Source organism: Trinickia sp. Y13 (genome assembly GCF_029522115.1).
GTDB lineage: Bacteria > Pseudomonadota > Gammaproteobacteria > Burkholderiales > Burkholderiaceae > Trinickia.
In genome coordinates this window covers 1-54,881 of sequence record NZ_JAKWFK010000024.1, presented here as the reverse complement: position 1 = coordinate 54,881, position 54,881 = coordinate 1, and the positions used below count along the sequence as shown (strand labels likewise).

At 64.7% G+C, this 54,881-nt stretch carries 59 protein-coding genes and 1 pseudogene (1 of these 60 running past the window's edge); 25 read left to right on the top strand and 35 right to left on the bottom strand.

Features of this window, described 5'->3' with window-relative positions:
- The 12 genes from MMB74_RS26065 to MMB74_RS26010 form a co-directional block, all read right to left on the bottom strand.
- Positions 1-356: the 5' portion of an EamA family transporter gene (locus MMB74_RS26065; RefSeq protein ID WP_005797960.1), read on the bottom strand. The gene continues 76 nt to the left of window position 1, outside the view; the window shows 356 of its 432 coding nt (coding positions 1-356); the start codon lies at positions 354-356; its stop codon lies off the left edge, out of view.
- Positions 357-384: 28 nt separating this feature from the next.
- On the bottom strand, positions 385-1,737 hold the full coding sequence (locus MMB74_RS26060) for an ATP-binding protein (protein ID WP_029310059.1): 1,353 nt from the start codon (positions 1,735-1,737) through the stop codon (positions 385-387).
- Positions 1,713-2,378, bottom strand: a complete 666-nt coding sequence (locus MMB74_RS26055; RefSeq protein ID WP_005797956.1) for a response regulator transcription factor — start codon at positions 2,376-2,378, stop codon at positions 1,713-1,715. Before MMB74_RS26055 ends, MMB74_RS26060 begins: the two co-directional genes overlap by 25 nt.
- Positions 2,379-2,400: 22 nt before the next feature.
- Positions 2,401-3,159 (bottom strand): membrane protein, encoded by a 759-nt coding sequence (locus MMB74_RS26050; RefSeq protein WP_011875625.1) that lies wholly within the window; start codon positions 3,157-3,159, stop codon positions 2,401-2,403.
- Between the two features lie 9 nt (positions 3,160-3,168).
- On the bottom strand, positions 3,169-3,618 hold the full coding sequence (locus MMB74_RS26045) for a hypothetical protein (RefSeq protein ID WP_076205818.1): 450 nt from the start codon (positions 3,616-3,618) through the stop codon (positions 3,169-3,171).
- 29 nt (positions 3,619-3,647) lie between these two features.
- A complete protein-coding gene (locus MMB74_RS26040; RefSeq protein ID WP_005797951.1) occupies positions 3,648-4,430 on the bottom strand; it encodes a membrane protein in 783 nt (260 codons plus the stop codon).
- A 70-nt stretch (positions 4,431-4,500) separates the two neighbouring features.
- Positions 4,501-5,097 carry an undecaprenyl-diphosphatase gene (locus MMB74_RS26035; RefSeq protein ID WP_011517526.1) on the bottom strand — a complete coding sequence of 199 codons (597 nt, stop codon included), beginning with the start codon at positions 5,095-5,097 and terminating at the stop codon, positions 4,501-4,503.
- 56 nt (positions 5,098-5,153) lie between these two features.
- Positions 5,154-5,489: a PepSY domain-containing protein gene (locus MMB74_RS26030; protein ID WP_005797945.1), complete on the bottom strand. Its 336-nt coding sequence runs from the start codon at positions 5,487-5,489 to the stop codon at positions 5,154-5,156.
- Between the two features lie 544 nt (positions 5,490-6,033).
- Positions 6,034-7,226 (bottom strand): IS3 family transposase gene (locus tag MMB74_RS26025; protein ID WP_087748592.1). Its coding sequence is split into 2 segments (ribosomal slippage): positions 6,034-6,965 and positions 6,965-7,226, totalling 1,194 coding nucleotides; the frame shifts between segments, so codons are not numbered across the junction.
- Between the two features lie 262 nt (positions 7,227-7,488).
- A complete protein-coding gene (locus MMB74_RS26020; RefSeq protein WP_021561445.1) occupies positions 7,489-8,052 on the bottom strand; it encodes a recombinase family protein in 564 nt (187 codons plus the stop codon).
- A 235-nt stretch (positions 8,053-8,287) separates the two neighbouring features.
- The gene (locus tag MMB74_RS26015; RefSeq protein WP_021561444.1) at positions 8,288-8,608 is read right to left on the bottom strand and encodes a type II toxin-antitoxin system PemK/MazF family toxin; all 321 of its coding nucleotides are present in this window, start codon (positions 8,606-8,608) and stop codon (positions 8,288-8,290) included.
- Positions 8,608-8,823, bottom strand: coding sequence for an antitoxin MazE family protein (locus MMB74_RS26010; RefSeq protein ID WP_021561443.1), 216 nt, complete (start codon positions 8,821-8,823; stop codon positions 8,608-8,610). Before MMB74_RS26010 ends, MMB74_RS26015 begins: the two co-directional genes overlap by 1 nt.
- Positions 8,824-9,207: 384 nt before the next feature.
- Between MMB74_RS26010 and MMB74_RS26005 the strand changes: the two genes are divergently transcribed.
- Positions 9,208-9,867, top strand: a complete 660-nt coding sequence (locus MMB74_RS26005) for a recombinase family protein (protein WP_011178412.1) — start codon at positions 9,208-9,210, stop codon at positions 9,865-9,867.
- Position 9,868: 1 nt separating this feature from the next.
- On the opposite strand, the gene MMB74_RS26000 is transcribed toward MMB74_RS26005, so the two are convergent.
- From MMB74_RS26000 to MMB74_RS25915, 18 genes are all read right to left on the bottom strand, one after another.
- Positions 9,869-10,543 (bottom strand): DNA methylase, encoded by a 675-nt coding sequence (locus MMB74_RS26000; RefSeq protein ID WP_011178411.1) that lies wholly within the window; start codon positions 10,541-10,543, stop codon positions 9,869-9,871.
- Between the two features lie 154 nt (positions 10,544-10,697).
- On the bottom strand, positions 10,698-11,129 hold the full coding sequence (locus MMB74_RS25995) for an OmpA family protein (RefSeq protein WP_001665065.1): 432 nt from the start codon (positions 11,127-11,129) through the stop codon (positions 10,698-10,700).
- A gap of 15 nt (positions 11,130-11,144) precedes the next feature.
- Entirely contained in the window at positions 11,145-11,843 is a 699-nt protein-coding gene (locus MMB74_RS25990; protein ID WP_011114053.1) for a TraX family protein, read from the bottom strand.
- Entirely contained in the window at positions 11,843-12,109 is a 267-nt protein-coding gene (locus MMB74_RS25985; RefSeq protein WP_010890140.1) for a hypothetical protein, read from the bottom strand. Before MMB74_RS25985 ends, MMB74_RS25990 begins: the two co-directional genes overlap by 1 nt.
- A gap of 28 nt (positions 12,110-12,137) precedes the next feature.
- Positions 12,138-12,773, bottom strand: coding sequence for a transglycosylase SLT domain-containing protein (locus MMB74_RS25980; protein ID WP_011114052.1), 636 nt, complete (start codon positions 12,771-12,773; stop codon positions 12,138-12,140).
- Between the two features lie 13 nt (positions 12,774-12,786).
- On the bottom strand, positions 12,787-13,374 hold the full coding sequence (locus MMB74_RS25975) for a TrbM/KikA/MpfK family conjugal transfer protein (RefSeq protein WP_010890138.1): 588 nt from the start codon (positions 13,372-13,374) through the stop codon (positions 12,787-12,789).
- Positions 13,375-13,391: 17 nt separating this feature from the next.
- Entirely contained in the window at positions 13,392-15,110 is a 1,719-nt protein-coding gene (gene trbL, locus MMB74_RS25970) for a P-type conjugative transfer protein TrbL (RefSeq protein WP_011114051.1), read from the bottom strand.
- A gap of 10 nt (positions 15,111-15,120) precedes the next feature.
- On the bottom strand, positions 15,121-15,348 hold the full coding sequence (gene trbK / locus MMB74_RS25965; protein ID WP_000644148.1) for an entry exclusion lipoprotein TrbK: 228 nt from the start codon (positions 15,346-15,348) through the stop codon (positions 15,121-15,123).
- A gap of 9 nt (positions 15,349-15,357) precedes the next feature.
- Positions 15,358-16,122, bottom strand: coding sequence for a P-type conjugative transfer protein TrbJ (gene trbJ, locus MMB74_RS25960; RefSeq protein ID WP_010890135.1), 765 nt, complete (start codon positions 16,120-16,122; stop codon positions 15,358-15,360).
- A gap of 20 nt (positions 16,123-16,142) precedes the next feature.
- Positions 16,143-17,564: a TrbI/VirB10 family protein gene (locus tag MMB74_RS25955; protein WP_011114050.1), complete on the bottom strand. Its 1,422-nt coding sequence runs from the start codon at positions 17,562-17,564 to the stop codon at positions 16,143-16,145.
- Positions 17,565-17,568: 4 nt separating this feature from the next.
- Positions 17,569-18,057 (bottom strand): conjugal transfer protein TrbH, encoded by a 489-nt coding sequence (locus MMB74_RS25950; protein ID WP_006122479.1) that lies wholly within the window; start codon positions 18,055-18,057, stop codon positions 17,569-17,571.
- A 2-nt stretch (positions 18,058-18,059) separates the two neighbouring features.
- Positions 18,060-18,959 carry a P-type conjugative transfer protein TrbG gene (gene trbG, locus MMB74_RS25945; protein ID WP_006122480.1) on the bottom strand — a complete coding sequence of 300 codons (900 nt, stop codon included), beginning with the start codon at positions 18,957-18,959 and terminating at the stop codon, positions 18,060-18,062.
- Positions 18,960-18,976: 17 nt separating this feature from the next.
- Positions 18,977-19,759, bottom strand: coding sequence for a conjugal transfer protein TrbF (locus tag MMB74_RS25940; protein WP_006122481.1), 783 nt, complete (start codon positions 19,757-19,759; stop codon positions 18,977-18,979).
- Positions 19,756-22,314, bottom strand: a complete 2,559-nt coding sequence (locus MMB74_RS25935; RefSeq protein WP_011114047.1) for a VirB4 family type IV secretion/conjugal transfer ATPase — start codon at positions 22,312-22,314, stop codon at positions 19,756-19,758. The genes MMB74_RS25940 and MMB74_RS25935 overlap by 4 nt, the downstream gene beginning before the upstream one ends.
- On the bottom strand, positions 22,311-22,622 hold the full coding sequence (locus MMB74_RS25930; protein WP_001207961.1) for a conjugal transfer protein TrbD: 312 nt from the start codon (positions 22,620-22,622) through the stop codon (positions 22,311-22,313). Before MMB74_RS25930 ends, MMB74_RS25935 begins: the two co-directional genes overlap by 4 nt.
- A gap of 3 nt (positions 22,623-22,625) precedes the next feature.
- Positions 22,626-23,090, bottom strand: a complete 465-nt coding sequence (gene trbC / locus MMB74_RS25925) for a conjugal transfer system pilin TrbC (protein ID WP_011114046.1) — start codon at positions 23,088-23,090, stop codon at positions 22,626-22,628.
- A 16-nt stretch (positions 23,091-23,106) separates the two neighbouring features.
- Complete coding sequence (trbB, locus tag MMB74_RS25920) at positions 23,107-24,069, bottom strand: P-type conjugative transfer ATPase TrbB (protein WP_000132020.1); 963 nt, start codon at positions 24,067-24,069, stop codon at positions 23,107-23,109.
- Between the two features lie 309 nt (positions 24,070-24,378).
- Positions 24,379-24,741 (bottom strand): transcriptional regulator, encoded by a 363-nt coding sequence (locus tag MMB74_RS25915; protein ID WP_010890126.1) that lies wholly within the window; start codon positions 24,739-24,741, stop codon positions 24,379-24,381.
- Between the two features lie 113 nt (positions 24,742-24,854).
- On the opposite strand from MMB74_RS25915, the gene MMB74_RS25910 reads away from it, so the two are divergent.
- Both MMB74_RS25910 and trfA read left to right on the top strand, forming a co-directional pair.
- The gene (locus tag MMB74_RS25910; RefSeq protein WP_000019167.1) at positions 24,855-25,196 is read left to right on the top strand and encodes a single-stranded DNA-binding protein; all 342 of its coding nucleotides are present in this window, start codon (positions 24,855-24,857) and stop codon (positions 25,194-25,196) included.
- A gap of 46 nt (positions 25,197-25,242) precedes the next feature.
- The gene (trfA, locus tag MMB74_RS25905; protein ID WP_011114072.1) at positions 25,243-26,463 is read left to right on the top strand and encodes a plasmid replication initiator TrfA; all 1,221 of its coding nucleotides are present in this window, start codon (positions 25,243-25,245) and stop codon (positions 26,461-26,463) included.
- A 1,322-nt stretch (positions 26,464-27,785) separates the two neighbouring features.
- Here the strand turns inward: trfA and MMB74_RS25900 are convergent.
- Both MMB74_RS25900 and MMB74_RS25895 read right to left on the bottom strand, forming a co-directional pair.
- Positions 27,786-28,100 (bottom strand): type II toxin-antitoxin system RelE/ParE family toxin, encoded by a 315-nt coding sequence (locus MMB74_RS25900; protein ID WP_011117139.1) that lies wholly within the window; start codon positions 28,098-28,100, stop codon positions 27,786-27,788.
- Positions 28,097-28,366, bottom strand: coding sequence for a type II toxin-antitoxin system ParD family antitoxin (locus MMB74_RS25895; RefSeq protein WP_001260984.1), 270 nt, complete (start codon positions 28,364-28,366; stop codon positions 28,097-28,099). The genes MMB74_RS25900 and MMB74_RS25895 overlap by 4 nt, the downstream gene beginning before the upstream one ends.
- A 168-nt stretch (positions 28,367-28,534) precedes the next feature.
- On the opposite strand from MMB74_RS25895, the gene MMB74_RS25890 reads away from it, so the two are divergent.
- The 13 genes from MMB74_RS25890 (at position 28,535) to kfrC (ending at position 36,804) form a co-directional block, all read left to right on the top strand.
- Positions 28,535-28,963: an antirestriction protein gene (locus tag MMB74_RS25890; RefSeq protein ID WP_001095942.1), complete on the top strand. Its 429-nt coding sequence runs from the start codon at positions 28,535-28,537 to the stop codon at positions 28,961-28,963.
- 51 nt (positions 28,964-29,014) lie between these two features.
- A complete protein-coding gene (locus tag MMB74_RS25885; protein WP_011405605.1) occupies positions 29,015-30,220 on the top strand; it encodes a protein KlcB in 1,206 nt (401 codons plus the stop codon).
- Positions 30,221-30,236: 16 nt separating this feature from the next.
- Positions 30,237-30,494 (top strand): transcriptional repressor KorC, encoded by a 258-nt coding sequence (gene korC / locus MMB74_RS25880; RefSeq protein WP_011117141.1) that lies wholly within the window; start codon positions 30,237-30,239, stop codon positions 30,492-30,494.
- 159 nt (positions 30,495-30,653) lie between these two features.
- The gene (gene kleA, locus MMB74_RS25875) at positions 30,654-30,890 is read left to right on the top strand and encodes a stable inheritance protein KleA (protein ID WP_000041932.1); all 237 of its coding nucleotides are present in this window, start codon (positions 30,654-30,656) and stop codon (positions 30,888-30,890) included.
- A gap of 58 nt (positions 30,891-30,948) precedes the next feature.
- Entirely contained in the window at positions 30,949-31,164 is a 216-nt protein-coding gene (locus tag MMB74_RS25870; protein WP_010890114.1) for a DUF2688 domain-containing protein, read from the top strand.
- A 144-nt stretch (positions 31,165-31,308) separates the two neighbouring features.
- Positions 31,309-31,638: a KleE stable inheritance protein gene (kleE, locus tag MMB74_RS25865; protein WP_010890113.1), complete on the top strand. Its 330-nt coding sequence runs from the start codon at positions 31,309-31,311 to the stop codon at positions 31,636-31,638.
- Position 31,639: 1 nt separating this feature from the next.
- A complete protein-coding gene (locus tag MMB74_RS25860) occupies positions 31,640-32,170 on the top strand; it encodes a DUF2761 domain-containing protein (RefSeq protein WP_011117143.1) in 531 nt (176 codons plus the stop codon).
- A 113-nt stretch (positions 32,171-32,283) separates the two neighbouring features.
- The gene (locus MMB74_RS25855; RefSeq protein ID WP_010890110.1) at positions 32,284-32,586 is read left to right on the top strand and encodes a transcriptional regulator KorA; all 303 of its coding nucleotides are present in this window, start codon (positions 32,284-32,286) and stop codon (positions 32,584-32,586) included.
- Positions 32,583-33,347 carry a ParA family protein gene (locus MMB74_RS25850; protein ID WP_000855329.1) on the top strand — a complete coding sequence of 255 codons (765 nt, stop codon included), beginning with the start codon at positions 32,583-32,585 and terminating at the stop codon, positions 33,345-33,347. The genes MMB74_RS25855 and MMB74_RS25850 overlap by 4 nt, the downstream gene beginning before the upstream one ends.
- Positions 33,344-34,393 carry a ParB/RepB/Spo0J family partition protein gene (locus tag MMB74_RS25845; protein WP_011114060.1) on the top strand — a complete coding sequence of 350 codons (1,050 nt, stop codon included), beginning with the start codon at positions 33,344-33,346 and terminating at the stop codon, positions 34,391-34,393. The genes MMB74_RS25850 and MMB74_RS25845 overlap by 4 nt, the downstream gene beginning before the upstream one ends.
- 179 nt (positions 34,394-34,572) lie before the next feature.
- A complete protein-coding gene (locus tag MMB74_RS25840) occupies positions 34,573-35,604 on the top strand; it encodes a DNA-binding protein (protein ID WP_011117145.1) in 1,032 nt (343 codons plus the stop codon).
- Between the two features lie 170 nt (positions 35,605-35,774).
- The gene (gene kfrB, locus MMB74_RS25835; protein ID WP_000664557.1) at positions 35,775-36,122 is read left to right on the top strand and encodes an IncP plasmid survival protein KfrB; all 348 of its coding nucleotides are present in this window, start codon (positions 35,775-35,777) and stop codon (positions 36,120-36,122) included.
- A 28-nt stretch (positions 36,123-36,150) separates the two neighbouring features.
- The gene (gene kfrC, locus MMB74_RS25830) at positions 36,151-36,804 is read left to right on the top strand and encodes an IncP plasmid survival protein KfrC (protein WP_000826922.1); all 654 of its coding nucleotides are present in this window, start codon (positions 36,151-36,153) and stop codon (positions 36,802-36,804) included.
- A 202-nt stretch (positions 36,805-37,006) separates the two neighbouring features.
- On the opposite strand, the gene MMB74_RS25825 is transcribed toward kfrC, so the two are convergent.
- The 3 genes from MMB74_RS25825 to MMB74_RS25815 are packed head-to-tail and all read right to left on the bottom strand — an operon-like array spanning position 37,007 to position 38,570.
- Positions 37,007-37,447 (bottom strand): conjugal transfer protein TraM, encoded by a 441-nt coding sequence (locus MMB74_RS25825; protein ID WP_000718516.1) that lies wholly within the window; start codon positions 37,445-37,447, stop codon positions 37,007-37,009.
- On the bottom strand, positions 37,447-38,172 hold the full coding sequence (locus tag MMB74_RS25820) for an ArsA-related P-loop ATPase (RefSeq protein WP_001062597.1): 726 nt from the start codon (positions 38,170-38,172) through the stop codon (positions 37,447-37,449). The genes MMB74_RS25825 and MMB74_RS25820 overlap by 1 nt, the downstream gene beginning before the upstream one ends.
- On the bottom strand, positions 38,172-38,570 hold the full coding sequence (locus tag MMB74_RS25815; RefSeq protein ID WP_001127128.1) for a TraK family protein: 399 nt from the start codon (positions 38,568-38,570) through the stop codon (positions 38,172-38,174). Before MMB74_RS25815 ends, MMB74_RS25820 begins: the two co-directional genes overlap by 1 nt.
- Before the next feature lie 373 nt (positions 38,571-38,943).
- Between MMB74_RS25815 and traJ the strand changes: the two genes are divergently transcribed.
- From traJ to MMB74_RS25770, 9 genes and pseudogenes are all read left to right on the top strand, one after another.
- The gene (gene traJ / locus MMB74_RS25810) at positions 38,944-39,318 is read left to right on the top strand and encodes a conjugal transfer transcriptional regulator TraJ (protein ID WP_000426567.1); all 375 of its coding nucleotides are present in this window, start codon (positions 38,944-38,946) and stop codon (positions 39,316-39,318) included.
- A gap of 34 nt (positions 39,319-39,352) precedes the next feature.
- Complete coding sequence (gene traI / locus MMB74_RS25805; RefSeq protein WP_011117146.1) at positions 39,353-41,593, top strand: TraI/MobA(P) family conjugative relaxase; 2,241 nt, start codon at positions 39,353-39,355, stop codon at positions 41,591-41,593.
- Positions 41,590-43,503 (top strand): type IV secretory system conjugative DNA transfer family protein, encoded by a 1,914-nt coding sequence (locus tag MMB74_RS25800; protein ID WP_000694765.1) that lies wholly within the window; start codon positions 41,590-41,592, stop codon positions 43,501-43,503. The genes traI and MMB74_RS25800 overlap by 4 nt, the downstream gene beginning before the upstream one ends.
- Entirely contained in the window at positions 43,500-44,036 is a 537-nt protein-coding gene (traF, locus tag MMB74_RS25795; RefSeq protein WP_006122512.1) for a conjugative transfer signal peptidase TraF, read from the top strand. Before MMB74_RS25800 ends, traF begins: the two co-directional genes overlap by 4 nt.
- An 11-nt stretch (positions 44,037-44,047) precedes the next feature.
- A complete protein-coding gene (locus MMB74_RS25790; RefSeq protein ID WP_011114056.1) occupies positions 44,048-46,111 on the top strand; it encodes a DNA topoisomerase III in 2,064 nt (687 codons plus the stop codon).
- Positions 46,112-46,132: 21 nt separating this feature from the next.
- Positions 46,133-46,522 carry a protein TraD gene (locus MMB74_RS25785; RefSeq protein ID WP_006122510.1) on the top strand — a complete coding sequence of 130 codons (390 nt, stop codon included), beginning with the start codon at positions 46,133-46,135 and terminating at the stop codon, positions 46,520-46,522.
- A 3-nt stretch (positions 46,523-46,525) separates the two neighbouring features.
- Positions 46,526-50,872 carry a zincin-like metallopeptidase domain-containing protein gene (locus MMB74_RS25780; protein WP_011117147.1) on the top strand — a complete coding sequence of 1,449 codons (4,347 nt, stop codon included), beginning with the start codon at positions 46,526-46,528 and terminating at the stop codon, positions 50,870-50,872.
- Between the two features lie 290 nt (positions 50,873-51,162).
- Entirely contained in the window at positions 51,163-54,078 is a 2,916-nt protein-coding gene (locus tag MMB74_RS25775) for a Tn3-like element IS1071 family transposase (protein WP_044402914.1), read from the top strand.
- A gap of 143 nt (positions 54,079-54,221) precedes the next feature.
- Positions 54,222-54,881, top strand: a pseudogene (locus MMB74_RS25770) (IS91-like element ISPps1 family transposase); the annotation flags it as partial.

The following is a 54,881-nucleotide window of genomic DNA, read 5'->3' as shown; positions in this document are numbered from 1 at the left end:
CCCAAAAAGGCGAAAGCAAATACCGCCACCAGGACAAGACTGAGTTTATCCACTGGCGCAACCTTGGATGCATCGCCAATCTTGAGTGCGCGGAAGTAGCAGACCCACGATGCCCCTGTCGCCAAGCCGGACAGCCCGAGAAAAAGCCATGTCTTGGGTGATAACTCCAAGGGGTTGGTCCATTTCCCCGTGTAGGCAACAAACGCCGACAGGACGACGATGATGATGGCCGTGCGGATCAAGGTGGCCAGATCGGAATCAACTCCCTGAATGCCAACCTTGGCAAAAATAGCCGTCAGTGCCGCAAGGATAGCGGACAGCAAAGCCCAATAAAACCACCCCGCCGAATTAACCATTTAGCCTGCCTCCGCGTTTCTCAAACCGCTACCGCATGGGAGCGATAACGGCAACATTTAAGCCAGTTTGCTTCTCTTGATCTGAGAAGTCGAGGCGGATTTCAGCACCGATGCGATTGGCAATCGTCTGGACAATGGATAGTCCCAGACCCGAGCCGATCTGCTCGCTCCCCAGCGTGCGGTAGAAGGGATCAAACACTCGATCCCGTTCAGCCAACGGAATGCCAGGCCCACTGTCCTGAATACGTAGTACGACCTTCCCTTCCGAAACACCCACAGAAAGATCAACACGCCCTCCCTCTGGCGTGTAGCGGATGGCGTTATCGACTAGGTTCTTGACCACAGCGATCATGTCCAGCTCGCTTGCCCACACTTCGGCGTCCAGCGCGCCTTCGACACCGATGTCGATGTGCTTGGCCTCGGCCAGCGGCATGAGGTCTTCCAGCACGCGGCGGTAGATGCTCTGGACAGATACAGGCGACTTCGGCAGGTCGGTGGCCGACTGTGCCTTGGCCAAGGTCAAGAGTTGATCGAGCAGGCTGCGGCCGCGCTCGATCCCTTGGCGCAAAACCGTCAGCCGTTCGCGCGCCACGCTGGACATTTCCGCTTCCGCGAGCCGTTCTGCTTGCAGCGACATGGCTGTCAGCGGCGAACGTAGCTCGTGCGCGGCATCCGCCACAAAGCGGCGCTGAGATTCCATCGACTGGCTGACACGAGCGAGCAGGCGATTGATCGCCACGACAAACGGACGTACCTCGACCGGAAGGTGGCGGTCTTCGACGGGATGCAGTTCCTGCTCTGCCCGCTGGTCTATTTCCTTGGACAGCGCCGCGATGGGCTGGAACATCTTGCGCACCAGGTCAGCAACGATCAACAGCAGCACCGGCACGAGAATCAAGAAAGGCATCACCGTGCGCAGTGCCCCGTCGCGGGCAATTTCATTGCGGAAACCGGACTCCTGAGCCACAGCAATGCGTTCGCCGCTCGCCGTGGTCTTGACCAGCACGCGAAACGTCTCGCCACCAACTTCCAGCGTGTGCAATCCATCCGCCAAGGTCGCCGGGAGCGGGAGCACGCCTCCTGCATCCACGCCTACCGTAGAGGGACTGACCTCACCCAAGCGCTGGACGATCACGCGCGACTCTTCATCGACATCCTTGAGACGGATATCGGTGGTTGGCACGGCAGGCAACAAGCGCTGGCGATCCATGAGCTGCGCCACCTGGCGCAGTACATCGTCCTGTAGTTCGTGCGCTTCATCGAAGGCGGACAGGAACGAGAATACGCCCGCCACAACGGCCACCACGAGGATGGCCAGCGACAAGGTGAAGGACAGCTTGAGCTGAACTGATTCGTTCAAGCGCCTTTTGAGACCATCCATCCGACCCCCCTGACGTTCTTGATGACCTCGCCACCGAGCTTGCGCCGCAGTGCGTGGATTAGATATTCGACGGCATTGCTTTCGACTTCTTCCCCCCAGCCATAGATGCGATCCTCCAGTTCGCTGCGCGAAAGGATGGCACCAGGCCGAACCAGCAAGGCTTGCAGTAACGAGAACTCGCGGTTGGACAGTTGCACTTGGGGGCCATCATTGGCACAAGCCTCTTTGGTGGCCGGGTCAAGCGTCACCACGCCGTTGCTGAGCACGGGAGCTGCCGTGCCACCTTTGCGCCTCAGGACGGCGCGCATCCGGGCCAGCAGTTCCGCCATCTGAAAGGGCTTGGACACATAGTCGTCGGCCCCGCCATCCAGGCCGCGCAGGCGATCATCCAGACCATCGCGAGCCGTGATGATGAGCAGGGGAACCGGGTTGTCCTTGGCTCGGATGCTGGCCAGCACCTCCAGCCCATCCTTTCCGGGCAGACCGAGGTCGAGTAGCACCAGGTCGTAATGCTGGCAGCCCAGCGTGGTGAGCGCCGTCTGCCCGTCCTTCACCCAGTCGGCGGCGTAGGACGCATCCTTCAATGCGCCCTGGATCGCGTCACCGATCATGGGATCGTCTTCGACCAGCAATACCCGCACTCACCCTCCCTTCAATTGTTGTTCAATGCGCCGTCCTGGCGGCTCGCTGCCTGAACAGCAGGATTGCCACCACTATGAAGGTGAGCAGCGCGGCCGACGCTGAATAGCGGCTCAGCGCCAAGCCGCCCGCGCTCACCGGCTTGTCCAGAAAATCGCCGACCACGGCACCTAGCGGACGCGTCAGGATGAACGCCGCCCAGAACAGCAGCGTGCGGGACACGCTCGTCCAGTAGTAGGCTGCCACGACCAGCGCGAGCAGCCCGCCGAACACGACGGCCGCACCCGTGTATCCCAGGCCCGCCGTATCAGCCGTCCAGTCGCCCAGCGCGGTGCCCAGCGTCTGGGAGAACATAATCGTCAACCAGTAAAAGGCTTCCGCCTTGGGCGAGCTGACCGTGCTTACCGACACGGAGCCAAGGGTGCGATGCCAGACGAAGAGAGAGCCAAGCAGCAAGGCCAGCAGCAAGCTCGAACCGCCAGCGTACCCGATTCCGAGCGATCGGTCCGCGAAATCGGCCAGCGTCGTGCCGACCGTGGTTGTCGCGATGATGGTCGTCCAGTACAGGAAGGGGTGGAAGTCCTTGGCCTTGACCTGCGCGACCACGGCAGCCAGGAAGATCGCCGCGAAGATGGCTGTACCGACCAGGTAGCCCAGGTTCATGGACATCGAAACCGCATCACCGCCAGTTTCACCGAGCGTCGTGGCGGCAATCTTGATGAGCCAGAAGCCCAGCGTAACTTCGGGCACCTTGGCCAAAGCGTGTTCAGTGGATGTTTTCATGGGGCGCGCTCACTTTCCTTCGAGCGTGTTAAAGGTTTTCAGCAGGGCATCCATCGCAGCCTTGCAGTCAGCCTGGCTTGGCGTGTCTGCGCGAAGCGTCGCAAGCGACTTGTCGATGGCCTTGTCGAGCAGATGCCAGTCATCTGCCGCGCGCGGTTTGAGTCCGGCTTCGGCCGAATCCCATGCGACTTCCAAGTCCTTGATGCGTGACTTGGCAGCAGGCAGATCGCCCTTGTCAACGATGGCGGCGACATCAGTGGCGATGCTGCGGAAGGCCGACAGGTCGCCCAGCTTGGATGCAGTTTTGACTTGCAAGGCCGAGACAGTCTGGGCCGGTGTAGTTGATGCCGAGCTTGCGTTGTTCTGATCGGCAGATTTGGAACAACCAGCCGCGAGGGCCAAGAGCACGGCGGCCGAAATAGCCGCAACAGAGCGAGCGATTGAGTGCTGTATGAACATGTTTTTCTCCTTGTGTAGAGCGAAGAGGGTTATTCGACGAGCTGGGCCGAGCGGCGTCCATTCATGCCGATCTGCGCGACGGCCACCAGCATGACGATCACCGTGAGGAACAAGGCGCTTGTCCACATGGCACCCATGCCAAGGCCACCATAAGTCTTGGCCTGCGTCAGCAAGTCGCCGAGTGCGGCCCCGAAGGGGCGGGTCAAGATGTAGGCGATCCAGAAGGTCAGAACGGCGTTGCCGCCCATGCGCCAGGCGGTATAGGTGATGCCAATCAGCACACCGAACGCCACCGCGCCCCAGGTAAAGCCCAAGCCCAATGCCTCGGTCGCCAAATCGCCAGCAGCCGTGCCCAGCGCGAACGTGCAGAGGATGGCAGCCCAATAGAACAGCTCCCGGCTGCGCGTCACAATGTCGTGAATGGACAGGGTGCGCTCGATCCGATACCAGACGAAGAAGATCGCGGCGAGCGCAACGGCGAACGCCGAGGTGCTGATGTACAGGCTGACGCCAAGGCCATCGGTCAGCAGATCGGTGATCTGGGTGCCGACCACGCTGACCAGTACCACCGTCAGCCAGTAAATCCAAGGGGTATAGCGTCGGGTGCGCAACTGCATGAACAAGGCGGCCGCCAACAGGGCAGCCATGACGGTTCGAGTCACGCCTTGCCCCCACCCTGCGTTGACCGCCAGGAAATCGGCTCCCGTCTCGCCCACCGTGGTGGACATGATCTTGATGATCCAGAACGACAGCGCGACTTCCGGGACTTTATTGAGCCAGCCAGTGGTGCTGCTCGTGGGCAATTTGTTCATGGTGTTCTCCTGCCGGGGGTGAAATGGTTTGCCAGCAGTTTGAACATGCTGACTTAGCCCGCCCATAGGCTCACTCGCGCACCCATCCAAGCGCGATCAACCCGCTGAAAAGCCGCCGATGGATTCCGGTGGAAAGTTGATAACTTGGCAATAGATACCAGTGTGCTTCACGTAACGTCAGCCAGGCACAGATTGCAGCAACGGCGATGGCCCCGAGCATGTCGAATGGGAAGTGCACTCCAAGGTAGATGCGCGCCCAGGCAATGGGAACGCCCAGCAAAGCCAAAGTCACGCCTGCAATTCGTGGGCCTCGTTGCAGCGCGAGGCTGAAGGCAACCGCCCACCACAGCGTCAGGTGATCGCTTGGGAAAGACGAATCGGCAACATGAGGGATGAGGGTGTGACCCAGGCCGATCATGAAAGGTCGAGGATGCAACCAAGCCAGGCCGATGATCTGGTTGATGAGCAGGCCCAGCAATCCCGATGCGCTAGCAACGAGCATCGTCTTGCGGGTAGGCTCGCCGCCGCGAAGCCAGCCGATGCCGATCAGGAGTGGAACCGCCCAGATGAGCTGTTCGGCAAAGAAGGTGGCCAACGTCAGAGCCAAAGCACTGGGATGCTCCGGTGCGTTGAGCCAGAGAAAAAATGTATGGTTGAGTGATTCCATGAGGTCTCCGGGCCGGATCGCCTCCGAGGGAAACGATCCGGCCATACTGTCGGGAGTCAGTCCCGCTTGTCGTGGTCATCATCGTGATCCGCCTTGTCCTCGGCAGACGAGATGACCGTGCCCTTGTCGGCATCGACCCGGACATCGAAGACCTTGGCCCCGCTGACGACTTCCACGTCGTAGACCCAGCCTTGCTTCGAGTTCTCGTACTCGGCGCGTGACGCCTTGCCATTGGCGTGCTGCTCGGCGACGGTGACCGCCTGTGTGAGGGGAATCTTGGCCTTGCTGATTGCCAGGGCGTCGTTTTCCATACCGCCATTGGCGGCGTAGGCGACCGCGCCGGTTGCAGCGATGGCGACGGCCAGAAGGGAAAGTTTGGTGTAGCGGTACATGATGCTTCTCCAGAAGAGTGCAGGGATTTGCACAGTGGAGAAGGTACGCAGGCAGACTTAGCTCGCACTGAGCCGGGAAGTTTTCGCTCTCGCCGATGTAGTGTTATCGACTTCTAATAATTGGTGCAGTCGTCTTCTGAAAATGACAGATAAATCGCATGACGGCCTTTTTGGCCGGGGGTAGCATGACCGGACACTTTGCGTATACCCAAAATGACCGGAGGAACCCATGACCAGCCGCAACGGCTACTTCCCAGGCATGTCATTTTCAGAAGGCGACTGCACGGAATGTCAGGAGTCGGCTGCACGGCCTGTCGGGGCTATTTTTTGCGGGAGCGTTCCATGTGCAGAACAGCGTCAAGCAATGCCATTGAATCGCAGGTGTCGGATGCGTAGACCGTGCGCGTCCTTGGGTCATACGACACCATGACGAACGGGTCTGAGGTACGTTCCGTGCTCCGGGGCGCTTGACGCTTGGAGCGGTAGGTTCTGCATACCTCCCTCTTGACCTTGCCCCTGTTTGCTGGAGTTCTTAGCCCACGGATTACGCGGCCTTTTTACGCTGTGCCTCGTACCAGCGTTGCTCATATTGCATCGGGCTGAGGTATCCCAGCGTCGAATGCAATCGTCGGTGATTGTAGAAAGCCATCCAGTCCAGCACCGCGTCCATGGCCTCACGCCGGGTAGCGAACTTCCTGCCGTACAGGCTGGCCGTTTTCAATCTGCCCCAGAAGCTTTCGGTCGGTGCATTGTCCCAGCAGTTACCCTTCCTGCTCATCGATGAGCGCATCTCCCAGACACGTAGCGTGTCCTGGAATTCGTGGCTGCAATATTGACTGCCACGGTCGCTGTGGAAGATGAGGCCAGCCTCAGGGCGGCGCCGGAACCACGCCATGGTGAGCGCATCCTTGACTAGACTGGCTTGCATATGGGCTTGCATGCTCCAGCCCACCACCTGACGGCTGAACAAATCAATGACGCCCGCCAGGTACAACCACCCCTCGTCGGTAGCGATGTAGGTGATGTCGCCACTCCACAACCGGTTGGGCGCCTCGGGATTGAAGCGCCGCTGCACGAGGTCGGGCGCCACCGGCAGACTGTGCCGGCTATCCGTGGTCACCACGAATTTGCGCTTGGTCTTGGCTTTGATGCCGTGCTGCTGCATCAGGTGACGTACCCGCTCTTTACCGACACGAATCCCGCGTGCAAGCAGCTCCTTGTGCATACGCGGCCAGCCGTACTCCTGCTTGACCTCTATGTGAATTGCACGCATGTGGGCCAGTAAGGCTTCGTCGCTATGGCGGCCAGCAGGCCCTGGGCGAGCAGCGTCACGGCGGCGCTGCCAGACAAAATAGCCACTGGCGCTGACCTCCAGCACTTCGCAGGAGATGCTCACTGGATACTGGTTTCTCATTTGGTAAATCCAGGCGTACCTCGCAGCGTGTCCTGCGCGAAGTACGCCGCGGCTTTTTTTGCGATGTCTCGCTCCATTCGAAGCCTGGCAACCTCAGCACGCAGGCGCGCCAGCTCCATTTGCTCAGGCGTGACGGATGCAGGTCTGTCTCCTACACCGCCCACATCACCCTTGGCGCCGCGGCGTACCCAGTTGCTCAGGCTGGCCTTGGGGATACCCAATACCTTGGCTGTGGCAGCAATGGATTGCCCACCCTTGACCTGACGCACCGCCTCCAATTTGTATTCCCGCGTGTACTGCGCTCGAACTTGCTTGTCTGACATTTCTTGACTCCTTGGTCGTATTTTGAACAAGGCTCAAGAACTCCACTTTCCGGGGGCAAGGTCATCTTTTCGGCAAGCTGCTGGCCGATCTTCTTCCAGTCAAAGAGATAGTCGGGATACAACCGGCGCATGTCTCGCTTGTCCTGCGGCTCAAGCGTGTAATTGCGAATCCGCATGATGTTGTAATTGCTCCTGCCGACTTTGACCGTGAGATAGCAAAAGCCCTTTCTGGTCGTGACGAAGGCACTGCTTTGCTTGCGGCTCATGGTTGCTCGCTCCCGCCTTGCAGCGCGGCGTATAGGGCCGTCTTGCTCACCTTGAGCCGTGTAGCAGCCTCCCGGACGTTCAGCCCGTTGGCAATATGCTCCTGCGCCCGCTGCAACTTGTCGGCAGTGACAACCGGCTTGCGCCCGCCCTTGCGCCCGCGAGCGGCGGCAGCGGTCAGCCCGGCCTTGGTGCGCTCACGGATCAAGTCGCGCTCGAACTGGCCCAGCGCGCCGAACACGTGGAAGATGAGCCGCCCGCCCGGTGTGGTGGTGTCAATGCTTTCTGTCAGCGACCGGAAGCCGACGCCACGCGCTTCCAGCGCGCCGATTGTCTCGATGAGGTGTGGCATCGAGCGCCCGAGCCGATCCAGCCGCCAGACGGCCAGCACGTCGCCGTCGCGCAGATAGGCCAGCGCGGCGGCCAAGCCGGGCCTGTCGGCCTTGGCCCCGGAAGCCGTGTCCTCAAAGACGCGCTCGCAGCCCGCCTTGCGCAGTGCATCCGTCTGCAAGGCGGTGTCCTGTTCAGCCGTCGATACCCGCGCATAGCCGATGAGTGCCATTACCGCCCCTTTTGTCCGTTTTTCCGTCCGCCTATCATAATGTCCGACAACCCGTTATTCAAGCGCATTGCCGGACAGTGACCGGCTTGGCCGACTAATGATCGTTTGACGGACAAGGCGGCGCATGTGCCGCCATCCCGGCGCAATGGAACAGCGAACCGACTTAAGCCGGAACCGCCGAAAATTCCGGCGCGATACCGAGTAAGCCGGAATCCCAGATTTTTCCGGCACCGGGTCAAATAACGCCAACGACCAACAGGAGCGCCCTATCTATTGCTTTCATTCGCTCATCGTCGAGGCGGCCAAACGGTTCACTGATTTTGGTGCGCGGTAGCGTCGAGAGCTTGTCCACCATAACTTGCGATAGTGCGCGCAGCCCGTTAGCTGGATTCGGTTCCACGGTGACGCGAAACGCGGCATTGCGCAGGTCGCTTGTCACTGGGCACAGCACAACGCTTTCCAAGTCGGTTAGTAGGTCTGATTGAACGATCAGGGCTGGTCGTGGTTTGCCGTAGTCACCCTGCAATGAAACCGTCACGAGGTCGCCTCGCTGCATCACTCCCAGCCCTCAACGTGCGATGCCGCCTCTTCGGTGAAGCGCAAAACCTCTGCTTCTGCTGGGTCGCCCTTCAGGCTTTGGCATTGCTTGCGCACTTGCGCCGTGAACTCAGGCGAACGGGTGTCCGGCACCCAAAACTGCACAGGCCGCAGCCCCGCCGCGCGCATCCGTTCGCGGTGTCGGGCTACCTTTGATTCGTGAATTGATGGCATGGTGCTCTCCATTGGTTGCATGTATGGTTACATGATACTGCGCATGAAACCATAGCGCAAGCCAAGCCGTTCCGCAACGTCGTGCAGGGAAGTTCTGCGCAATTTCCGCCCTTCTTGGAGTTTCGTGCATAGGACTGCTGACACGACCCGGTCAGAAGTCGGCTGCACACGGGGCGGCCAGCCTCATGAACTGGTGCAGACGTCTTCTGAAAATGACAAGGCAAGACCAAGGCGAAGCGCAGCGCGATCATCACGCCGCGCACCGCCCAGGAAACACAGATTGCGGCCATGCCGCGCCAGTCACGCGCAGCGCGCCAGGCGCTCGCCAAGACGCCACCGCTGCGCGTCGGCGGCGATGGCCTGGTCGAAGGTGCCGACCGCATCATGCGGACGCCGACCGAGCACCAGGCCGCCGGCGTCGCTTTCAAGGTCGCGCGCATCTACTTGCGCGTCAGCACCGACGAGCAGGACTTGACCAGGCAGGCCGCCATCGTGGAGAGCACCAGGGCCGCCGGCTTCTACGTCGCCGGCATCTACCGCGAGAAGGCTTCGGGCGCTCGCGCCGATCGCGCCGAGCTGCTGCGCATGATCGGCGACCTGCAACCCGGTGAAGTCGTCGTTGCGGAGAAGATCGACCGCATCAGCCGCCTGCCGCTGCCCGAGGCCGAACGCCTCGTGGCCTCGATCCGCGCCCAGGGCGCGCGCCTGGCTGTCCCTGGCGTGGTCGATCTATCCGACCTGGCCGCCGAGGCGAAGGGCGTGGCAAAGGTGGTGCTGGAGTCGATCCAGGACATGCTTTTGAAGCTGGCGTTGCAGATGGCCCGCGACGACTACGAGGATCGCCGCGAGCGGCAGCGGCAGGGCGTCGAGCTGGCGAAGGACGCCGGCCGCTACACCGGCCGCAAGGCCAACACAAAGGTGCATGAACGCATCGTGGCGCTGCGCAGCGCAGGCCACAGCATTCCAGAGACGGCCAGGCTGGCCGGGTGCAGTGAAAGCCAGGTCAAGCGCGTATGGGCGCTGCACAACCAGGCGCAGGCGTGACCTACTCGGCCGCCTCCAGCTCGCGCAGGCATTCCATGATCGCCGCCCGCTCCAGCGGATCGAGCTTGGCGAGCTTCGCTTGCCAGCGGGCTTTCTTCCGCTTGATGCGCTCGCGCTCGCGGAAGTTGCTGCCGAGGTAGCGCAGATCGTGCAGCTCGGCCGGCTCGGGGTAGTTCATCCACAGCCGTTCGATAGCGATGCCGCCGCGCGTCATCGCGTTGAAGTCGATGGTTCTCCATGACGCCAAGGGAGAGCTGTCATAGATCGTTGAGCTGTAGCCCGACACCATCACCGCGCACGGCAAGCCGGCCAGCACGTCGAGCAGCCGCACGTGGTCGGCGTCGTCGTATTCGTGGCGGTATAGCTTGCCGCCGCGCCGGCTGTCCATCACGTAGGGCGGATCGGCGTAGACGAACTCGGAGCCGGTGAACTGGTGGGACTCCAGCCAGGCCACGGCGTCGCCGTGGTGCAGCTCCAGGCCGGGCACGTCGAGCTGCTGCCAGACCTCGATCACCTCGGGATCAACGTCGATGCCGACGCTGCGGGCAGCGGGCCGCTTGCGCTCCAGGATGTTGCCGCCGCCCAGGTGCGTTTCGATGTACGTGTCGTGAGGCGGGATGTTGTTGATGATCGTCTGGTAGACGCCGGCACCGCCCTTGCCGCCGGGGTATCTCATGGCCTTCTTCCTGGAGTAAATCGGGACTTGGCCAGCATCGTCAGAAATGGCGATGCTGTCAAGGGAAGCCGGCCGGGCCTGCATCGTCAGAGCCGACGATGCGAAGCTGCTGGAGCGTCCTGCAGCACCGCCAGGAATGGCGATGCCGGATCGCTCAGTAGGTGGGGATGTAGACCACCTCAATGTCCACGCGCTGGTTCTCGCGCCGGCCCTCGGCCGTCGAGTTGTCTGCCACGAAATCGGCGGCCGATGCGAAGTTCACCATGATCTTGAGCGGCGAGACGCCGCGCGCCACCAAGTACGACCTGGCCGAGAGCGCACGGCGTAGTGCAAGGGCCTCATCGGCCGCGCTGGGCCGTAGTGTGCTGGTGCGCCCGCTGATGTAGATGATCGCCGCATTCCTAGCGTCGGCCAGCAGCTCCAGGGCCTCTGGCGTCGGCTGGAATGTCGCGCTGCTGTCGGGGAAGGACACCGATACGCCGGACTTGATCGGCGTGCCGAAGTTGCCGGCGTCGCCGGCGGCCAGTGCGCTTTGCGCGCTGACCAGGAACGCCAGAGAGAGGGCCAGAAGAACGGGTTTTCGCATGGGGCAGGACTCCAATCAGAAGAACAGGTAGCCGGCCTTGCTCATGGGGATGCGGATCAACCAGAGCGAGGCCAGGTGCAGCGGGTAATAGGCGTAGAAGGCCCAGCGCAGGCGCGGCACGCGCACATCCACCCGCGAGGCCAGGAAGAGCACCGGCAGGGCTGCCAAGGCCCACAGGTTGCGATTGACGAACCACAGGGCCGCGCAGGCCAGCACCGCGACCGCCGCGGCGGCCCAGCTCGGCCGGCGCGTGTACGACCACACCGCCAGGCCGAAAGCCACGGCCGGCCACCAATATTCGACCGAGCTGCCGCCGACCAGGAACACCACGCCGGCGGCCGCCAGGTGCAGCTTGCCGCCACGTTCGACCAGGTAAGCCGTGGCCGTGACGACCAGCAGCGTGAACATCACGTTGAGCGGCCACCAACCGGCGTACAGGCCGCCGAGGGCCACGAAGGGCACGGAGGCCAGCGCGCCGAACATCGCCAGGCGCGACATGGTGCGGCCGTACACGCCGCGTTCGAGCGTGCCCGGCCGGGCCAGGTTGTAGGCCAGGACGAACACGAAAAGGGGGAGCGCCACGCGGCCGGCCTCGAACAGCACCGGCAGCGTCGCGTTGAACAGGTACTTGTTGACGTGATCGCCGGTCATGAGAACCAGTGCGAGCCACTTCAACGCTTCGACGGTTCCATCAGGAATCCGCAGGGCCTTCATCAGCGCCGGCCCCCGCGAATCGCGTAGGCGCGCAGCACCAGGAAGATGATGTAGAGCGCTGGCAGTGAGAGCACGAAGGCGATGGGCTTGCCGATCCACGCCGGCAGCGCCCACAGCAGAAGGCCCAAGGCGAAGATCGGGCCGAGGCCCAGCAGAAGCAAATCGAGCTGGTTCTTGGCCTGTCCTTCCGCCCACTTGCAATAGGCTTGAAGCAACCGGCCGACGCCCAGCGTGTACCGCATCATGAAGGCGTGGAATTTGTCCATGTTTAGCCGCTAAATCGGAAGAGCCGGCCTACTCGGCCGACCCCTCGCGTGAAGTGTTGAAAGACACCGTGCGGGGCACGTAGCCGGCCACCGACACGCTGCGAGCTGCTGCGGCCGCTGGGGCGGCCTGCTGGGGTGCTGGTGCCGGCCTGGCCGCCGGCGTCGCCCGCTGGGCCACCGTCGCGGGCTGGCTGGGCGTCGAGGGCGTGGCCCCGGCCTTCGTCACGTCAAGCGTGACGAACCGAGCTTCGAGCCAATCGGCCCACTTCGACGCCTTGCGCATCAAGTCGGCCCGGTACACCGCGTTGTACTGCGGCGTGCGCGAGTGGTAGTTCGCCGCCTTCGTCCAGAGGTCGCCCTTGTCGTTGCGGATGTGCATCCGCAGCCGCCAGGCGGCCAGGTCGAACGAGTAGCAGCCGGCAGCCGCCACATCGTTCGCCGTGATGCCGTATCGGGCCAGGTCGCCCAGGTACGCGGTGTTGAACTGCATCGGGCCAACGTCATGCGTGCCATTCGAGTTGCGCACCCACTGGCCCGGCTTGCCGCCCTCTTTCTCGGCGACGGCCAACACGATGTTGACCGGCACCTCGTACTTGACGGCGGCCGAGATCGAGCAGACGACGCGCTCCTGGAGCTGCGGCGGCAGATCGGCGAAGAACGGCATGCCCTCCCCTCCCTCAGTTCAGCCAGGACTGACGGCGGCGCTCTTCGTCCTCGCGCCGGATGCGTTCGTTGTACTCGGCCAAGGCGCGGTCATAGTCGCGCGCTTCGACCCAATACCCGCCCCGCTCTGGCGTCCCGACATAGCGCGGCAGCGTGCCGCTGCTGGCGAAGTCGGTGTAGGCGTGGCCGGTGTAGGCCCCGCAGTAGTCAGGCAACTGGTTGCTGATGTACGTGCGCCCATCGTCGTAGCCGCCCGTCCACATCACCAACGTCGAGTTCAGCGACTGCGCGTCGCAACGGCCAGCGCCGCGCGAGATCGCCGACACGAGCGACTGCATTTCCGGCGTCTGGCTCGCCACCGGGCAAAGCTGGAGGAAGTTCAGGCGGGCGCGGATCGTGTCCGACAGCTTGCGCTTCGTGATGTTGAAGTACCGCGACAGCGACGGCGTGCATTCGCTCGGGCGCGTGCCCGACGACAGGCACAGGATCGCCTCGCAGGCCAGGCGCGTGTCGCCGGTCAGCACGTCTTGCGCGCTGGCCGTGCCGGCGGTCGATCCGAGGGCTGCCACGAGGGCGGCCAGGGCAAACAGTTTCTTCTTCATGGTTGGACTCTCCTTGGTTACGCAGTTGTGCCGTCGCGGCCTTGCTCGCGGTTGGCGAACGCAGCTACTTCGGACTCGGGATCGGCATCGGCGGGGCCGCCTGCCAGGCTGTTGTCGCCGAAGCTCGGCGCGGGCTGCTGGTCGGGCACGTCGATGTTCTCGGCCGTGCCGCTTCCTTGCGCCTTGATCGCGGCGGCGATCTTTCCGCCAGTGGTGTCGGCGATCCGCTCGGCTGCGGCTTCGCGCAGGCTCGCGGCTTTGGCCTTGGCAACATCGGCGGTTCCCTTCGCCAAGTTCGCGCCGGCGTCGGCGGCGATGCGGCCGGCCGTGCCGAGGGCCGATGCGGCCGATGCGAGCAAGCCGGGGCCGGTGCTGCCCGGTGCGGCCTGCTGCCCTTGCCCTGCCCCGCCGGCGGGCTTGGGTTCGTTCTTGGCGGCCTTGTCGGCACTGCTGCCGGTGCTGGCCGTCGAGCTGCTGCCCTGGCCGCCGGCGTCGGCTTTGCCGCCGCCCTTATCGCCGCCCTTCGAGCTGCCCGAGCTGCTGCCGGTCGAGGGGCTGCCGCCACCCGACGAAGAGCCACCGCCGGAGCTGCCGCTAAAGCCCGCAGCCTGAGCGAAGGGCGTGCTGCCGGTGCCGGCGTCGCCGCCGCCGCCCGCACCGCCGCCCGAGCTGCCGCCGCCCGAGAAGGCCGACATAACGTCCGTGCCTGCCGACACGTTCTCATTGGCCTTCGAGAAGGCGGCCATGACGGCAGAGGCACCACCGGCGGCCGAGGCTGCGCCGGCGGCCAGAGCGGCGCCGCCGGTCGCGGCCGCTGCTGCTGCCATGCCTGCGGCACCCAACGCAGCGCCTGCACCGAACTGGCCGATGCCGGCACCGCCCACGCTCGCGCCGGTGATGATCCCGGCGATGAGCGGCGGAATCTTGTTGACCAACGCCAAGAGGATGATGACGACGATCAGCATCACGCCCATTTCCTTGAGGCTGATGCCGGCGCTCATGCGCGAGTAGTAGTCATCGAGGAAGGTCTTGCCGATGCCCACCAGGAGCACCATTGCGAAGAGCTGCGCGGCCACGCCCAGGACGACCTTGTAGTAGTTGATCGCCATGTCGGAAGTCCAGCGCGAACCACCGAAGCCGAGGAAGAACACGCCGCCGTAGGCGAGCACCCAGCCCGACGCGAGCAGCAGAAGCATATTCACACCGACCAGGGCCAGGATGACCAGGATCGCCACGGCCATGAGGATGCCGGCCATGCTGTCCACCGGCGACCACACCGAGGACTGATCCATCACCTTGTCGAAGATCGCAAAGCCCACGTCCACGATGCCCGAGGGCGACAGAGCATTGCCCAGGCCCGTCGCGTTGCCGGCGAGCTGCCGCAACGACGCATAGATGGACGAGGCGAAGTTAGGGCCGTTGGTCAGCGCCCACCAGAAGAAGCCGGTAAAGATCGTGAAGCGGACGAACTCCGCGAAGAACTCGCCAATGTCGGCCTTGCGCAAGGCCATCATGCCGAACGTCCAGACCATCGAGATCACAACCAGCGTCCAGAAGAGCCAGGTTGCGGCCGTGGTGATGACACCGGCCCAGCCGCTCGCGGCGGCCTGGTAGCGATCCAGCACGCTATCGAACACGCCGGCGTTGTCGATGGCCGCGTGGGCATCGACCGCGAAGAACGCCAGCCAGACGAACAGCGGCAGGGCGAGGGTTTTTAGATTGGCTGGCATTCTCATCGTCAGCACCTCACCATTCGCGTTTCGGGCTGGGCTTGAAATCCCCACCACGACGCAAGCACAGCGACGAAAAAGCCTGCTGGACGCCCTTGTCCTCGATCTTGGCGATGTTCTCGGGCTTGCAGTTCTCGTCGTTCACTTCCGGCATGGGGGCCGTGGCCGGCTTGTTGTCGCAGCCGGCGACCAAGGCCGCCACGAGGGCGGCCGAGGCCAAGGACAGAGCCTTGATTGCTTTCATGAATCCCCCTTACCAGGTGCGCGCCGGGCTGGCCCGGTAGCTGCCCTGGCGCAGTTGTGCGGCCGCTGCCGCCTGCTGGGCTTCCTTGTCGGCGTCGGCCTGCATCTTGGTTGCCATCGCGTTCTGCTGCGCGATCAGCAGGCCACGAATCTGCAAGAGCTGGTTGGCCTGCTGGCTGGCGAGCTGGTTGGCGTAGCCGATGGCCTGCATTTGGCCCTGCGCGCCCTGCGCTGCCGATTGAAGACGCTGCAACGTCGCTGCATCGGCCGTGAGATTCGTTTGCTGCCTATCGAGGCCCTTGAACAAGGCATCGTTGGCCTTCTTCTGCGACTCGCTCGCGAGCTGGGCCACATTCCGAAGTGCTGCGCGTTCCGCGTCGGAGCACCCTGCCGCCGTAAAGCACGGCGAGTTCTTGTAGTAGTTCACGTCCTGGAACTTGCCGATGTAGCTGTCCAGGCTGCCGAGTTGGGTCTTGTAGTAATCCAGCGTGTTGACCGCGTTCATCAACCCGTTGATGGTCGATTGCGCCTGATCCCAGATATACGCGGCCGGGGCCATCGTGTTCTGGAGTTGGTTTTGATACTGCTGGAGCTGGGTGCTGTACTGCTCAATTTGCTTGAGCGTCTGGGCCACCGATTCGATGGCCGTCATGATGTTCTGCGACAGGTTGGTGCCGTCGATGACGGGGATGCCAGCCTGCACAGGTGTGACCGCCAGCGTGCTCGAAACAGCAATGACGAGGGCCAATTTAGCGGCTAAAAACTTCGGCTTCATGGTGCTTTTCTCCTATGGCGTTAGTAATCGAAGGAACGGTACGGCTTGGAAAACGTCATGTCCTTCGTGACCACGACGTTGAAGCGATACCCCGGCCGAATTTCCAGCGTCGGCGAAATGCTCAGGTTCTTGGCGATGAGTTGCGCCGTAACCTGGCCGAGCTGCTGGCCGAGGGCTTCGCTTAGGGCACTGCTGGCGCTCGGTGCGCCATAGGTGTTTGTGGCCTGGTTCTGGCGTTGGCTGTAGGTGATGCCTGCTGTCACGCCGGACATGAGGAAGGCCGAGCCGAACAGGCGCACATAGTGGTTGTTCACCTGGTCGTGGAAGCCCGCGTATCCCGCGCTGTCCGCGCCTGGCATCGCGCCAATGTCCATCGCCTTGCCATCGGGGAACACGATGCGTTGCCACGCAACCAGCACGCGCGCTTGGCCGTAGGCCACGTCGCTCGAATACGAGCCGACGAGGCGCGATCCCTGCGGGATCAACAGGTGCTTGCCGGTCGGTGTGTCGTACACGTCCTGCGCGACCTGGGCCATGATTTGGCCCGGCAGATCGGAGTTGATGCCCGAAATGAGCGTGGCCGGCACGACGAAGCCCGCGCGCAGCTCGAACGGTGTGCGCGGCGCTTCCGGCTGCGAATCCAGCTTCCAGCGGTCGCCCTGCCCACCTTGGCCGAACTGCGCCATGCTGTTGCGCCCGCCGCCGCTGGTCGAGGTTTGCAGGAGCTGCGGCGCACCGCCCGCGCCCATGCCGCCGGCGGCCGGAGCCGCGCCGCCACCACCGACGCCCATGCCGCGAATCTGCGCCAGGCGTGCTTGATAGGCGGCGGTCGGATCGTTGCTGCGCTGCGCGTCGATTTGCTGCTGCACCGCTGCGATGCGGTTCAGCATTTCATCGCGCGTCTGCGGCGTGCCGGTGTAGGTGCTCGGGCCACCCGGCGCGGAGCCGTTGCTACGCGGGGCATCCACGCGCACGGTGGTCTTGGCCTTCACGGCTTCGCCGAACATCTGCATCTTCGCCATGCGGATGCGCTGGGCCTCGTCGTCGTTCACCGGCTGGCCCGGGTTGCCGGGGTTGGCCGGCGGGGCCGGCGGCGCGTCCGGGTTGGACGGCCGCGCGATCTCCAGCGGAGCCGACGCCGGGCCGGTCGGCATGTCGGGCACCTTGAGCGGGCTTGCCGGCTCGATCAAGCCGCCGGTCTTGTCGCCTGCGATCTCCTTGGCGAACATCGACGTGTTGCCGGCCTTCTCCTTGGGGCCGTCCGCCGGCGCGTTCTGCTTGGCCGCGCGATCCGCCGCGACCAGGGCCATGACCAGCACGAACGACAGCAGGACGCCGCCGAGGATGTACATGGGCATGTTGTTGACGCGACGGACGCCCGCCTTCTTGGACACTTCGCCAGGCGAAGCGTCAGGTGCCATCTGATCGGCGTTTTCTGTCATGGCGTCACTCCTTGCGCACCCAGTACCCGGCCGGCGCGAACGTGCCGTTTTGCGCCAGGTAAGGGCGGGTGATGGATTGATTGCCGACCATCAAGGTCAGGCGGTACAGGTTCGAGTCGCCAGCCTGGTCGAGCACGTAGCGCAACGGCAGGCCGCCCGACGCGGCCGTGGTGGCCGGTGCGCTCGCCTGCGATGCCGCCGAGGCCGGGGCCTGCGTGGAAGCGCCGGCCGGGGCGTACTCCAGGAGGGCATAGCCCTTGTCGCGCAGCGACTTGACGAGCGCCTGGCCGAACGGATCGGGCGTCGGCTGTTGCAGCTCCAGGCGCGTGCGCGCCGGCGCGTACAGCGTGGCGAGCTGCTGCACCGCGTCGGTGGCGAGCTTCTGCTGATCGAGCGCGGCCGACTGGACGAAGTTGCCGTACTGGCTGGTGGTTGCGCAGCCGCCGAGGCCCAGGGCGAGGGCGAGCAGCGCGAGAGAGACGATCTTGCGCATGGTCACTTCCTCCGGCTGATGGTCACGCGGTCTTGGCTACTGCCAACACCGGCAATCAGGATCGCGCGGTCAAACACCGTGTCCACGATGTAGCGATTGCCCTGCACGCGGTAATTGACCAGCACCGTTTCGTCGTCGGTGAACAAGCCGCCCTCTTTGCGCACGACCAGGAGCGTCGGCGCTTCGGTCTGCTGCATCGTGCCGGGCATTTCGATGATGGTCTTGCGGCCATCGTTGTAGACGCGCACAGGCTTCCAGCTCGCCGACCCGGACAGCTCATAGTCGAACGAGAGATCGCCCAGGTACTCGCCCGTCGCCGGCAGGGTGTTGTCGGTGCGTTCCTGCTTCTCGCGGCGCTGGATCGCGTCCCACTTGGCTTGCGCTTCCTCGGGGTACGTGAACGAGACTTGCGGCATGTACTCGGTGCGATGCGAGCGCAGGCGGAAGTGGTAGCTGCGGCGGTTCGTGGTCACAACCAGGCTGGTTTCGAGGCCCACGTCCATCGGCTTGATGATGAGGTGCTGAACCTCGGTCGCGCCGCTGCCGGTGATGGCCGGTTCCACCGTCCACCTGGCCGTGTCGCCCAGGTTGATCGAGTTCACTTGTTCGCCGGGCTGCAAGGCCACGTCGCACACCTGGAGCACCGCGCAAACGATGCTCGGCTGCTGCGCGCCGTACACGAACTTGATGGCACCGCCCGAGCCGGCCACCGGCTTGATGCCGGTCGCCGACCCCGCTTCCCACCGTTTGGCGATGGCGAGCGCCGCGCGCTCTTGAGCGGTCAGCGTCGGGTTGGTCTTGTTGAAATACTTGTCGGCAATGTCGTCGCCAGGGGCGGCCAGAGCCAGGGAGGGCACCGCCACAGCAGCGCCCACGATCAAAGCGGAGAGGGTTTTCTTCATGGTGGATGACCTCGAATTCATTGGATGCGGGACCAGGAGTAATCACGCACGTAGATGCTCAACGGGTTGTTCCGCAGTTGCTCATCGGTGGTGTTGGGCGTGACCTCGGCGATGTAGGTAGTCACGAGCGCGCGCCAGGTGACGGGCTGACCTTTCAGCGTGCCTTGGCGGTCGCGCGTGGTTTCCACCCACTCGACTTGCCAGGTGTCGGGCGTTTGCGGGATGACGGTCTTGATCTCGACGCTGACCATTTCCTTCTCGGCGCGCTTGAACGGGCTGGAATCGGGCGTGCCGTTCAACCACTCGTTCATCTTTGGCGTCGCCGGATCGTTGGGGGCGAGCATCGAGTACGCCTTGAACACGCACTTGCGCTGCAAGGCCACGTCAGGCGACACCATGCGCGCGCAGCTCATCCAGTCCGCAACGGCGGCGTGGATGACACGCGGATCGGCCTTCCCTGCGGCCTGCACCGGGCCGGCGGCCACCGTCTGGCCCAGCTTGTCCACCTCGACCACGTAGGGGATGAACTTCGACTGGCTGCCGATGTGGATCACGCCACCCACGCCGGCCAGCGCGATCAACAGCGACAGGATGCCGATCACCTGCCAGGTTTGGCGCTGCGAGACGACGCCGCCCACGTGATCGTTCCAGGTGCGGCGCGCGGCCAGGTAGGGGTTCTCGGCCTCGCCCGCACGGCGGCCGCCGGCGAGCGGTTCCTTCGAGCGGCGCGGATCGCGCGGCTCGGCGGAGTTGGCGGGCTTCTTGAAGATCAAGCCCTTGAGGGTGTCGGCGATGCTCATGCGGCCTCCAGGTAGTCGTTGAGATTCAGCCCACGGCCGGCCAGCCACTCATGCACCCATTCGTGGCCGAACTTGGCTTCGAGGCTCTTGATGGTGGCGACCGATTCCTTGTCGGACGCACCGACGAAGGCCAGGGCCATCGGCCCCAGGGCAAGGTCATAGAGACGGCGGCCGTTCTCCGAGACGTAGTAGTACTGACGCTTCGGAATGGCAGTCGCCAGGATTTCGATCTGACGCGCGTTGAGGCCCATACGGCGATAGAGCGCCGATGTGTCCTCATCCCTGGCGTAGACGTTGGGCAGGAAAATCTTGGTCGCGGTCGATTCCACGATCACGTCCAAGATGCCCGAGTTGGCCGCGTCGGAGAGGCTTTGCGTCGCCATCAGCACAAGGCAGTTGGCCTTGCGCAGCACCTTGAGCCATTCCCTGATCTTGGCGCGGAACGCGGGGTGGCCCAGCATCAACCAGGCTTCGTCCAGGATGATGACGGAGGGCTGGCCTTTCAGTGCGCGCTCGATGCGGCGGAACAGGTAGAGCAGCACCGGCAGCGCGAACTTCTCGCCCAGGTTCATCAGCTCTTCGATCTCGAACACCGTGAAGTCGGACAGCGACAGGCCGTCCTCTTCGGCGTCGAGCAGGTGGCCCATCGAGCCGTCCACCGTGTACTGCTTGATGGCCTCGCGGATCGCCTCGTCCTGAATCGTCACCGAGAACTCGGAGAGCGTGCGCGCGCCGCTGGCGTGCATGCTCATGATCGCGTTGCCGATCTCGTTGCGCTGCGCCGGCGTGGTGTTGACGCCGTTCAACGCCAGGATGGTGTCGATCCACTCCATCGCCCAGGCCCTATCCCCCTTCGTTTCGAGGAACTGGAGCGGGCAGAACGCCAGGCGGTCATCGTCGGCGGCCACCGTGAAATGCAGGCCGCTCTTGCCCTTCGTGGCCGCGCGGATGCCGGCCGCGAGTGGGTACATCGACATGCCCTTGTCGAAGGCGTAGATCGACATGCCGGCGTAGCGACGGAGCTGCGCGGCGATGATGCCCAGGTGCGTCGATTTGCCTGCGCCGGTCGGGCCGAACATGAAGGTGTGGCCCAGGTCGCGCACGTGCAGGTTCAGGCGGAACGGCGTAGCGCCCACCGTCACGCAGTGCATGAGCGCCGGCGACAGCGGCGGGTACATCGGGCACGGAGCCGTGGCGCTGCCCGTCCAGATCGAGCTTGTCGGCAGCAGGTCGGCCAGGTTCATCGTGTTGATGAGCGGCCGGCGCACGTTCTCGACGCCGTGGCCGGGCAAGCTGCCCAGGTACGCATCGAGCGTGTTGATCGTCTCGATACGGGCCGCGAAGGCCAGGCGGTTGACGGCCTTCTCGACCAGGAGCGCGGAGGCCGCCAGGCGCTCCCGATCCTCGTCCATCAGCACGACCACGCTGGTGTAGTAGCCGGCCGCCACCAAGCCGCTGTTGACCTCGGCGATGGCCGCCTCGGCGTCGCCGACCATCGCGGCCGCGTCCTGGTTGATCGAGCCGGTATTCGTGTTGAACACCTGATCGAAGAAGCCGCGAATCTTCTGCTTCCACTTCTTGCGGAACTTGTCCAGGTGCTTCAAGGACTCGTGCTGATCCATGAAGATGAAGCGGCTCGACCAGCGGTATTCGCTGGGCAGCTCGGCCAGGGCCGAGAGCACCCCAGGCGTTGACTCCAAGGGGAAGCCTTCGATGGCGACCACCTGGATGAACTTGCGCCCGATCTTGGGCACGACGCCGCCCCACAGCTCTTGCCCGCCGATTACCGCATCGAGGTACATCGGATTGCTGGGCAGCATGACCGGGTGATGGAGGCCCGTCACGCAGAACTGCAACCAGCTCAGGAAGTCATCGTGCGTGACTTCCCTGCCCTCTTCCGACACGACTTTTTGGCCGCGCAGGCGCGTCATCTTGACCGCCGAGGACAGGCGCGATTCCAGGCTGGTGATCTCGCGCTTGAACTGCGCAATCAGGCCCGTAGTGCGCGCCGTATGGTCGGGAGCCACCGCATCGTCATCGAACATGAGTTCGACAAACTTGCGCTGGGCCAGCACTGGCGGGAACCACGTGACGGTCAGGACAAAGTAGCCCTCGAACATCGCGCCCAGGCCCTCGAACAAGCGCCGGCGTTCCTCGTCAATGGCGAAGGAAACGGAGTCGGGGAACGATGACACGCCCCGCTCCGAGTAGTTCGGCGCAGGCCGACGCACAGCATCGACATGCACCATCCAGCCGTTCCCCAGGCCCGCCAGGGCCTGGTTGATGCGGAACGACACCATTTCCCGCTGTTCCTCGGTGCTGCTGGCGTTGTCATCCCCCTTGTACAGCCAGGCGGCCATAAAGGAGCCGTTCTTGCCCACGATCACGCCGTCATCGACCACGGCGGCGTAATTGAGCAGATCGGCCAGGCCGGCATCCTTGGCGCGATGCTTCTTGAGCTTCAGCTCGGCATCGACAGCCCGGATGCGGGCAAAGAGGATGAGCAACAGAACCGCACCGAGCACAGCAATGGCAATTGCGATTGCTTCGATCATTTGTATTGCTTCCCTTGACTCGGCGTGTTGTCACGGAAGGGCGTGCTGCGAGCCGGGTAGTACGGCTTGTACCGGCGGTGCCGCAGGTACACGTGTCGCAGCTTCGGATCGGCCTTCGCCATGAGGCGCAGCGCGAAGAGCGCGCCGAACCACAAGGCGATGCCGAACACCGTTGCCCTCACTTCTTGGGCGCTGAAAATCAGCGCGCCGGCCAGCAGGCCCGAGAACATCACCAGCTCACGATCCCCGCCCATGAACAGGTTTTCTCGGTTGCCGGCCCTACGGATGGGGATCGCGCGCAGAGCCATGACTTACCCCGCGATGTGGCCGCGCTCGGCCCAGCGCATGACGGCTTCGCCGGGGAAGCCGGCCACGTCCAGCGCGGCGACCTTGACCTGGTGCAGCGCGCCATCGGTCAGGGCGGCGATTTCCGCGCCACGGCCGAAGAACGTGCTCATCATGTTCTGCGCGCCGACCAGCAGGGCCATGACCAGGACGATGAAGATCAACGTGCGGAAGAAGCCGTTGAGTTCGCCGCCGAAGATCAGGATGCCGCCGGCGACCACGATGCCGATGATCGACAGCGCGAAGGCCACCGGGCCGGTGACGGAGTTGCGGAGGTTGGTCAGCCAGCTCTCATACGGCAGAGAGCCGCCGGTGCCCTCGGAGGCGAATGCGTGCTGGGGGGCCAGCAGGAAGAACGCCAGGAGGGCGAAGAGGCCCATGTAGAACAGGGCGTTGCGGTTGAGGCGGAATGCCGGGAAGGTTGCTTGCATTGGTCGTAACTCCTAGTCAGAGGGTTTTGGTGATGTACTGGCCGTTGGCGAACCCGGAAACCTCCAAGATTTCCTGGATGCGCCGCGAGCCTTCGACGCGGGCGATATGAACAACCACGTGAACCGCCTCGCCGATAAGCGGTTCAATGGGTTTCGGGGAATCGGGGTGCATGCTGATGAGCATGGCGAGCCGATCCAATCCAGCTTTGGCGTTGTTTGCGTGCAGGGTTGCAGCACCTCCTTCGTGCCCGGTGTTCCAGGCCATCAACAGATCAAGGGCTTCGGGGCCGCGCACCTCGCCGACCAGGATTCGGTCGGGGCGCATGCGGAGGGTGGTTTTCAGCAGCGCCGTCATGTTCACGTCGATGCTGGTGTGGTACTGGACGTAGTTCTCGGCGGCGCACTGGATTTCGCCGGTGTCCTCGATGATGAAAACCCGCTCGGTCGGGTCTTGAATCACCATCTCGTTGATGATCGCGTTCACCAGCGTGGTCTTGCCCGAGCCGGTGCCGCCGATCACAAGGATGTTCCGGTGCGCGCGCACCGCTGCAATCAATGCCTCGCGCTGCGGCGCGGTCATGATTCCGCGTTCGACGTACTGATCGAGCGTGAAGATGGCGACGGCCTTCTTCCGAATGGCGAAGGTGGGTGCGGGCACAACCGGCGGGAGCTGGCCGGCGAAGCGACTGCCATCAAGGGGCAGCTCGCCTTCCAGGATCGGCTTGGAGCGCGTGACTTCCTTGCCGTGGTAGCCCGCGATGGTTTCGATGATGGCTTGCGCCTGCGCGACGCGCAGCGTGCCGATGCACTTCATCGGCTCGCCCAGGCGTTCGAGCCAGAGCTTGCCGTCCGCGTTGAGCATGATTTCAACGGTCTTGGGATCGTTGAGGGCGGCCAGCAGCTCCGGCCCCATGTCGCGTTCGAGCTTCTTCTTCGCCCGTTCCTTGATGCTGTTGTGTTCTGGTTTCTGGTCGGTCATTCCGTATGCCCTGTATGCCGTTGCGTTTCGCGCATTCTATACAGGTTCATACGATATACCGAACTAATTTCGACCGCAACACCGAAGCGCACAAGGGTGACTTCGGCCGCGACGTTGCATCGCGGATTGCAGGGGCGAAAGAGGCGACAACGCGGCGCATGCTCCGTGCGCCCTCGCGCCGAACCCGTGGCGTTTGCGTTATGGGTTGTCCGGGGGTTGAGCCACCCCGGCGGGCTTTAGCGGCTAAAACTTGGCTGGCTCTTGTGGCTCAGTTCCGCGCCGCTTCCCTTCCCTTCTCACATCCTGGCGTCAACTCCCTCTAAGTTTCTTCCTTGTCGCTTCGCCCCACTTCTTGACGATGAACGCCTGGTGTTCTGGCAGCACGGCCGCCACGCGCTCGAAGCCTGGCGGCAGGCTTCGGGGTGCCTTGCCGCCGGCCAGGGCGTCAAGGGCTTCTTTGTCCAGGTCGGTCGATTCAAGCAGGAGCGGCAGGGGAGTTTCAAGGGCCTGCGCAATGTCCTCCATCACCTTTAGGGAGGGGTTGGCTTTGCCAGTAGTGAGATCGGACAGGAAGGAGATCGAAACCCCCGACCTGTCCGATAGCTCCTTTTTCGTCATGTGCCGCTCATCGAGCAGCCGGAGCACGTTCGTGAAGAAGATGTAGTTGTACAAGGCCCGTATGCCTTCTCGGTGCGGGCGGCAGAAAATTTTAGCCGCTAAAGTTCTTGACCACGGACGCAGGTTTAGCTAAACTGACGACTCCATTAGCGAAAGGAGCATGACGAATGAGCCACAACCTGTTCCAGTTTATCGGTAATCTTACCCGCGATACCGACGTTCGCCATAGCGAAAACAGCGCCCGCGCCGTTTTCGACCTGGCTGTCAATCGCGTGTGGCGCAACGCAGCCGGTGCGAAGCAGGAGCAGACGGACTTCTTCCGCATCAAGTCGTTCGGCGGCCTGGCCGAGAACGCGGGCAAGTACCTGGGCAAAGGCTCCAAGGTGTTCGTCCAGGGCCGCATCGAGCCGACGAAGTACGAGAAGGACGGCAAGACCGAATACGGGTTCGATTTCATCGCCGAGGAAATCGAATACCTGGACACCAAAGCGCCAGGCGGCGGCCAGTAAGGCCAGGCCCGGCCACGGCCGGGCAGTATGCTAGGAGGGAGATTAGATGCAGAACGAGTTCAACGAGCAGGAATACAGGCGCAAGCTCATCGAGGGCGGGCTTAGCGAAGCCGACGCCACCGACCTTGCCGCCCGTACCGCCGCCGCTCGCAGGGACTCGGGCAGCGCCGGCGGGGCCTTCCGCCCCGCCGGTTCCCTCTTCGAGCTGCCGGCCACGGCCGGCGACAACGAGGCGGCTTTGCCGCCGAAGCTACCGACGCCGGCAAGTGCCGCCGTCGAGCGATCCGAGCGCATGGCGCAGGAATCGGCCGAGCTTGCGCGCACGATGGGCCTGCCGCCCGAACCGCGCACCGCCGTGAACAAGATGGCCGAGCAGATCGGCGCGCTGGCCCAGGACAAACGGAGTAGTGCGATGGCGACCAAGAAGCGAACGGCCGGCGGTGAGCTGGCCGAGAAGGTCAGCGAGGCCAAGCAGACGGCCTTGCTCAAGCACACGAAGCAGCAGATCAAGGACATGCAGCTCTCGCTGTTCGACCTGGCTCCCTGGCCGGATCACATGCGGGCACTGCCCAACGACTTCGGGCGGTCGGCGATCTTCACCGTCCGCAACAAGAAGGTGCCGCGCGCCGCGCTGCAAGGCCAGTCGATCTACCACGTCAACAAAGACGTGGAGATCACCTACACCGGGATCGAACTGCGCGCCGACGACGACGAGCTGGTATTCGCCCAGGTGCTGGAGTACGCGAAGCGCACCGCGCTCGGAGAGCCGGTTTCCTTCACGTTCTACGAGCTTTGCCAGGACTTGGACTGGTCAATCAACGGTCGGTACTACACAAGGGCCGAGGAATGCCTGACGCGGCTCCAGGCGTCGGCCATGCAGTTCTCATCCCAACGCATCGGCCGGCTCGAATCGGTGTCGCTGATCCGGCGCTTCCGCGTCCTGGATCGCGGCAAGCGCACGTCGCGCTGCCAGGTCGAGATCGACGCCGAAATCGTGGTGCTGTTCGCCGGCGACCACTACACGAAATTCGTGTGGGAGAAGTACCGCAAGCTGTCGCCCACCGCGCGGCGCATGTTCGACTACTTCGCCACCCACAAGGAGCCGTACCCGCTTAAGCTGGAGACGTTCCGGCTGATGTGCGGCTCGGATTCCACCCGGCCGAAGAAGTGGCGCGAGCAGGTAGGCGAAGCGTGCGACGAGCTGCGCGAAAACGGCCTGGTCGAAAGTGCGTGGGTGAACGACGACCTGGTGCATTGCAAGCGGTGATCGCCCCCCTGCCCTCCCCTGGAGCCGCCCGAGATCGAGGCGGCTTTTTTTCTCGAGCATCGCCACTTCCGGCGAGGCAGTACCGCGCACCAGCTCGCGCACGTCGAGCTGCAGCATCGTCACTTCCGGCGAGGCTGGCCACGTCCTGGCCACGTCCTGGCCACGGTCGACCATCGCCACATCCAACGATGCCCCGAGGGCCCCATCGCCACTTCCGACGATGAGATCCGCTCTTTGACATTTGAGGGGCCAAGCTGCGGGGGATTCTCCCGGCCGGCGGCCGCGAGAACCGGCTATGTCGTGCTACGCATCGAGCCAGGCGGCCACGGCCGCCCGTCTCGCCCCTGGCGGGCTTCCAGCGCCTTCCCGACGCTCACCGGGCCGGTGGCCCTCGCCGCTAGGCTACGAGGCCCTGGCGGGCCTTTCTGGCCCCTTCTCGGGGCCATAGAGGGCCGGCGCTGCCTGGTCGGCCTTGTGGATCGTTTGGGGACAAAACGCCGGCTGGTGACAGTTGAGGGGCGTTTCTTGACACTTGGGGGGCAGCGCACCCCGGCGCGATGCTGACAGATGAGGGGCCGGCCTCGAAATCGGCCGGCTGGAGCCGCGCCGGAGGCCGTCGAGGCGGCCTATGTGCTTGATCGGGCTGGCTTTATCCACAGAAGTTGTGGATAAGCCTGTTGGCAAGGCCCTTGCCGTACTGACACTTGAGGGGCGGGGGTGCTGACAGATGAGGGGCGCGATCCTTGACACTTGACGGGCAGACTATTGACCCTTGAGGGGCTTATCCATTGACACTTGAGGGGCGGCCCTTCGAGCCTTTTCCTTGGCGTATCAACGGCTTGCGCGCGTTTTCCGGTCAAGCTAACCGGCTTTTAACCCTTCATAACCTTTATATTAAACCTAGTTGTTATAACCGGGTGTCGAAAAAAGCGGCAAACCGGCCCAAGGTGCCCCGCAGAATAATCGGCCGCCGAAGGGGGGTGCCCCCCCTTCTCGATCCCACCCGGCCGCTAAAGCGGCCTCCCATCCCCCCAGGGGCGTTGCCCCTCGGCCTACGGCCTTCACCCCAAGAATGGAGCGCCTACGGCGCTACGGCTGACCATAGCCAGGCGCAAGCGCCTGGCAGAAGTTCGTGCTCTTCCAAAGGGGGCCAAGGCCCCCTCTGGACTCCCCAACTGTCAAGGCCGCGGTGACTCCTGCGCCGTCGCCAAGTCGGAAGATGGCTCCAGCTCGAAGGCCGCAAGGTTGAACGCCAAGGGAGGGGTCGGCCTGCCAGGCCCAGGGCGTGATTGCGCCCCTCAAGTGTCAAGAAGCGGGGGAATTCAGTCGTCCGCGTCGTCGTGCAGGATCGACTCGTAGTCCTGCCCGCCGTAGAACACGCCGATGATGGAAACCAGATCGCCGGCCACATCGAAGGCGATCACGGCGCGCTTGCGGTAGTTCGTGATGCGCAGGCCGGGCCGCACATCGTCGCGCATGGTGCCGCGCAGTGGAAACGTGCGCAGGCTTTCGCAATAGGTGACGATTGCCTCGGTGTAGCGAGCGGCAACGTCAGGCGACGCCGCCGCCGCGATGTAGCGGTACAGCTCGGCAAGCTGCTCTTCGGCCTCGGGCGAGAAGACGACCGCGTAGCTCATTGCGCCTTCGCATGCTCGGCGGCCAGGCGGGCGCGCACCTGGTCGGCGGTGACGGCTCGGGAGGGATCGGCTTTCAGGGCGTCATACGCCGGGCCGACCTGGTTGTGAAGCCAGGACTCGACGGCGCGATCACGCGCGAGTAGCGCACGCAGGCCGTCGCGGATGACCTCGCTTTCGCTCGCGTACTCCCCGGTCTTGACCTTCGTTTTCACCACGTCGGCCATGTCGTTCGGCAGGGTGATGCTCAGTTGCTGGGTGGTTCGCATGGCGGCCTCCATTCGGTTCAATAGGATTCAATCCTATCACTCCAAGGGGACGAAGTCCAGTTTAGCGGCTAAAGTTTAGCTAAAGTGCTTGACAGGTTAGGACATTTTGTCCTAATATACGTCTTGAAGGCCGGGCATGTCGCCCAGGTCAACTACCGGAGAGTTCCGATGAACACCCAAGACCAACCCGTCACCGCTTCCCTGGTCGCCGAGGCCCAGCGCCTCGACTTCTTGCCTACCTACTTCGGCCCGCGCCTGATGATGCGCGGCGAGGCCCTTGTGTACGCCTGGCTGCGCCGGCTCTGCGAACGCTACAACGGCGCGTATTGGCACTACTACACCCTGTCGGACGGCGGTTTCTACCTGGCCCCCGACCTGGCCGAGCGCCTGGAGATCGAGGTAGACGGCAACGGCTTCCGGGGCGAACTGTCGGCCGACGCCGCCGGCATTGTCGCAACCCTGTTCGCGCTCGGCCAGCTCGCGGCCGAGATCGCCGGCACGGACGCGGCCGACGCCCTGATCGACCGCTATCACTTCCTGCGCGGCTTCGCGGCCGGCCACCCCGAGGCCGCTGCGATCTACCGGGCTATTGACTGATGAGGGGCGGCCCCGGCTCCGGCCGGGGCTGCACCAGGAGCACGTCAAGCGATGGCGAAGCGAACAAAGCAACCGGCCCAGGCGGGCCAGGACTGGAGCGCGCCGGCGGCCGAGCTGCTGGCCGAGCTGCCGGCAGACCGTGACGGCCTGCTGGCTGCGGCCGTTGCGGCCGTGGTGGAGATCGACGCGGCTGTCATGCGCGGCGACGGGGCGGCGGCCGAGCTGGCCGGCGACCGATACGAGGCGATCATCTGGAAGCTGAACGGCGGCACGAACTTCGGGTGCATGGCCGACGACGAGGCCGCCGGCCGCGTCATCGAGCGGCATTGCGCTGCGGTGCCGGGGGACGTGCCCTTGTGGGGCCAGCGCGGCCAGTTCCTGGCCGTGGCGGGCGACGTGCGCGCCCTGGTGGAGTACGAGGCCGGTTATGGCGGGCCGCTCAACGCGCATTTTCAGTTCCACGCGGTTGACCTGGACAGGCCGTTTATCTCGGCGACGGGCTATCGCTCGCACTTCGACACGGCGCGGGGCTGCATGACCGTGGACGAGGTTGCGCGCGGCATCCTGACGGCCATGCTGGCCGAGAAGAAGCGGCCGGTGTTGATCGAGGCCAACTACCGCGACCGCTTGGCCGACGCTCCCCTGCCCGATTGGCTGGCCGGCCTGGTGCCGCCGGCGCGGCGCGAGCCGGCGACCGTGACGATCCCGCCGGGCTTCGTCTTGGTCGATGTGGTGCTGCCGGCGCACAAGGCGTTCATCGCGCGGCGCTGGGCGGCCGAGGCGGCGGGCAAGGTCAAGGCGGCCAGGGCCGCCAGGTCGAACGCCAAGGGAAAGGCCGGGGGCCGCGAGCGAGATCCCGCATCGGCGGAAACGGCGATGCGCTGCAGCACCGCCAAAGCTGACGATTGCAAGGCCGAGGCTGGGCCTGTATCGCCAGAAGCGACGATGCCGGGCGCAGGCGAAGCATCCTGCAGCACCGCCAGGAATGGCGATGCAGGCCCGGCCGACCTGGTGGAGTTCACGCCCGCACCAGGCCAACGGTGCGAGATCGTGAGCGTCCACCATCCGGTGTTCGCCAAGGAGATCGGCAAGCGCGTCATCATCGTGAAGGTGCATCCAGACACCCGCCAGGTGTGGGCGCATGACGACCGGCCGGTGACATACAAGACCAACCGCGCGGGCCGCCGTGTGGTGGATTCAGACCCGAGCTGCATTCAGTCGATCTACGGATTCGACCAACTGCGGCTTATCACGTGACCAGGAGAAGAAACGAATGACGAACGACGCCAATATCCGGCTGGAGTGCTTGAAGCCGGCCGAGCGGTGGGCGCAGCCGAGCGGCGAAGAGGTGCGCGAGGTGCTGCGCCTGGCGGGCCTCACCGGCGGCAAAGCCGCGAAGGTGCTGGGCCTCGGCCCGAAGGGCGACCGGACGATCCGGCGATGGGTGGGCGAGGACACGCCGATCCCTTATGCCGCGTGGGCGCTGCTGTGCGACTACGCCGGCCTCGGGCTGATCTGGAAAGAGGCTTGACGCCAGGGAAAGAGGCTTTAGCGGCTAAAGTGCTAGGCATCGGACTACGGTAAAGCGAAAATAGTTTAGCTAAAGTGCTTGACAGGCTAGGACATTTTGTCCTAATATAGCACTTGAAGGCCGGGCATTCCGCCCAGGTCGATTACCGGAGAGGTTCCGATGAGCAAGAACAAGATCATGCCTTGGGTTGACGCCCTGCCGAATGTGGAAGCCACCGACTTCCAAGCCCGCCGCGACCAGATCGAGGCCACGATGGCCGAGGCGGCCGAGCTGGTGAAGCAGGCGGAAGAGCTGCGCGGCAAAGCCTATTTCGCCGCCTTGAGCCTGGAGGCCAGTGCCAAGGGCGAATGGTCGAGCCAAGCGGTCGAGCAGGCCAAGCGCAGCGTCGGCTGGTAAGGGAAGGCGGCCCGGCTTCGGCCGGGTCATCAACGGAACGCCAAGAGGAAACAGTCCCATGAGCAAAGGCAAGATCGAGATCATCGAGACGTGCTGCCGGCGCTGCGGCAAGAGCATCCGAACCTTGAGCCACACCATCATCGGCGCCGATGATGCCCGCGAGAAGTTCGGCAGCATCTGCGGCGGCTGCATCACGCCGGAGGAAGATAACGAGCTGACGGAAATGCTGCTGGCGGCGGCCGTGCGACGCATGAGCGGAGCGACGCTGCAATGACGGCATTCCACACGTTCGACGGCCCCAGGTGGAGGAACGCCCCGGAGTGATCCGGGGCGCTTGGCCTGGTGCTGGCACACCGTAACCATGCTTCCGAGTGGGAGCATCCAGCATTCAACACGTAACCGCGTGGAGGGTCAAGCCATGTCCAACATCGTCAAGTTCCCCAGGGCGAGCAAGCCGCCGGCTCCCGAGCCGGTGCAGCCTGCCGCGCCCGCTGCTGCGCCTGCCGCACCCAAGGCCGAAGGCCGGGGCCTGGTGGCCGGCCTGGTCAAGTTCGTATGGGTGGCGACCGTGCTGGTCTGGCCGGTGCTCAAGTGGGTGCTGGCGATCATCACCTTCTTCCAGTTCGTGCGGATGCTCTACCACTGGAACACGCCTGGCGTGTATGCCGGCTGGTCGTTCCTGGCGTACTTCGCGGCACTGACCGCGATCACCTACTTCGTTTCGATCTACAAACCGAAAGGGCTTTGACATGGCAAAGCAGACCCTCCCCTACCCGCCTGGCTTCGTGGAGCCGACCACTGGCCGCGTGGCCGTCCTGGTGCGCGAGTACGCGGACAGCGACTTGAACGGCGACGCGCCGGCCTACTGGTACAGCGCGCAATCCGAAGAATGGGGCCTTGACCCCTGGCGTCTCGTGGAGGGCGTCGATCCGCACGTGGGCGGCGGTTCCTTCGACGTGTGCTTTGCCAGCGGCGGCACGCGCACCGTAGGCCCGCTGATGACGTTCTTCCTGAGTGCCGCCCATGCGGCACAGCTCATTGACGCCAAGGGGGAAGAGTTGGCCTTGCAGCGCGCCACCCTGGCCGTCATCGCGGACGGGCTGGGCCTGCCTGCCAAGGCGCTGCGCATCGAGGCGAAGGTGGAGGGCCGGCCGGCCGTGTTCTACGACCAGGACGGGGCCACGCTTTGCGCGTGCGCGGTGGATTCCGACCACTGGCGACAGGCGCGGGCGACGGCCGCAACGGCATCGGCCATCGACAAGGCGCGAACAAATTTTTAGCCGCTAAAACGCTTGACGGCTTCGCATGGTTTAGCTAAACTTCTGCACATGGTCGGCGGCTGGCACCGCCATTTGTTCAACAAACCGGGTGTGGAGTGTTATGGGTGCAATCCATGAAGAAACGGCTAACCGAAGCCCAATTCCAGACGGCCATCAAGGGGCTGGAGATCGGGCAGCAGACCATCGACATAGCGCGCGGCGTGCTGGTCGATGGCCGGCCCCAGGCGGAGTTTGTCACTTCGCTGGGGCTGACCAAGGGGGCGGTGTCGCAGGCGGTCAGTCGCGTATGGGCAGCAGCAGGGGAACAGCTCCCCGAGGGCTTCGAGCGAGTGACGGCGGTACTGCCGGAGCATCAAGCGTTCATCGTCAAGAAGTGGGAAGCAGACGCCAAGAGGAAACAGGAACCCAAGTCATGAAAACACTGGTCACGGCAATTCAGAAGGGCGGTCAAGGCAAGACGTTCGCCACCTGCCACCTGGCATTCGACTTCCTGGAGCGCGGCCTTCGCGTGGCCGTGATCGACCTGGACACCCAGGGCAACGCATCGTTCACGCTGTCGGCGTACCAATCGGGCTACCTCGCCAGCCAGTTGTTCACCGGCGACACCGATGACCTGCGGTATTGGTTCGGCAAGCGCGAGGGCGAGAGCCTGGCGCTGATCGCGGCAGACGCCAACCTGGCGAACCTGGACAAGATGGAGCTTTCCCAGGCGGCCGCCGCGCTGCGGGCCAGTGTGGCCGCGCTGGGCGAGTTCTTCGACGTGTGCCTGATCGACACGGCCCCCTCCCTTGGCGTCGCCATGACGGCGGCCGTGCTGACGGCCGACTACATGCTGTCGCCCATCGAAATGGAGGCGTACAGCTTGCAGGGCATGAAGAAGATGGTCGCGGTCATCAGCAACCTGCGCAAGCAGAACCCCAAGCTGCGCTTCCTCGGCATGGTGCCGAACAAGGTGGACGCGCGGAAGCCGCGCCACGTCAACAACCTGGCGACGTTGCAGCAGGCATACCCGCAGCTCATCTTGCCGTTCAGCATCGGCGCGCGTGACAGCATCGCCGAGGCGCTGGGCGAGCAGATGCCGGTGTGGAAGATCAAGAAGACCGCCGCGCGGAAGGCCACCCAGGAGGTGCGTGCGCTGGCGGATTACGTGTTCACGAAGATGGAGATCGCGCAATGAGCGCCAAGACCAACGCCAAGAAGAAGGAGCAGGACAAGCCGCAATCGTCCGGGCTGGGCCTGGACGGGCTGGGCGACCTGGCCGGCCTGCTGAACGAGCAGCCGGCGGCCAACGCCGGCGGCGCAGGCCCGCAGGAGCTGCCGCTTGACCTGATCGACGAAGACCCGCACCAGCCGCGCACGGCCGACAACCCCGGCTTCTCGCCGGAGAGCATCGCGGAGATCGGCGAGACGATCAAAGCGCGCGGCGTGAAGTCGCCCATCAGCGTGCGCGAGAACCCGGACGCACCGGGGCGCTACCTCATCAACCACGGCGCGCGGCGCTATCGCGGCTCGAAGTGGGCGCACAAGACCACGATCCCGGCCTTCATCGACAACGACTACAACGAGGCCGACCAGGTTATCGAGAACCTGCAACGCAATGAGCTGACGGCGCGTGAGATCGCCGACTTCATCGGCCGCGAGCTGGCGAAGGGCAAGAAGAAGGGCGAGATCGCCAAGGAGATCGGCAAGTCGCCGGCCTTCGTCACGCAGCACGTCACGCTGCTGGACTTGCCCGAACCCATTGCCGAGGCGTTCAATAGCGGCCGGGGCAAGGACGTGACTGTCATCAACGAGCTGGTGACGGCCTACAAGAAGAACCCCGACGAGGTGGCCGCCTGGCTGGCCGACGACAGCCAGGAGCTGACGCGCGGCTCGGTGAAGCTGCTGCGCGAGTTCCTGGAGGACAAGCGCAGTCACGAGGACGGCGACCGTGATCCCAACACCGTCGATGCGCTGACCGGCAAGACCGACGCCGAGGCCGGCGACGGCGAGCAGGGGCCGCAGGATGATGACGCCAAGGGGAAGAAGGAGCCGAAGGAGGCCGACCCCGACAAGCTCAAGAAGGCCATCATCCAGGTCAAGCACGACGACCGGCCGGCACGGCTGATCCTCAACCGCCGGCCCCCGGCCGAGGGCTGGGCCTGGCTCAAATACGAGGATGACGGCCAGGAGTTCGAGGCCGACCTTGGCACCGTGCAGCTTGTCGCGCTGCTGGAGGGCTGACACGCCCAGCGCCGGGCATCGCCGACCACCGACCCCCACCCATCGCCCCGCCATCGAGCGGGGCTTTTTTTTGCCCGCGTTTTAGCCGCTAAAAAAAGTTCAGCTAAACCGCTTGCGTAGTGTTGTATGTTGTAGTATGCTACACGCTACAACATACAACCGGCCAAAGGAGGCCCGACATGGCGATCTCGAAGGAGCAGATATTTGCGGTGGCCGACGAACTGGACGCGGCCGGCCAGAACCCCACGCTGGCGAACGTGCGCAAGCAGCTCGGCAGCGGCAGCTTCACCACCATCAGCGAGGCGATGAACGAGTGGCGCGCACGCAAGGCCAGCCAGGCCGCCCCGATCCGCGAGCCGGCACCGCAGGCGATCACCGACAAGCTGGCCGAGCTGGGCGGCGACTTGTGGGCCGTGGCGCTGGAAATGGCGAACAACCGCCTGGCCGCCGAGCGCGAGGCGCTGGAGGCCGTGCGCCAGGAGACGGAAGCAGCGCGCCAGGAAGCCGCAGAGCTGGCCGACCAGCTCACCGGCGAGCTGGACGAGGCCAAGGCCCGCGTCGCGGCCCTGGAGGCCGTCGAGGCGGCCGCCAAGGGCGAGGCCGACGAGCTGCGCGGCAAGCTCGCGGCGACCAGCGAGCGCGCGGCCACGGCCGAGGCCAGGGCCGGCGAGCTGCGCACGGAGCTGGATCACGCCCATCAGGAAGCCCGCCAGGCGCGCGCAGAGCGCGACAAGGCCCAGGAGAGGGCCACGGCCAGCGCCGACCAGGTGGAGGCCCTGCGGGCCGACCTCGCGGCCGCGAACAGCCGTACCGCCGAGATCGAGCGCCGCGCCGGCGAGCTGCGTGCCGACCTGGAGCGGGCGAACCAGGCGACCGACCAGGCGCGCGCCGCTCAGGCCGAGCAGCGGAAGGCCACCGAGGCGGCCGCCGCCGAGCGCGACCAGGTGCGCGCGGAGCTGGTGAAGGTGCAGGCCAAGGCCGAGGCGGCCGAGCAGGCCCACCAGGAGCAGCGCAAGGCGATGGCGGCCGAGGCACACCGCCAGGCCGAGCGGCTGACCGCCGCCCAGGGCGAGCGCGACCAGGCGAAGCGCGACGCTGCCCAGGCCCGCGAGGAAGCGGCCGGGCTTCGCGGCCGGCTGGAGGCCCTGGAAACCGTCATGGCGCAAGGCCGGGCGGCCGATCCGACCAGCGGCGGACGCAAAAAGACCTGATAAATCGGTTGGTTTTCCTTAAAATTACCCTGGAACCCTGACAAAACGCACAACCCGGCCGCTGGGAAGAGCCGGCCTCGCTTTGCCGAGGTCGGCTTTTTTGTTGGAGCGCGGCTTGCATGGGGCCACCATCACCCTTTTGAGAACCACGGCAACCATAGGAGTGCCCGATGAAAGAACGCCTCTTGGTCATGAACGGTCAACGCATCGTTCAGGCCGAAAAGGACGGCGCTTGGACGAATCAGAAAGTAGACAAGGCGGGCGCGTTGAAGCCCGGCATCTACAACCTGTACACGGCCCAAGCGGCCGACAAGAAGCAGACCCACGCCGGCGTGATCGTTCATGCCGACGCCACCAACGTGTACCAGCAGATCGGCAAGAACTTTGTCATGCACGCTCGGTCAGATTTCGATAAAGTACCTGAAATTGGGAGCGCAAAGAGCATCAGCTACAACGCCCAGGGCAAGGCGGCAGTCGCCGCAGAGGCCCCGAAACTGACGCGGGGGCGCTCCATGTAGCTTTAGCGGCTAAAAAGGAGGCACGCCCTTGAAACGACTCACCATCCCCGGCAGCGGCACCGAGAGCCGCGCCACCAAGCCGGCCCGCGTCAGCGCGCCGGCCACCCTCGGCGGTGCCGCCTTCGGCGCTTCGCGCGAGGACACCGGAGCCGACTTGCTGGAGGCCGCCCAGGCGGCCGAGATCGAGCAGCAGGCCACCCTAGAGGCGGCCCCGGTCGAGCAGTCCTACCCCGAAACCCTGGCGCTCTACGTGCAGGCCAAGCACGACCAGGTGGAGCACATCGAGGACAGGCTAGAAAACCTGATCGACCGGCAGCAGGCCCGCTTGCAGCAGACCCAGGCGTCCGCGCCTGGCCGGCTTTCCTTGCCCGGCTCTAAGCGAGCCTGGCAGAACCAGCAGGCGCAGCAGCAGGCCCGCTTGCAGACGCTTCACGCGCGCCTGGAGGCCGTCCGCGAGATCAAGGAAGGCATGGGCCTGCACTCGCCGAAGATCGAAGAGCTGGCGACGCGCAAGATGCGCGCCGAGAACCCCGAGCTGGCTTCCGATTGGGATGCCATGCGCGAGGCCGCCCGCCGGCATGAGCTGCTGATGCGCAAGCAGGAGCAGGAGCGCAAGCAATCCCAGGCCCAGGAGCGGCCAGGGAGATCGCAGTCCTTGGGCCTGTCAGCCAGGCCCGCATAAAAACGAAGCCCGGCGGTCGCCGGGCTTTTTTCTCGAGCATCGCCATTTCTGGCGAGGGAGGCCCGCCGAGGGCCTGGCGGAATCATCCTGCAGCATCGTCACAAGCGACGATGCCGGGAGCTGGCCAGCATCGCCGAACCTGGCGATGCCGCCGGCGCGGTCGACCATCGCCAGTTCTGACGATGAGATCCCGCATCGCCATCTACAGCGAGGCCCACAGGGCCAGGCCGGCGGCCACGACCGCCATGCCGGCCGCGACCATGTTCATCATGGCGACGCGCCGCGCCTCGCGGATCGGCGCGACGAGCTGCGCCGTCACCGCCTCAACCTCACGCCGCACGGCCTCGGCGGCCGCCTTCGCGCCCTCCTGCATTCCCCGCGTCATGGCGTCCTTGCTGGCCGCCAACGCCGCGTTGAGCGTCCTTTCCGCCTTTCCCTTGGCGTCATCACCCCATCGGTGGGCGATGGACTCCAGTTCCGACTTGAAGGCGTCCAAGATTTCCTGCTGGGCCGATGCGCTGTCCTGCATCAGCTTCATGTTGATGGTCTGGAGGATCAAGATCGGATCGTCGCGGCCCACGGCGATGCCGTGCTTGGCCGCGATCTCCCGTATCAGCTCCTCGATCTTGTCGTCGGCCGCCATCAGAGCACCGCCGCGTTTTCGAGCTGGGCGAAGAGCTGGGTTTTCACGATCTTGAGCCGCTGCCGCGTCATGATCGTGAGCGCCGAATCGGCCAGGGCCTCATCGAAGGTGCGCCGATCCTGGAGCATTTCGGCGAAGTCGCGGCCGTAGGTTTCCTCTTTCAGCGCCGGAATCTGGATGATGGCGGACACACGGCCCTTGTTGGCCGTGTACGCCTTCAACTGCTCGAACCCCTTGCCCTCGTGCTCGATTGGCCCCCAATACGGGTTCAGCCAGACCACGAACAGGCATTCGGCCGGGAACTGGCTGGCGAGCTGGGCGAAGCCGCTCACCGTGTCCACCAGGGCCTGGCCGCCGGTGACGACCGTATGCACCACGAGTTCGTGGCCCATGTCCTGGAGCAGCGCCGGCACCTGGTTGCTGATGAGGTAGTGCGACAGCGGCACGAACGAGCTGGCCCCGTTGTCGATGATGACGTCGCCCTCGGCCGACGCGATCATCTCGACCAGGGCGTCGAAATTCCGGGTGTTGATCTCGTCGCCGTCCATGATGTTGAGCCGGCGCACGTTGAGGGCTTTGTAGCCCTCGAACGTCGCGTTCACCGGATCGGTGTCGATGCAAAGCGGCTTCTGTCCCTTGCCGGCTTTGTACTGCGCGATGGTGGCCGCGATCATCGACTTGCCGACGCCGCCCTTGCCTTGCAGAACCATGTGAATTTTCGCCATTACAGTAAATCCTCTTTCTTTGGAGTCGCATCAAACGTGAAGCCGCCGATCTTGGGCGGCTCACTCTTGGATTCCGAGGCCGGCGGGGCGGCCTTCGGCTCGGGCTTCGCGCCCTTGGGCTGGCTGTCCGGGGGAGTGGCGGGAGGCGGCGGGGAAGCTACCGGCGCGGCCTTGATGTACCGCTTCACGTGCTGGGTGAAGGTTTCGTACCGACAGCGCAGCCGGCCGGTTTCCTTCATGTGCTCCCAGATCGTTTTCATCGCATAGCCCGCATCGAGCGCCGCTTGAACGTCGCTCTTGACGGCCAGGAACGCGACCACGTGCTTGTCCTGGCGCGGCTTCTTGGCTTCCCGTCCCTTCACCCATTCAGCCAGCTCTTCGGGGTAGGTCTTTGGCATCGTGTTCGTCCATCTAATCCTCTCATCGCAAATGTAACGCTACTAAGCGGCGCTACGGAAACGCAAAAAGTCCGCTATCGGCGTGCATTGGCACGCTTCGATAGCGGCATTATGGGCCATTGTGGCGGGTTTCGCTATATCCGTTGCTGCTTTTGCGGCCTGATAGCGCGATAGTTGCGGATAAATCGTAATGGCTGGTGTAGACTTTCCTTGGTGTTATTAACGCCGTAAGGCGGGCAGGATGTGTGAAGTTAGCTAACCGGCGAGCCGGTTATCTATCTTCACTGTCCCTTATTCGCGCCGGGGGCGCTCAACGGGTCATCCTGCTCTGCGAGGCAGCCGGCTACCGCCGGCATGAGAGACGAGGCGAGGCATGGAGAACGACGAAAAGGAACACGGCCGCCGGCGGCGGCAGCACCTGCGGGTGCCGGTGTTCCCCGAAGAGAAAGACGAGATCGAGGCGAACGCCAAGAGGGCGGGCGTCAGCGTGGCGCGCTATCTGCGCGACGTGGGCCAGGGCTACCAGATCAAGGGCGTCATGGACTACCAGCACGTGCGCGAGCTGGTGCGCGTCAACGGCGACCTTGGCCGCCTTGGCGGCCTGCTCAAGCTCTGGCTGACCGATGACGTGCGAACGCTCCAGTTCGGCGAGGCGACCATCCTGGCCCTGCTGGGCCGGATCGAGGCCACCCAGGACGAAATGAGCCGGATCATGAAGGCCGTGGTTCAGCCGAGGGCCGAGCCTTGACTTCTTTAGCGGCTAAAAAGCCGGAGGGGCGGCCATGATCGCCAAGCACGTGCCGATGCGCTCGCTTGGCAAGAGCGACTTCGCGGGCCTGGCGAACTACATCACCGACGCCCAAAGCAAAGACCACCGGCTGGGCCACGTGCAGGCGACGAACTGCGAAGCCGGTTCCATCCAGGACGCCATCACGGAGGTGCTGGCGACCCAGCACACGAACACCCGCGCGAAGGGCGACAAGACCTACCACCTGATCGTCAGCTTCCGGGCCGGCGAGCAGCCCAGCGCCGACACCTTGCGCGCGATTGAGGAACGCATCTGCGTCGGGCTGGGTTATGGCGAGCATCAGCGAATCAGTGCCGTCCACAACGACACCGACAACCTGCACATCCACATCGCCATCAACAAGATTCACCCGACGCGGCACACGATGCACGAGCCGTACTACCCGCACCGGGCGCTGGCGGAACTCTGCACGGCCCTGGAGCGCGACTACGGCCTGGAGCGCGACAACCACGAGCCGCGCAAGCGCGGCGCGGAGGGCCGGGCCGCCGACATGGAGCGGCATGCCGGCGTTGAAAGCCTGGTCGGCTGGGTCAAGCGCGAGTGCCTGGACGAGATCAAGGGCGCGCAGTCCTGGCAGGAACTGCACCAGGTCATGCGCGACAACGGAATGGAGCTGCGCGTCCGCGCCAATGGCCTCGTGTTCGAGGCCGGCGACGGAACGATGGTGAAGGCGAGCACAGTAGCCCGCGACCTTTCCAAGCCGAGCCTGGAGGCGCGGCTTGGCCCGTTCGAGGCTTCGCCCGAACGGCAGGCGCAAACCACCGCGAAGCGGCAGTACCGCAAAGACCCCATCCGCCTTCGCGTCAACACCGTGGAGCTGTACGCGAAGTACAAGGCCGAGCAGCAGAACTTGACCACGGCGCGCGCCCAGGCCCTGGAGCGCGCCCGGCATCGCAAGGATCGGCTGATCGAGGCGGCCAAGAGGTCGAACCGCCTGCGCCGCGCCACGATTAAGGTGGTCGGCGAGGGCCGCGCGAACAAGAAGCTGCTGTACGCCCAGGCGAGCAAGGCCCTGCGCAGCGAAATCCAGGCGATCAACAAGCAGTTCCAGCAGGAGCGCACGGCCCTCTACGCCGAGCACCGCCGGCGCACGTGGGCCGACTGGCTCAAGAAGGAGGCGCAGCACGGCGGCGCCGACGCCCTGGCCGCCCTGCGCGCCCGCGAGGCGGCCCAGGGCCTCAAGGGCAACACCATCCGGGGCGAGGGCCAGGCGAAGCCCGGCCACGCGCCGGCGGTGGACAACATCACGAAGAAGGGGACGATCATCTTCCGCGCCGGCATGAGCGCCGTGCGCGATGACGGTGACCGCCTGCAAGTCTCCCGCGAGGCCACGCGCGAAGGGCTGCAAGAAGCCCTGCGCCTGGCGATGCAACGCTACGGCAACCGCATCACCGTCAACGGCACGGTGGAGTTCAAGGCGCAGATGATCCGCGCCGCCGTCGATTCCCAGCTACCCATCACCTTCACCGATCCGGCTCTTGAGAGCCGGCGGCAGGCGCTTTTGAACAAGGAGAACACCCATGAGCGAACCGAAAGACCAGAGCATCGAGGACGAACTGGACGCGGCGCTGGCGGCCCTGGACAGCGGCCCGCTGCCGACCAGCACGCTACCGGAGCCGCAGCCGTCGCCCGAGCAGGCGACGGCCGGCCAGCCGCCGGCCGAGGCGACCGCGCCGACGCCGGCCTTCACGCCGCCACCGTCCACCGGAAGCCCGACGTTGGACGCCTTGGAAGAAAACCGCCGCCCCAAAGCCAGCACCGTTTGCGAGCACTGTCCGAACTCGGTGTGGTTCGCATCGCCGGCGGAAGTGAAGTGCTATTGCCGCGTGATGTTCCTCGTCACGTGGAGCAGCAAGGAACCCAACCAGATCACGCACTGCGACGGGGAATTTCTCGGCCAGGAACAGGAGTAGGCCAGACGCCGCCGGGCGTCGCCGCCGCCGACAAGTACATCGCCGAACGCGAGGCAAAGCGCCTAAAAGGTTTCGATATACCGAAGCATTCCCGATATACTGCCGGTGATGGTGCGCTCACGTTCCAGGGCACCAGGACTATCGAGGGCCAGGCGCTGGCCCTCTTGAAACGAGGTGATGAGGTCATGGTTATGCCCATCGACCAGGCCACGGCCCGGCGCTTGACGCGCATCGCGGTCGGCGATGCCGTCTCGATCACCGCGAAAGGCTCCATCAAAACGTCGAAAGGAAGGAGTAGATGAAGATCAAGATGAACAACGCGGTAGGGCCGCAAGTCCGAACCGCCAAACCGAAGCCGAGCAAGCTGCTGCCGGTGCTGGGCGCGGCCTCGATGGTCGGCGGCCTCCAGGCCGCGACGCAGTTCTTCGCCCACACGTTCGCCTATCACGCGACCCTCGGCCCCAACGTGGGCCACGTGTACGCGCCCTGGTCGATCCTGCACTGGACGTACAAGTGGTACAGCCAGTACCCGGACGAGATCATGAAGGCCGGCAGCATGGGGATGCTGGTTTCGACCGTGGGCCTGCTGGGCGTGGCCGTGGCGAAGGTCGTCACGTCCAACAGCTCGAAGGCGAACGAGTACCTGCACGGCTCGGCCCGCTGGGCCGAGAAGAAGGACATTCAGGCGGCCGGCCTGCTGCCACGCGAGCGCAACGTCCTGGAGATCGTCACCGGCAAGGCCGCACCCACGGCTACCGGCGTGTACGTGGGCGGCTGGCAGGACAAGGACGGCAATTTCTTCTACCTGCGGCACAGCGGCCCCGAGCACGTGCTGACCTACGCGCCCACGCGCTCGGGCAAGGGCGTCGGCCTGGTGGTGCCCACGCTGCTGTCGTGGGGCGCGAGCAGCGTCATCACCGACTTGAAGGGCGAGTTGTGGGCCTTGACCGCCGGCTGGCGGCAGAAGCACGCCAAGAACAAGGTGCTGCGCTTCGAGCCGGCCAGCACCTCGGGCGGCGTCTGCTGGAATCCGCTGGACGAAATCCGCCTCGGCACCGAATACGAGGTGGGTGACGTGCAGAACCTTGCCACGCTGATCGTTGACCCGGACGGCAAGGGCCTGGACTCGCACTGGCAGAAGACCGCCTTCGCGCTCCTGGTCGGCGTGATCCTGCACGCGCTGTACAAGGCCAAGGACGATGGCGGCACCGCCACGCTGCCGTCCGTCGATGCGATGCTGGCCGACCCGAACCGGGACATTGGCGAGCTTTGGATGGAAATGGCGACCTACGGGCACGTAGACGGCCAGAACCATCACGCCATCGGCTCGGCGGCCCGCGACATGATGGATCGGCCCGAGGAAGAAGCCGGATCGGTGCTGTCCACGGCCAAGTCGTACCTGGCCCTGTACCGCGACCCCGTGGTGGCCCGCAACGTCAGCCGGTCGGACTTCCGCATCAAGCAGTTGATGCACGAGGACGACCCGGTAAGCCTCTACATCGTCACCCAGCCCAACGATAAGGCCCGCCTGCGGCCGCTGGTGCGCGTCATGGTGAACATGATCGTGCGCCTGCTGGCCGACAAGATGGACTTCGAGGGCGGCCGGCCGGTGGCGCACTACAAGCACCGGCTCTTGATGATGCTGGACGAGTTCCCGAGCCTCGGGAAGCTGGAGATCATGCAAGAGTCGCTGGCCTTCGTGGCCGGCTACGGCATCAAGTGCTACCTCATCTGCCAGGACATTAACCAGCTCAAGAGCCGCGAGACGGGCTACGGCCACGACGAAAGCATCACGTCGAACTGCCACGTGCAGAACGCCTACCCGCCCAACCGCGTCGAGACGGCCGAACACCTGTCCCGCCTCACCGGGCAGACCACCGTGGTGAAGGAGCAGATCACGACCAGCGGCCGCCGCACGGCGGCGATGCTGGGCCAGGTGTCGCGCACTTACCAGGAAGTGCAGCGGCCCTTGCTGACGCCCGACGAATGCCTGCGCATGCCGGGGCCAAAGAAGAACGCCCAGGGCGAGATCGAAGAAGCCGGCGACATGGTGATCTACGTCGCGGGCTACCCGGCGATCTACGGCAAGCAACCCCTGTACTTCAAAGACCCAGTGTTCTCGGCACGCGCCGCGATCCCTGCGCCCAAGGTCAGCGACCGCCTGCGCGCCGTCGCACAGGCCGAGACGGAAGGGGAGGGCATCACGATATGAGCCGCATCCTGAAACGCATCGCGGCAGGCGTCGTCATCGCGGGCGTGGCCGCCCTGCTGCTGGCCGCCGGCGGCTATGCCGCCGGTGCCCGCGTGAACACCACCAAGAGCATTCCGGTCGGCCTGTACTGGACGAGCAGCGCGCCGGTGGAGAAGGGGGCCTACGTCCTCTTCTGCCCGCCGCAGCTCGGCGTGTTCGATGACGCCAAGGAGAGGGGCTACATCGGGGCCGGCTTCTGCCAGGGCGGCTACGGCTACATGATGAAGCGCGTTTTAGCCGCTAAAGACGATGCCGTCGCCGTCGCCGATGACGGCGTGCGCGTCAACGGCGAGCTGCTGCCCCTCAGCGCGCCGATCAAGGCCGACAAGGCCGGTCGGCCGCTGCCGCGCTATCAGTCCAACAGCTACACGCTCGGCAATTCCGAGGTGCTGCTTATGTCGGACGTGAGCGCCACATCCTTCGACGGCCGCTACTTCGGCCCGATCAATCGTTCGCAAATCAAGACCGTGATCCGTCCGGTCATCACCTGGTAGGGAGACACACCATGCGCCTTTTCATCGCAGAAAAGCCGTCCGTCGCCAAGGCCATCGCCGGCGAGCTGGGCGCGACCGGCAAGGGCGACGGCTTCATCGAGTGCGGCACCGACAAAGTGACCTGGTGCTTCGGGCACATGCTCGAACAGGCCGACCCCGACGAGTACACGCCCGATGACGTGCCGCGCGGCCAGTCCGGCAAGAAGGTCTGGCGCGTCGATGAGCTGCCCATCATCCCCGAGAGCTGGATTCTCAAGCCCAAGGACGACGCGAAGAAGCAGCTCGCCGTGATCGGCAAGCTGCTCAAGGAGGCCAAGGAGATCGTCAACGCCGGCGACCCCGACCGCGAAGGCCAGTTGCTGGTTGACGAAGTGCTGGAGCACTTCCGCAACAGCAAGCCGGTGCGCCGCTTTTGGGTGAGCGCGCAGGACTCCGTTTCCGTCAAGCGCGGCCTGGCCGCGTTGAAGGAGAACACCACCTATGCAGGCTGGGCCGACGCTGCACGCGGGCGGCAGCGCGCCGACTGGCTGATCGGCATGAACCTCAGCCGCGCGTACACGCTGCGCGCGCAGCGCGGCGGCTCGCGCGCCCTGCTGACCGTGGGCCGCGTGCAGACGCCGACGCTGGCCCTCGTGGTCGCCCGCGACCGCGAGATCGAGGCATTCAAGGCCGTGCCGTACCACACCATCCGGGCGGTGGTGCAGCACGCCGGCGGCAGCTTCGCCGCCGCATGGAAGGCGAAGGAGGATCAAGCCGGCCTGGACAGCGAAGGCCGCCTTGTCGATACCGCCGTCGCCGACGCCCTGGTGGCCGCCGTCAAGGGCCAGCCGGGCACCATCGCCGCGTACAAACAGGAGGCCAAGAAGCAGAACCAGCCGCTGGCCTTCGCCCTGTCCGACATTACGGCACTGGCCTCGGCCAAGTTCGGCTACAGCGCCGAGGACGTGCTGAACACCTGCCAGGCGCTCTACGAGACGCACAAGCTGACCTCGTACCCGCGCACCGACTGCGCCTACCTGCCGGAGTCGCAGCACGCCGACGCGCCGCGCGTGCTGGAGGCGATCAAGCACGTCAACCCCGAACTGGCCGGCCTGGTCGATGGTGCCGATCCGCGTATCAAGTCCAAGACGTGGGACGACTCGAAGATCACCGCGCACCACGGCATCGTGCCGACCATGCAGAAGGGCAGCAAGGCCGCCCTCAGCGAGCGCGAGCGCAACATCTACGACCTGATCGTGCGCGCCTACCTGGCGCAGTTCTACCCGCTGCACGAGTACATGCAGACCACCGTGGGCGTCGAGATCGCGGGCGAGAACTTCGCCGCGAGCGGCAAGGTAGTCACGCGCAACGGCTGGCGTGACGTGTACAGCCAGGCCGACGAGGAAGGCGAGAAGGACGAGGACGACGACAGCGGCACGCAGGCCCTGCCGTCGATGGCCCAGGGCGACGCCGTGACCTGCACGGACGCCACCCGCAAGGACGCCAAGACGAAGCCGCCAGCGCGCTTTACCGAGGGCACGCTGATCCGCGCGATGGAGAACATCCACAAGTTCGTCAGCGATGCCGAGCACAAGAAGATGCTGCGCGAGGGCGACGGCATCGGCACGTCGGCCACCCGCGCGTCGATCATTTCCGAGTTGAAGCGGCGCGAGTTCCTGGCCGTCAAAGGCAAGCAGATCATCAGCACGACCCTCGGCCGCAGCGTCATCGACGCGCTGCCCGAGGTTGTGAAAAGCCCGGTGCTGACCGCGCTCTACGAGCGGATGCTGAAAGGCGTCGAGCAGGGCACGGCCGCCCTGGACGCCTTCATCACGAAGCAAGAGACGTTCATCCGCGACCAGGTGGCGAAGGCCAACAGCGGAGCCGTGACCATCGCCGGCGGCAAGGAAGCCGCGCCGGTGTCATCCCTTCACAAGTGCATGGCCTGCGGCAGCGGCTTGTCGCGCCGGCCGAGCAAGAAGAAGGGGCAATTCTGGTGGGGTTGCAGCAACTTCCCCACATGCAAGCAGACCTACCCCGACCTCAAGGGTCGGCCCGACTACAGCAAGGGCCGCAACGGCCCGGCATCCGAATGACCACAGCGAAGGAGATCGACCATGAACGAGCAAACCACCACCAACACCGCCGCCCACGACGAGCCGCTGGCCGTCCTGCCGCCGGTTGACGACGACGCCGCCGGCCGCGAGGCCGTGCGCGAGAAGATGGCCGACGCGCTGACGCCCGGCTTCCAGGTCGAGTTCGACCCCGACGAAGCCGAGCGCGTGGGCGCGTTCGTGGAGGACGCGCTGTCCGAGCAGGACGCCGCCGCGAGCGGCGACGACCTGGTGGAAGTCGATGGCGCGCTGGAGCCGGCATTCCTGGACGACGAAGGCCCGAGCGCCGACATCCCGCCGTTCATCACCACCACGAACGCCCGCGAGCTGTACGACCTGCGGCCCGGCGAGACGGTTGCCCAGGCCGCCGCGCGCAAGGCTTCGGAGGGCTGACCCATGCCGATCACGAAAGCCGAGGCGCAAGGGGTGACGCGGGCTTTCGTCCGCGACTACCCCGGCGCGCTGGAGCTGGCCTACAAGTTCCGCGAGGACGCGGCCGAGCTGTACGGGCCGCGAGCGGCCGAGGTGCCGGCCGACATGAAGGGCGGCTACGTGCCCAAGGAGACGCTGCACGCCGGCCGCGCCTACCGTGGCCGCGTGGACGTGCCCTTGCAGAACGTCGAGAGCGCCAGCGACCTACTGATGACGCTGCGGCACGAGGTGCTAGGCCACTACGGGGCCAACACCTTCGCGCCGGGCGAGAAGCGCGCCTTGCTGGACGGCCTGGCGGCCGCCCGCAACGAACCCACCCTCAAGCCGCTATGGGATGACGTGAACCGGCGCTATGCCGGCCAGTCCCTGGACGTGCGCGCCGAGGAAGTGTTTGCCCTGCACTGCGAGGGCATCGAGCCGAGCCAGCACCAGGTCGCCGACCAGGTGCAGCAGCGCGGCCAACAGTCATTCACGGAAACCTGCATCGCCCGCGTGCGGCCCATGCAGGCCGACGACCTGCACAACATCGTGTGCATGGTCGCCCAGGGCCTGCGCGACCGTTCCCGGACACAGCAGAACTTCCCTCAGTTCAACGAGCTATTCCGAAGGGACGAGAACATGGAGCCGAAGAAGCCGTTTCACGAAGTCGTGGCCGAAAAGCTGATCGAGCAGCTCAAGGCCGGCACCGCACCGTGGCAAAAGCCGTGGGAGCCGGGCGAACCCAACGCCTACCTGCCGATGAACCCGACCACCGGCAAGCGGTACAAAGGGATCAACGCCATCCACCTGATGGCCCAGGGCCGCAGCGATGCGCGCTGGATGACCTACAAGCAGGCCGCCGCCGTGGGCGCGCAGGTTCGCAAGGGCGAGAAAGGCACGCCGGTTCAATACTGGAAGTTCAGCGAAGAGCAAGACAAGCTGGACGACAGCGGCCGGCCCGTCCTCGATGCGAAGGGCCAGCCGGTCAAGGAAACCGTCATGCTGGAGCGGCCGCGCGTGTTCTTTGCGACCGTGTTCAACGGCGAGCAGATCGACGGCCTGCCGCCGCTCCAGCCGAAGAAGGAACAGACTTGGAACGCCGTCGAGCGCGCCGAGCACATCCTGAAAGCCTCGGGCGCGACGATCACCCACGCCGCCGGTGATCGGGCGTTCTACCGCCCTTCGACCGACAGCATCACCCTGCCGGAGCGCGGCCAGTTCCCCAGCTCCGACCGCTACTACGCGACCGCGCTGCACGAGCTGGGCCACTGGACGGGCCACGCTTCGCGCCTTGACCGCGACCTGGCGCACCCGTTCGGGAGCGAGGGGTACGCCAAGGAAGAGCTGCGCGCCGAGATCGCTTCCATGATCGTCGGCGACGAGCTGGGCATCGGCCACGATCCGGGCCAGCACGCCGCCTATGTGGGTTCGTGGATCAAGGCGCTGCAAGACGAGCCGCTGGAGGTGTTCCGCGCGGCCGCCGATGCCGAGAAGATTCACGACTACGTGCTGGCCTTCGAGCAGAAGCAGGTTCAGGAGCAAGACCAGCAGCAGAGCCAGGCCCAGGACGAAGCCGTGGCCCAGGCCCTGGCCGTGGACATTGCCGAAGTCCTGGACAACCCGGACGTGTCTTTCAGCCACTACCAGGCATTCCAGGGCGACACCCTGGAAGACGCCTTGCGCAGCCGTGGCCTCGAAACCGTGGGCAGCATCACCGGCACCGATCCCGAGCAGTTCTACGCGGTCGCGCATGACCGGCTGTCGCCGGTGTTCGGCATCGACCCGAGCCACACCGACACCGACAACGCCTACCTGGAGCGCAAGGGCTTGGCGCAAGAGTTCGCCAACATGGCCGAACAGCTCCACCTCGCGCAGCAGCTCCAGCAGCACGGCGAACAGATCGTGTCGAGCATCGACGCCGAAGCCAGGTGGAGCGACGGCCAGCGCATCTTTGCGTTCCACGACCAGGACGGTGAACCCCACCAGGTTCGCAGCCTGGACGAGCTGAACAACTACGCGCCCGACCAGTTGATGGCCCTGCCGGCGCTGACCCAGCAGCAAGCGGCCGTCGCAGACCAGGAGGCGAACATGACCCCACCGACCAACGACCAGGCGGCCGCCCTGCTGGCCGCCCATCCTGCCGACGCGGTGCAGGGCATCGAGCAGGCCGCCGCCGCGCGCCGGCAGCTCGCCGCCGGCGAGATCGACGGCCAGGCGTTCGCCGACGCGACCCGTCAACACCTTGGCGTTGAGCTGCCGCCCGACTGGAGCGGAGAGCTGCGCATCGTCGGCGTGGCCGAGCAGGACGGCCAGACCGTCGATGCCGCCCAGGCCGGCATCGAGCCGCAGGCGTTCCAGGTCTACGCGCGCAAGGCCGATGCGCAGTTCGGCGAGGACGCCTTTGCCTTCGTCGCCGGCACCCGCACCGAGGGCCAGGCCGAGGCTCTGGCCGAGCGCCTGCACCTGGTCGATGCGCTGGGCACCGACAACCAGCACGAGCGCGCCGCCAAGCTGGCCCGCGTGCAGGAAGAGCGTGTACGGCGCGACCCCAACGCGACCGAAGAGGACATTTCAGCCGCTAAAGAGGCACGCAAGACCGCCGAGGCGTCGGCCATGCTCAACGACAGCGACGCGCAGCGCCGCGCGGCCGAGCTGGAGCGCCAGGAACGCGAGCGGCAGCAGGCGCAGCCGCAGGCCGAGAAGCCCGAACGGCAGTACATCAACGTGCCGTACAAGGAGAAGGACGAGGCCAAGAGCCTCGGGGCGCGTTGGGATCGGCAGCAACAGTCCTGGTACGTGCCGCCGGGCACCGATGCCGCTCCCTTCGCCAAATGGGCGCAGGGAGCCGCTACAGCGGCCGTAGAGCCGCGTTCGGCCCAGCCGGCACCCGAAGCCCAGGGCGAGGCGCAGAAGCCCGCGCAGCAGGCCCAGCAGGCCCGCCAGTACCTGGCCGTGCCCTACGAGCAGCGCAACGCGGCCAAGGCCGCCGGCGCGCTTTGGGACAAGGCCGCGAAGTCCTGGTATGTCGGCCCGCGCGCCGACGCGGCGAAGCTCGAACGCTGGAAGCCCGAGAACGTGCAGGCCCAGCAAGGGCCAGCGATGACGCCAAGGGAAGAGTTCGCCGAGGCCATGCGCAGCGCCGGCCTGTTCACCGGCAGCAACGCCCAGGGCGATCACCCGATCATGGATGGCAAGCGGCACCGCGTGCCGGTCGAGGGCGGCAAGAAGGGCGCGCTCGATGGCTTCTACGTGGGCCACCTGGACGGGCACCCGGCCGGGCGGATCATCAACAACAAGACCGGCACGGACATTACCTGGAAGAGCAAGGGCTACGCCTTGAGCGACCAGGAGAAGGCCAAGCTCCAGGCCGAGGCGGCCGAGAAGCTGGCACAGCGAGCCGTCGAGCAGGACAAGGCCCAGGAGGCCACCGCGCAGCGCGTCGGTCGGCAGATGGCCGACCTCGTGCCCATCGAGCAGCCGACGCCCTACCTGCAAGCCAAAGGCATCCAGGCGCAGGCCGGCGTGATGACCGACCGCGAAGGCCAGAAGACCTACATCCCGGCCTTCGACGCAGAGGGCAAGCAATGGACGATGCAATACATCCAGGAGGACGGCACTAAGCGGTTCGCCAAGGACTCGAAGAAGGAAGGATGCTTCCACCCGGTCGGCGGCATGGACGCCCTGGCGGCCGCGCCGGCGCTGGTGATCTCGGAGGGCTACGCCACGGCGGCCCAGGTGGCCGAGGCCGTGGGCCACGCCACGGTCGCCGCCTTCGACAGCGGCAACCTTGAGGCCGTGGCGAAGGCGCTGCACGCCAAGTTCCCGGACAAGCCGGTCATCATCGCCGGCGACGACGACCGGCACCTGGTCATGACCCACGGCAACAACCCCGGCCGGGAGAAGGCCGAGGCGGCCGCCCAGGCCGTGGGCGGCAAGGCGATCTTCCCGATCTTCGCGCCGGCCGAGAACACCTACCCGCGCGACTTGCCCGCCATCACGCCCGACAGCTTCAAGACCCACCTGCGCGCCGAGCAGCGCCTTGCCGACGCCGCCGCCGGCAAGGTCGAGCTGGCCGGCGACGAGGCGGCCAAGCTCAAGGCGTCGATGTTGAGCGGCGCGCAGATCGCGGCGCTGTCCACGATGAAGCAGCACACCGACTTCAACGACTTGGCGCACAAGAGCGAGCTGGGCATCGAGGGCGTGAAGCGGCAGATCGGCGCGGCCATCAGCCAGGTGCAGCGCGACGAGCAGCAGCACCAGGAGCAGAAGCACGTCGAGAAAAAGCAACAGCAGATCGAGCAGCGCCCACGGCGGGCCGCTCGCATCGGATAAGTCGAAAAATCCGGCTAAAGTGGCCGAGCTGCACATCAGGCCGCGCGGTTTTCCTCCCTGATCGCCGGCGCGGTTTCTTCCTCCCTGAACCGCATGCAGACTTGCCGCCTCGGACACCCCGAGGCGGTTTTTTTTCGCCTCGCTCGGGGTCTCCTCGTTTTCAGTGCAATAAGTGACGGTACGCAAAGCTAGCACTGGCGCGGGGGTGGTCTGGGTAGACCGTTGATTTCATTGACTTTCCTGTTCGCTTTGTAAACGGGTATGGTGGCCTCCCACTTTTGAGGTTCACGATGCAGGGTTGGCACACAACGTTTTTGGGGATGCGTGGGCTCCCCCGCGATATCAGCGACTTCGAGATGAAGGCATTTTTCACCTTCGATGGTGCCGAGCGCGACGCAATCAATGCACGCCGAGGTGATTCCCACAAGCTTGGTCTGGCGCTCCATATTGGTTTCCTGCGCATGAGTGGGCGTTTGCTCGGTGCCTTTCGGGTAATTCCAGTAGCCTTGTGGCGCCACCTTGGCAACGAGCTTGGCATTGCAGCACCAGAAGTCGCCTCGCTGAGAGCCATGTATGAACGCGGGCGCACGCTATTCGATCACCAACAAGTAGCCTGCACGGTCCTTGGATTCCAGTGGATGAGCGAGCACCAGCGCCGCTCACTGGTACGTGAACTGCGCGACGAAGTGGCGCGCTGCGCCGACCGCGATCAGCTACTCGTGCGGGCGCGTCAATGGCTGTACAAGAACAAGCTGGTGATCGTGCACGAGCGGGCAATTCGGACACTGATTGCGGCGGCACTTGCCCAGCTTGAAGTTGAAACAGGCACCGCCATCGCCGCCAGCGTTGATCCAGCAACACTTGATCGCTGGCGAGCCTCAGTTTCAGAGCTGCGCCCAGATGGACAAACCCAGCAGAGTTGGCTATGGGCTGCACCGGCGAAACACTCAACCCGCCAAATCAGCGAGGTACTGGAGCGCATCGACCTGCTTTACACGCTGGACGTTCATAAGCACCTGGCAGACATCCCCGATCTCATCTTGCGCCGCTACGCGCGCCGACTTGTCTCCAGGCCGCCCTCAGCCGGAGCCAAGATCAAAGAGCCAGCGCGCACCGTGGAGGTCGCATGCTTTCTTCGGTATTGCCTGTTCACCACCACAGACCAGTTGATCCTTATGGTGCAGCGCCGGATCGCCGATCTGTGGCGTCAGGCTGCCGCCGATGTCCCCGCTACCGTCAATTGGGCCGCAATGTACAAAACGCTGCTCGGCGAACTTGTTGCCTTGAGCGCGCAAGGTGCGGTGCCAGATGCTGAGTTGCGTGCCCGTCTTGAAGCCTTGATCACCGAAACCCAGAAACGCAAACCACCGAGCAGGGCCTCCCTGGTCCGCGAGGGATTGATTGATGGAATTCGCCCCGTGCGGTCGTTGCTCGTCGCCATTGCAAAGCTGCCCTGGCAGGCCACCGGCGAGCATCCTGCCATCGAGTACCTTGCCAAGCTGCAAGCTTTATATCTCAAAGGATCCAGAAAGCTGCCAGTTGAAGTGGTGGCACCAAGTCTGGGAATGATCTGGCAGGTTTCGATCTCCAGCCCAGACCGGGAACGGGCGTTTCAGGCGTTGGAGGTGGCCACCCTGTTTGCCCTGCGCCGCGCGGTGCGCAATGGCTCGGTCTGGATTGAGCACAGCCTGAGCTTTCGGGGTCGTGCGCGCTTGTTCTTCACGGACGAGCGTTGGCAGGCAGAGTCCAAGAAACACTATGCCCGTCTATCGTTACCCAGCAAGGCTGCCACTTTCTTGAAGCCTTTGCTGGCCAGAGTAACTGCCGGTGTCGATGCGGTGGCCGCTGCAGCCCGCAGTGGCGTACTGCGCGTGGATGATGAACTCCATTTGTCGCCATTGCCCGCAGAGGACGAAGACCCAGAAGTGACCAAGCTGCGCGCGGCTTTGGATCACCGCATCGGTGAGGTTCAATTGCCGGAAGTGATTCTGGCCGTTGACGCCCAGGTGCGCTTTAGCTGGATCATGCTCGGACGTGAGCCGCGCTCTACCGACGAGCTGCTGATGGTCTATGCCGGCATCATGGCCCACGGCACCAGTCTGACTGCGGTCGAATGCGCGCGCATGATTCCGCAATTGTCTGCCACCAGCATTCGCCAGGCCATGCGCTGGGCGCGGGACGAACGGCGTCTGAGCCAGGCCTGCCAGGCTGTGCTGGAATTCATGCAGCGACACCCGATTGCCGCCACCTGGGGGCGGTCCGATTTGGCATCTTCTGACATGATGAGCATGGAGACCACCAAACGGGTGTGGCAAGCCCGGCTTGATCCTCGGCGCAACACACCTTCCATTGGAATCTACTCCCATGTAAAAGACCGGTGGGGCATCTTCCATGCGCAGCCCTTTGTGCTCAATGAGCGCCAGGCGGGCGTGGCCATTGAAGGTGTCATCCGCCAAGAAAAGCTGGAGACCAGCCAGCTTGCTGTGGATACCCATGGCTACACCGACTTTGCCATGTCACATGCCCGTTTGCTTGGTTTTGATCTTTGCCCGCGGTTGAAGGAACTCAAACAGCGCCACCTCTTTGTGCCACGCGGCACCAAAGTGCCCGCAGAAATCGCTGCGGTGTGCGAAGCCAATGTCGACGTCGCTTTGATCGAAAAGCATTGGGATAGTCTGGTGCACCTGGCAGCCTCGGTCATGAGCGGACATGCCAGTGCGGTGGCAGCTCTTGCGCGGTTCGGTTCTGCCGCCCAGGGCGATCCAATCTATGAGGCTGGCGTGCAATTGGGGCGGTTGCTGCGTACGGCGTTTTTGGCTGACTACTTTGTCAAGGACGCTTTCAGGAACGAGTTGCGCCGGGTGCTCAATCGGGGCGAGGCTGTTAACGCCCTCAAGCGCGCCATTTATACCGGCCGGATCAGCCCGGCGCAGGCCAAACGTGTCGATGAAATGCAGGCTGTGGCCGATGCGTTGAGCCTGATGGCCAACATCGTGATGGCGTGGAATACCTCACAGATGCAGGCGGTCCTGGATCGCTGGTCGAACCGCCGCCAGGTCATTCCACCGGAACTGATCGGGAAGATTGCGCCCACCAAGCTGGAGAGCATCAACTTGCGGGGTGTGTTTCGCTTCCCGGTTGACCGCTATGCTGACCAAATCCTGCCTTCGCGGCCAAATGCATCGATAACTGGCACCAATGGATGAAACCGACCACGGTTTGACGCCACGAATCGCAGATTTGAAAGTGAACAGGAAAGTCAATGAAATCAACGATCTACCAACACCACCTCCGCGCCAGTGCTAGCTTTTCGTACCGTCACTTATTGCACTGAAAACGAGGAGACCCCTACCAAACGGTAGCCGAGCACTACGAGACCTGGCTAGAGTTGGCCAGCGCGGGTCAGTTCGACGGCCAGGGCGACCACCACACCCCCAAGCCCTTCGTGCGCAAAGCGTTTGCCAAGTATCTTGAGTGCGGCATCTTTGCCCATGGCTTTGCCCGCGCTCGCTGCGGCGACTGTGGGCACGACTACTTCGTCGCTTTCTCCTGCAAAGGCCGGGGAGTCTGCCCCTCGTGCACCACCCGGCGCATGGTGGAGACAGCAGCGCACCTGAACGATCACGTATTCCCCCGCCTGCCGGTGCGCCAGTGGGTGCTGTCGGTTCCCAAGCGGCTTCGTTACTTCATGCAGCGCGACGGAGCGGTGCTGAGCATGGTGCTGCGCATCTTTCTGCGGGTGATCGCACAAACTCTGCAGACCCACAGCCCCGGTGCGGCCCATATGGACAAGGCAGGCCTGCACATCGGTGCCATCGCCTTCATTCACCGATTCGGCTCCAGCCTCAATGAACACGTCCACTTCCACGTTTGTGTGGTGGACGGGGTGTTTGAGGAAGTGGAGGGCGAGGGCGATGCTGATGCGACCCCTCGAATCTCATCGCCGGGTGTCATCTTTCACGCGGCCACCGGCATCGATGCGGCTACCGTGGCCCCAGTGCAGACCACA

Excerpts from the sequence above, each read along its gene's own strand:
- MMB74_RS26060 (WP_029310059.1), bottom strand. The coding sequence starts at position 1,737 with ATGGATGGTCTCAAAAGGCGCTTGAACGAATCAGTTCAGCTCAAGCTG.
- MMB74_RS26050 (WP_011875625.1), bottom strand. The coding sequence starts at position 3,159 with ATGAAAACATCCACTGAACACGCTTTGGCCAAGGTGCCCGAAGTTACG.
- MMB74_RS26045 (WP_076205818.1), bottom strand. The coding sequence starts at position 3,618 with ATGTTCATACAGCACTCAATCGCTCGCTCTGTTGCGGCTATTTCGGCC.
- MMB74_RS26040 (WP_005797951.1), bottom strand. The coding sequence starts at position 4,430 with ATGAACAAATTGCCCACGAGCAGCACCACTGGCTGGCTCAATAAAGTC.
- MMB74_RS26035 (WP_011517526.1), bottom strand. The coding sequence starts at position 5,097 with ATGGAATCACTCAACCATACATTTTTTCTCTGGCTCAACGCACCGGAG.
- MMB74_RS26030 (WP_005797945.1), bottom strand. The coding sequence starts at position 5,489 with ATGTACCGCTACACCAAACTTTCCCTTCTGGCCGTCGCCATCGCTGCA.
- MMB74_RS26020 (WP_021561445.1), bottom strand. The coding sequence starts at position 8,052 with ATGGCACTCATCGGCTATGCGCGGGTATCGACGGCTGAACAGGACACC.
- MMB74_RS26015 (WP_021561444.1), bottom strand. The coding sequence starts at position 8,608 with ATGCAGCGAGGCGACCTCGTGACGGTTTCATTGCAGGGTGACTACGGC.
- MMB74_RS26010 (WP_021561443.1), bottom strand. The coding sequence starts at position 8,823 with ATGCCATCAATTCACGAATCAAAGGTAGCCCGACACCGCGAACGGATG.
- MMB74_RS26005 (WP_011178412.1), top strand. The coding sequence starts at position 9,208 with ATGCGGACGCCGACCGAGCACCAGGCCGCCGGCGTCGCTTTCAAGGTC.
- MMB74_RS26000 (WP_011178411.1), bottom strand. The coding sequence starts at position 10,543 with ATGAGATACCCCGGCGGCAAGGGCGGTGCCGGCGTCTACCAGACGATC.
- MMB74_RS25995 (WP_001665065.1), bottom strand. The coding sequence starts at position 11,129 with ATGCGAAAACCCGTTCTTCTGGCCCTCTCTCTGGCGTTCCTGGTCAGC.
- MMB74_RS25990 (WP_011114053.1), bottom strand. The coding sequence starts at position 11,843 with ATGAAGGCCCTGCGGATTCCTGATGGAACCGTCGAAGCGTTGAAGTGG.
- MMB74_RS25985 (WP_010890140.1), bottom strand. The coding sequence starts at position 12,109 with ATGGACAAATTCCACGCCTTCATGATGCGGTACACGCTGGGCGTCGGC.
- MMB74_RS25980 (WP_011114052.1), bottom strand. The coding sequence starts at position 12,773 with ATGCCGTTCTTCGCCGATCTGCCGCCGCAGCTCCAGGAGCGCGTCGTC.
- MMB74_RS25975 (WP_010890138.1), bottom strand. The coding sequence starts at position 13,374 with ATGAAGAAGAAACTGTTTGCCCTGGCCGCCCTCGTGGCAGCCCTCGGA.
- trbL (WP_011114051.1), bottom strand. The coding sequence starts at position 15,110 with ATGAGAATGCCAGCCAATCTAAAAACCCTCGCCCTGCCGCTGTTCGTC.
- trbK (WP_000644148.1), bottom strand. The coding sequence starts at position 15,348 with ATGAAAGCAATCAAGGCTCTGTCCTTGGCCTCGGCCGCCCTCGTGGCG.
- trbJ (WP_010890135.1), bottom strand. The coding sequence starts at position 16,122 with ATGAAGCCGAAGTTTTTAGCCGCTAAATTGGCCCTCGTCATTGCTGTT.
- MMB74_RS25955 (WP_011114050.1), bottom strand. The coding sequence starts at position 17,564 with ATGACAGAAAACGCCGATCAGATGGCACCTGACGCTTCGCCTGGCGAA.
- MMB74_RS25950 (WP_006122479.1), bottom strand. The coding sequence starts at position 18,057 with ATGCGCAAGATCGTCTCTCTCGCGCTGCTCGCCCTCGCCCTGGGCCTC.
- trbG (WP_006122480.1), bottom strand. The coding sequence starts at position 18,959 with ATGAAGAAAACCCTCTCCGCTTTGATCGTGGGCGCTGCTGTGGCGGTG.
- MMB74_RS25940 (WP_006122481.1), bottom strand. The coding sequence starts at position 19,759 with ATGAGCATCGCCGACACCCTCAAGGGCTTGATCTTCAAGAAGCCCGCC.
- MMB74_RS25935 (WP_011114047.1), bottom strand. The coding sequence starts at position 22,314 with ATGATCGAAGCAATCGCAATTGCCATTGCTGTGCTCGGTGCGGTTCTG.
- MMB74_RS25930 (WP_001207961.1), bottom strand. The coding sequence starts at position 22,622 with ATGGCTCTGCGCGCGATCCCCATCCGTAGGGCCGGCAACCGAGAAAAC.
- trbC (WP_011114046.1), bottom strand. The coding sequence starts at position 23,090 with ATGCAAGCAACCTTCCCGGCATTCCGCCTCAACCGCAACGCCCTGTTC.
- trbB (WP_000132020.1), bottom strand. The coding sequence starts at position 24,069 with ATGACCGACCAGAAACCAGAACACAACAGCATCAAGGAACGGGCGAAG.
- MMB74_RS25910 (WP_000019167.1), top strand. The coding sequence starts at position 24,855 with ATGAGCCACAACCTGTTCCAGTTTATCGGTAATCTTACCCGCGATACC.
- trfA (WP_011114072.1), top strand. The coding sequence starts at position 25,243 with ATGCAGAACGAGTTCAACGAGCAGGAATACAGGCGCAAGCTCATCGAG.
- MMB74_RS25900 (WP_011117139.1), bottom strand. The coding sequence starts at position 28,100 with ATGAGCTACGCGGTCGTCTTCTCGCCCGAGGCCGAAGAGCAGCTTGCC.
- MMB74_RS25895 (WP_001260984.1), bottom strand. The coding sequence starts at position 28,366 with ATGCGAACCACCCAGCAACTGAGCATCACCCTGCCGAACGACATGGCC.
- MMB74_RS25890 (WP_001095942.1), top strand. The coding sequence starts at position 28,535 with ATGAACACCCAAGACCAACCCGTCACCGCTTCCCTGGTCGCCGAGGCC.
- MMB74_RS25885 (WP_011405605.1), top strand. The coding sequence starts at position 29,015 with ATGGCGAAGCGAACAAAGCAACCGGCCCAGGCGGGCCAGGACTGGAGC.
- korC (WP_011117141.1), top strand. The coding sequence starts at position 30,237 with ATGACGAACGACGCCAATATCCGGCTGGAGTGCTTGAAGCCGGCCGAG.
- kleA (WP_000041932.1), top strand. The coding sequence starts at position 30,654 with ATGAGCAAGAACAAGATCATGCCTTGGGTTGACGCCCTGCCGAATGTG.
- MMB74_RS25870 (WP_010890114.1), top strand. The coding sequence starts at position 30,949 with ATGAGCAAAGGCAAGATCGAGATCATCGAGACGTGCTGCCGGCGCTGC.
- kleE (WP_010890113.1), top strand. The coding sequence starts at position 31,309 with ATGTCCAACATCGTCAAGTTCCCCAGGGCGAGCAAGCCGCCGGCTCCC.
- MMB74_RS25860 (WP_011117143.1), top strand. The coding sequence starts at position 31,640 with ATGGCAAAGCAGACCCTCCCCTACCCGCCTGGCTTCGTGGAGCCGACC.
- MMB74_RS25855 (WP_010890110.1), top strand. The coding sequence starts at position 32,284 with ATGAAGAAACGGCTAACCGAAGCCCAATTCCAGACGGCCATCAAGGGG.
- MMB74_RS25850 (WP_000855329.1), top strand. The coding sequence starts at position 32,583 with ATGAAAACACTGGTCACGGCAATTCAGAAGGGCGGTCAAGGCAAGACG.
- MMB74_RS25845 (WP_011114060.1), top strand. The coding sequence starts at position 33,344 with ATGAGCGCCAAGACCAACGCCAAGAAGAAGGAGCAGGACAAGCCGCAA.
- MMB74_RS25840 (WP_011117145.1), top strand. The coding sequence starts at position 34,573 with ATGGCGATCTCGAAGGAGCAGATATTTGCGGTGGCCGACGAACTGGAC.
- kfrB (WP_000664557.1), top strand. The coding sequence starts at position 35,775 with ATGAAAGAACGCCTCTTGGTCATGAACGGTCAACGCATCGTTCAGGCC.
- MMB74_RS25825 (WP_000718516.1), bottom strand. The coding sequence starts at position 37,447 with ATGGCGGCCGACGACAAGATCGAGGAGCTGATACGGGAGATCGCGGCC.
- MMB74_RS25820 (WP_001062597.1), bottom strand. The coding sequence starts at position 38,172 with ATGGCGAAAATTCACATGGTTCTGCAAGGCAAGGGCGGCGTCGGCAAG.
- MMB74_RS25815 (WP_001127128.1), bottom strand. The coding sequence starts at position 38,570 with ATGCCAAAGACCTACCCCGAAGAGCTGGCTGAATGGGTGAAGGGACGG.
- traJ (WP_000426567.1), top strand. The coding sequence starts at position 38,944 with ATGGAGAACGACGAAAAGGAACACGGCCGCCGGCGGCGGCAGCACCTG.
- traI (WP_011117146.1), top strand. The coding sequence starts at position 39,353 with ATGATCGCCAAGCACGTGCCGATGCGCTCGCTTGGCAAGAGCGACTTC.
- MMB74_RS25800 (WP_000694765.1), top strand. The coding sequence starts at position 41,590 with ATGAAGATCAAGATGAACAACGCGGTAGGGCCGCAAGTCCGAACCGCC.
- traF (WP_006122512.1), top strand. The coding sequence starts at position 43,500 with ATGAGCCGCATCCTGAAACGCATCGCGGCAGGCGTCGTCATCGCGGGC.
- MMB74_RS25790 (WP_011114056.1), top strand. The coding sequence starts at position 44,048 with ATGCGCCTTTTCATCGCAGAAAAGCCGTCCGTCGCCAAGGCCATCGCC.
- MMB74_RS25785 (WP_006122510.1), top strand. The coding sequence starts at position 46,133 with ATGAACGAGCAAACCACCACCAACACCGCCGCCCACGACGAGCCGCTG.
- MMB74_RS25780 (WP_011117147.1), top strand. The coding sequence starts at position 46,526 with ATGCCGATCACGAAAGCCGAGGCGCAAGGGGTGACGCGGGCTTTCGTC.
- MMB74_RS25775 (WP_044402914.1), top strand. The coding sequence starts at position 51,163 with ATGCAGGGTTGGCACACAACGTTTTTGGGGATGCGTGGGCTCCCCCGC.